This window comes from Mesorhizobium sp. WSM4836 (genome assembly GCF_055811815.1).
In genome coordinates this window covers 1-56,215 of the sequence record NZ_JBVVQF010000001.1, presented here as the reverse complement: position 1 = coordinate 56,215, position 56,215 = coordinate 1, and the positions used below count along the sequence as shown (strand labels likewise).

Annotated in this window: 50 protein-coding genes, 1 tRNA gene and 1 pseudogene (1 of these 52 cut by a window edge); 30 read left to right on the top strand and 22 right to left on the bottom strand. The window is 63.6% G+C overall.

The genetic code is table 11. The features are described 5' to 3' along the window. The 3 genes and pseudogenes from AC0L2P_RS00260 to AC0L2P_RS00250 form a co-directional block, all read right to left on the bottom strand. Positions 1-1,110, bottom strand: partial view of an NAD(P)/FAD-dependent oxidoreductase gene (locus tag AC0L2P_RS00260; protein ID WP_473499079.1) — the 5' portion only. Its footprint begins 177 nt before the window's first position; the window shows 1,110 of its 1,287 coding nt (coding positions 1-1,110); it begins with the start codon at positions 1,108-1,110; its stop codon lies off the left edge, out of view. 105 nt (positions 1,111-1,215) lie between these two features. Further along, positions 1,216-1,584: pseudogene (locus AC0L2P_RS00255) on the bottom strand (four helix bundle protein). 18 nt (positions 1,585-1,602) lie between these two features. Beyond that, positions 1,603-3,036 carry a glutamine synthetase family protein gene (locus AC0L2P_RS00250; RefSeq protein ID WP_352571630.1) on the bottom strand — a complete coding sequence of 478 codons (1,434 nt, stop codon included), beginning with the start codon at positions 3,034-3,036 and terminating at the stop codon, positions 1,603-1,605. 168 nt (positions 3,037-3,204) lie between these two features. Between AC0L2P_RS00250 and AC0L2P_RS00245 the strand changes: the two genes are divergently transcribed. Further along, positions 3,205-3,921 (top strand): HAD family hydrolase, encoded by a 717-nt coding sequence (locus tag AC0L2P_RS00245; protein ID WP_473499077.1) that lies wholly within the window; start codon positions 3,205-3,207, stop codon positions 3,919-3,921. Between the two features lie 32 nt (positions 3,922-3,953). On the opposite strand, the gene AC0L2P_RS00240 is transcribed toward AC0L2P_RS00245, so the two are convergent. Next, positions 3,954-4,343 carry an ANTAR domain-containing protein gene (locus AC0L2P_RS00240; protein ID WP_473499076.1) on the bottom strand — a complete coding sequence of 130 codons (390 nt, stop codon included), beginning with the start codon at positions 4,341-4,343 and terminating at the stop codon, positions 3,954-3,956. 415 nt (positions 4,344-4,758) lie between these two features. Here AC0L2P_RS00240 and AC0L2P_RS00235 point away from each other — a divergent pair, with 415 nt between their 5' ends. Continuing rightward, entirely contained in the window at positions 4,759-5,220 is a 462-nt protein-coding gene (locus AC0L2P_RS00235; protein ID WP_473499074.1) for a RidA family protein, read from the top strand. 65 nt (positions 5,221-5,285) lie between these two features. On the opposite strand, the gene AC0L2P_RS00230 is transcribed toward AC0L2P_RS00235, so the two are convergent. Continuing rightward, positions 5,286-5,528: an SMc00767 family acetate metabolism repressor gene (locus AC0L2P_RS00230; protein WP_023719402.1), complete on the bottom strand. Its 243-nt coding sequence runs from the start codon at positions 5,526-5,528 to the stop codon at positions 5,286-5,288. A gap of 76 nt (positions 5,529-5,604) precedes the next feature. Then, positions 5,605-6,894 carry an isocitrate lyase gene (gene aceA, locus AC0L2P_RS00225; RefSeq protein WP_473499072.1) on the bottom strand — a complete coding sequence of 430 codons (1,290 nt, stop codon included), beginning with the start codon at positions 6,892-6,894 and terminating at the stop codon, positions 5,605-5,607. A 240-nt stretch (positions 6,895-7,134) separates the two neighbouring features. On the opposite strand from aceA, the gene AC0L2P_RS00220 reads away from it, so the two are divergent. The 6 genes from AC0L2P_RS00220 (at position 7,135) to AC0L2P_RS00195 (ending at position 14,137) form a co-directional block, all read left to right on the top strand. Next, positions 7,135-8,586: a helix-turn-helix domain-containing protein gene (locus AC0L2P_RS00220; protein ID WP_473499070.1), complete on the top strand. Its 1,452-nt coding sequence runs from the start codon at positions 7,135-7,137 to the stop codon at positions 8,584-8,586. Positions 8,587-8,733: 147 nt separating this feature from the next. Then, positions 8,734-9,681, top strand: coding sequence for a DMT family transporter (locus AC0L2P_RS00215; protein ID WP_473499068.1), 948 nt, complete (start codon positions 8,734-8,736; stop codon positions 9,679-9,681). A gap of 352 nt (positions 9,682-10,033) precedes the next feature. Continuing rightward, the gene (locus tag AC0L2P_RS00210) at positions 10,034-11,131 is read left to right on the top strand and encodes a polyamine ABC transporter substrate-binding protein (RefSeq protein ID WP_473499066.1); all 1,098 of its coding nucleotides are present in this window, start codon (positions 10,034-10,036) and stop codon (positions 11,129-11,131) included. A 73-nt stretch (positions 11,132-11,204) separates the two neighbouring features. After that, positions 11,205-12,344, top strand: coding sequence for an ABC transporter ATP-binding protein (locus AC0L2P_RS00205; RefSeq protein WP_473499064.1), 1,140 nt, complete (start codon positions 11,205-11,207; stop codon positions 12,342-12,344). Positions 12,345-12,410: 66 nt separating this feature from the next. Further along, positions 12,411-13,322, top strand: coding sequence for an ABC transporter permease subunit (locus AC0L2P_RS00200; RefSeq protein WP_473499635.1), 912 nt, complete (start codon positions 12,411-12,413; stop codon positions 13,320-13,322). Continuing rightward, on the top strand, positions 13,319-14,137 hold the full coding sequence (locus tag AC0L2P_RS00195; RefSeq protein WP_473499062.1) for an ABC transporter permease: 819 nt from the start codon (positions 13,319-13,321) through the stop codon (positions 14,135-14,137). The genes AC0L2P_RS00200 and AC0L2P_RS00195 overlap by 4 nt, the downstream gene beginning before the upstream one ends. A 7-nt stretch (positions 14,138-14,144) precedes the next feature. Here the strand turns inward: AC0L2P_RS00195 and AC0L2P_RS00190 are convergent, their stop codons facing one another. After that, entirely contained in the window at positions 14,145-15,995 is a 1,851-nt protein-coding gene (locus AC0L2P_RS00190) for an AsmA family protein (protein WP_473499060.1), read from the bottom strand. A gap of 201 nt (positions 15,996-16,196) precedes the next feature. Between AC0L2P_RS00190 and AC0L2P_RS00185 the strand changes: the two genes are divergently transcribed. Next, complete coding sequence (locus AC0L2P_RS00185) at positions 16,197-18,155, top strand: acetoacetate--CoA ligase (protein ID WP_473499058.1); 1,959 nt, start codon at positions 16,197-16,199, stop codon at positions 18,153-18,155. Between the two features lie 341 nt (positions 18,156-18,496). Here AC0L2P_RS00185 and AC0L2P_RS00180 read toward each other — a convergent pair whose 3' ends face one another. Continuing rightward, positions 18,497-22,249 (bottom strand): PAS domain S-box protein, encoded by a 3,753-nt coding sequence (locus tag AC0L2P_RS00180; protein ID WP_473499056.1) that lies wholly within the window; start codon positions 22,247-22,249, stop codon positions 18,497-18,499. 252 nt (positions 22,250-22,501) lie between these two features. Here AC0L2P_RS00180 and AC0L2P_RS00175 point away from each other — a divergent pair, with 252 nt between their 5' ends. Then, positions 22,502-22,960: a phasin gene (locus AC0L2P_RS00175; protein ID WP_352482378.1), complete on the top strand. Its 459-nt coding sequence runs from the start codon at positions 22,502-22,504 to the stop codon at positions 22,958-22,960. 344 nt (positions 22,961-23,304) lie between these two features. Then, positions 23,305-23,381, top strand: a tRNA-His gene (locus AC0L2P_RS00170). 44 nt (positions 23,382-23,425) lie between these two features. Here AC0L2P_RS00170 and AC0L2P_RS00165 read toward each other — a convergent pair. Next, the gene (locus AC0L2P_RS00165; RefSeq protein WP_473499055.1) at positions 23,426-24,349 is read right to left on the bottom strand and encodes a LysR family transcriptional regulator; all 924 of its coding nucleotides are present in this window, start codon (positions 24,347-24,349) and stop codon (positions 23,426-23,428) included. A 56-nt stretch (positions 24,350-24,405) separates the two neighbouring features. Here AC0L2P_RS00165 and AC0L2P_RS00160 point away from each other — a divergent pair, with 56 nt between their 5' ends. The 4 genes from AC0L2P_RS00160 to AC0L2P_RS00145 all read left to right on the top strand — a co-directional run bounded on the left by AC0L2P_RS00160 (position 24,406) and on the right by AC0L2P_RS00145 (position 27,155). Then, entirely contained in the window at positions 24,406-25,239 is an 834-nt protein-coding gene (locus AC0L2P_RS00160; RefSeq protein WP_473499053.1) for an SDR family NAD(P)-dependent oxidoreductase, read from the top strand. An 89-nt stretch (positions 25,240-25,328) separates the two neighbouring features. Next, complete coding sequence (locus tag AC0L2P_RS00155) at positions 25,329-26,057, top strand: SDR family oxidoreductase (protein WP_473499051.1); 729 nt, start codon at positions 25,329-25,331, stop codon at positions 26,055-26,057. 59 nt (positions 26,058-26,116) lie between these two features. Then, complete coding sequence (locus AC0L2P_RS00150; RefSeq protein ID WP_473499634.1) at positions 26,117-26,401, top strand: Atu4866 domain-containing protein; 285 nt, start codon at positions 26,117-26,119, stop codon at positions 26,399-26,401. Between the two features lie 499 nt (positions 26,402-26,900). Continuing rightward, the gene (locus AC0L2P_RS00145; RefSeq protein ID WP_473499049.1) at positions 26,901-27,155 is read left to right on the top strand and encodes a hypothetical protein; all 255 of its coding nucleotides are present in this window, start codon (positions 26,901-26,903) and stop codon (positions 27,153-27,155) included. Between the two features lie 63 nt (positions 27,156-27,218). Here the strand turns inward: AC0L2P_RS00145 and AC0L2P_RS00140 are convergent, their stop codons facing one another. The 3 genes from AC0L2P_RS00140 to AC0L2P_RS00130 all read right to left on the bottom strand — a co-directional run bounded on the left by AC0L2P_RS00140 (position 27,219) and on the right by AC0L2P_RS00130 (position 30,963). Beyond that, positions 27,219-28,343: a DmpA family aminopeptidase gene (locus AC0L2P_RS00140; protein ID WP_473499047.1), complete on the bottom strand. Its 1,125-nt coding sequence runs from the start codon at positions 28,341-28,343 to the stop codon at positions 27,219-27,221. Positions 28,344-28,369: 26 nt separating this feature from the next. Then, positions 28,370-29,935, bottom strand: coding sequence for an exodeoxyribonuclease VII large subunit (xseA, locus tag AC0L2P_RS00135; RefSeq protein WP_473499045.1), 1,566 nt, complete (start codon positions 29,933-29,935; stop codon positions 28,370-28,372). A 71-nt stretch (positions 29,936-30,006) separates the two neighbouring features. Beyond that, positions 30,007-30,963 carry a LysR substrate-binding domain-containing protein gene (locus AC0L2P_RS00130; protein WP_023716458.1) on the bottom strand — a complete coding sequence of 319 codons (957 nt, stop codon included), beginning with the start codon at positions 30,961-30,963 and terminating at the stop codon, positions 30,007-30,009. A gap of 177 nt (positions 30,964-31,140) precedes the next feature. On the opposite strand from AC0L2P_RS00130, the gene AC0L2P_RS00125 reads away from it, so the two are divergent. Continuing rightward, positions 31,141-31,431: a DUF1127 domain-containing protein gene (locus AC0L2P_RS00125; protein WP_352616701.1), complete on the top strand. Its 291-nt coding sequence runs from the start codon at positions 31,141-31,143 to the stop codon at positions 31,429-31,431. A 173-nt stretch (positions 31,432-31,604) separates the two neighbouring features. Here AC0L2P_RS00125 and AC0L2P_RS00120 read toward each other — a convergent pair whose 3' ends face one another. From AC0L2P_RS00120 to AC0L2P_RS00105, 4 genes are all read right to left on the bottom strand, one after another. Further along, complete coding sequence (locus AC0L2P_RS00120; RefSeq protein ID WP_473499043.1) at positions 31,605-32,567, bottom strand: DUF937 domain-containing protein; 963 nt, start codon at positions 32,565-32,567, stop codon at positions 31,605-31,607. A 102-nt stretch (positions 32,568-32,669) separates the two neighbouring features. After that, complete coding sequence (locus tag AC0L2P_RS00115) at positions 32,670-34,043, bottom strand: glutamate--cysteine ligase (protein WP_473499041.1); 1,374 nt, start codon at positions 34,041-34,043, stop codon at positions 32,670-32,672. Positions 34,044-34,229: 186 nt separating this feature from the next. Then, positions 34,230-34,964 carry a 16S rRNA (uracil(1498)-N(3))-methyltransferase gene (locus AC0L2P_RS00110; protein WP_473499633.1) on the bottom strand — a complete coding sequence of 245 codons (735 nt, stop codon included), beginning with the start codon at positions 34,962-34,964 and terminating at the stop codon, positions 34,230-34,232. 32 nt (positions 34,965-34,996) lie between these two features. Next, the gene (locus AC0L2P_RS00105; protein WP_473499039.1) at positions 34,997-35,659 is read right to left on the bottom strand and encodes a hypothetical protein; all 663 of its coding nucleotides are present in this window, start codon (positions 35,657-35,659) and stop codon (positions 34,997-34,999) included. Positions 35,660-35,733: 74 nt separating this feature from the next. Here AC0L2P_RS00105 and AC0L2P_RS00100 point away from each other — a divergent pair, with 74 nt between their 5' ends. After that, positions 35,734-36,432, top strand: a complete 699-nt coding sequence (locus tag AC0L2P_RS00100) for a type 1 glutamine amidotransferase (RefSeq protein WP_473499037.1) — start codon at positions 35,734-35,736, stop codon at positions 36,430-36,432. Between the two features lie 287 nt (positions 36,433-36,719). Continuing rightward, a complete protein-coding gene (locus AC0L2P_RS00095) occupies positions 36,720-36,860 on the top strand; it encodes a hypothetical protein (protein ID WP_473499651.1) in 141 nt (46 codons plus the stop codon). Positions 36,861-36,887: 27 nt separating this feature from the next. On the opposite strand, the gene AC0L2P_RS00090 is transcribed toward AC0L2P_RS00095, so the two are convergent. From AC0L2P_RS00090 to AC0L2P_RS00080, 3 genes are read right to left on the bottom strand one after another with little or no spacing between them, the layout of a single operon-like run. Then, the gene (locus tag AC0L2P_RS00090) at positions 36,888-37,658 is read right to left on the bottom strand and encodes a metallophosphoesterase family protein (protein ID WP_473499632.1); all 771 of its coding nucleotides are present in this window, start codon (positions 37,656-37,658) and stop codon (positions 36,888-36,890) included. A 38-nt stretch (positions 37,659-37,696) separates the two neighbouring features. Next, the gene (locus AC0L2P_RS00085) at positions 37,697-38,833 is read right to left on the bottom strand and encodes an alpha-hydroxy acid oxidase (protein WP_473499035.1); all 1,137 of its coding nucleotides are present in this window, start codon (positions 38,831-38,833) and stop codon (positions 37,697-37,699) included. A gap of 55 nt (positions 38,834-38,888) precedes the next feature. Continuing rightward, positions 38,889-39,692, bottom strand: a complete 804-nt coding sequence (locus tag AC0L2P_RS00080; RefSeq protein WP_352465016.1) for a FadR/GntR family transcriptional regulator — start codon at positions 39,690-39,692, stop codon at positions 38,889-38,891. A 313-nt stretch (positions 39,693-40,005) separates the two neighbouring features. Here AC0L2P_RS00080 and AC0L2P_RS00075 point away from each other — a divergent pair, with 313 nt between their 5' ends. The 5 genes from AC0L2P_RS00075 to glcF all read left to right on the top strand — a co-directional run bounded on the left by AC0L2P_RS00075 (position 40,006) and on the right by glcF (position 46,254). Then, on the top strand, positions 40,006-41,340 hold the full coding sequence (locus tag AC0L2P_RS00075) for a DUF3422 family protein (protein WP_473499034.1): 1,335 nt from the start codon (positions 40,006-40,008) through the stop codon (positions 41,338-41,340). Positions 41,341-41,478: 138 nt separating this feature from the next. Further along, positions 41,479-42,975 carry an FAD-linked oxidase C-terminal domain-containing protein gene (locus AC0L2P_RS00070; protein ID WP_473499032.1) on the top strand — a complete coding sequence of 499 codons (1,497 nt, stop codon included), beginning with the start codon at positions 41,479-41,481 and terminating at the stop codon, positions 42,973-42,975. Between the two features lie 230 nt (positions 42,976-43,205). Further along, positions 43,206-44,462, top strand: a complete 1,257-nt coding sequence (locus AC0L2P_RS00065) for an FAD-binding protein (protein ID WP_473499030.1) — start codon at positions 43,206-43,208, stop codon at positions 44,460-44,462. Then, positions 44,459-44,854 (top strand): DUF4870 family protein, encoded by a 396-nt coding sequence (locus AC0L2P_RS00060; RefSeq protein WP_473499028.1) that lies wholly within the window; start codon positions 44,459-44,461, stop codon positions 44,852-44,854. The genes AC0L2P_RS00065 and AC0L2P_RS00060 overlap by 4 nt, the downstream gene beginning before the upstream one ends. A 68-nt stretch (positions 44,855-44,922) precedes the next feature. After that, positions 44,923-46,254, top strand: a complete 1,332-nt coding sequence (gene glcF, locus AC0L2P_RS00055) for a glycolate oxidase subunit GlcF (protein WP_473499026.1) — start codon at positions 44,923-44,925, stop codon at positions 46,252-46,254. Positions 46,255-46,266: 12 nt separating this feature from the next. Here the strand turns inward: glcF and AC0L2P_RS00050 are convergent, their stop codons facing one another. Both AC0L2P_RS00050 and AC0L2P_RS00045 read right to left on the bottom strand, forming a co-directional pair. Further along, positions 46,267-47,187, bottom strand: a complete 921-nt coding sequence (locus AC0L2P_RS00050; protein WP_473499024.1) for a bifunctional 5,10-methylenetetrahydrofolate dehydrogenase/5,10-methenyltetrahydrofolate cyclohydrolase — start codon at positions 47,185-47,187, stop codon at positions 46,267-46,269. 267 nt (positions 47,188-47,454) lie between these two features. Further along, positions 47,455-48,189 (bottom strand): L,D-transpeptidase, encoded by a 735-nt coding sequence (locus AC0L2P_RS00045; protein ID WP_473499022.1) that lies wholly within the window; start codon positions 48,187-48,189, stop codon positions 47,455-47,457. A gap of 222 nt (positions 48,190-48,411) precedes the next feature. On the opposite strand from AC0L2P_RS00045, the gene AC0L2P_RS00040 reads away from it, so the two are divergent. Continuing rightward, the gene (locus AC0L2P_RS00040; protein ID WP_473499020.1) at positions 48,412-49,047 is read left to right on the top strand and encodes a DNA-3-methyladenine glycosylase I; all 636 of its coding nucleotides are present in this window, start codon (positions 48,412-48,414) and stop codon (positions 49,045-49,047) included. Positions 49,048-49,051: 4 nt separating this feature from the next. On the opposite strand, the gene AC0L2P_RS00035 is transcribed toward AC0L2P_RS00040, so the two are convergent. Beyond that, positions 49,052-49,306, bottom strand: coding sequence for a hypothetical protein (locus AC0L2P_RS00035; protein ID WP_473499018.1), 255 nt, complete (start codon positions 49,304-49,306; stop codon positions 49,052-49,054). Between the two features lie 210 nt (positions 49,307-49,516). On the opposite strand from AC0L2P_RS00035, the gene hisS reads away from it, so the two are divergent. The 6 genes from hisS to AC0L2P_RS00005 form a co-directional block, all read left to right on the top strand. Further along, positions 49,517-51,076, top strand: coding sequence for a histidine--tRNA ligase (gene hisS, locus AC0L2P_RS00030; protein ID WP_473499016.1), 1,560 nt, complete (start codon positions 49,517-49,519; stop codon positions 51,074-51,076). A 171-nt stretch (positions 51,077-51,247) separates the two neighbouring features. Beyond that, positions 51,248-52,369: an ATP phosphoribosyltransferase regulatory subunit gene (locus AC0L2P_RS00025; RefSeq protein ID WP_473499014.1), complete on the top strand. Its 1,122-nt coding sequence runs from the start codon at positions 51,248-51,250 to the stop codon at positions 52,367-52,369. After that, the gene (gene hisG, locus AC0L2P_RS00020; RefSeq protein WP_473499013.1) at positions 52,366-53,091 is read left to right on the top strand and encodes an ATP phosphoribosyltransferase; all 726 of its coding nucleotides are present in this window, start codon (positions 52,366-52,368) and stop codon (positions 53,089-53,091) included. Before AC0L2P_RS00025 ends, hisG begins: the two co-directional genes overlap by 4 nt. Before the next feature lie 373 nt (positions 53,092-53,464). Further along, a complete protein-coding gene (locus tag AC0L2P_RS00015; RefSeq protein ID WP_473499011.1) occupies positions 53,465-55,231 on the top strand; it encodes an AMP-binding protein in 1,767 nt (588 codons plus the stop codon). A 65-nt stretch (positions 55,232-55,296) separates the two neighbouring features. Next, entirely contained in the window at positions 55,297-55,518 is a 222-nt protein-coding gene (locus AC0L2P_RS00010; protein ID WP_473499009.1) for a cysteine rich repeat-containing protein, read from the top strand. 188 nt (positions 55,519-55,706) lie between these two features. Further along, positions 55,707-56,215, top strand: a 509-nt coding sequence (locus AC0L2P_RS00005; RefSeq protein WP_473499007.1) for a calcium:cation antiporter, incomplete at its 3' end; no start/stop codon positions are given.

The following is a 56,215-nucleotide window of genomic DNA, read 5'->3' as shown; positions in this document are numbered from 1 at the left end:
GTGGCCGGAATAACCGCCGACCGAGATCACATTGGGCATCACTTCGCGCACGAACGGCTTTCTCGGCACGGTGATGCCGACATAGCCGCCCCAGCCATGGGTGATCTCGACATCCTTCAGTGCCGGATAGATCTCGGCGATCTGCCGGCGGATGTGGATGTGGATGTCCTTGGGATCGTTGACCGCATAGATCTCGCGCCCGCCAAACAGCAGCCGCCCATCCTTCGATTTACGGAAATAGCGCACGACGAATCGCGAATCGTCGACCGCCTCGCCACCCGGCAACACTTTGGAATCGGCTCCCAGCGGTACCGTCGCGCCGATGAACGACCCGATCGGCATGATATGCGCGGCGCTCACCGGTTCGAGCGTGCCGCCATAGGCATTGACCCCGATCAGGCATTTAGCGGCGGTGATCGTGCCCTTCGGCGTCACAACCCTCACCTTGCCGCTGCTGACGGCGATGCCGGTCGACGGCGTCTGCTCGAACAGCTTTGCGCCGGCCTGTGCGGCGACTTTCGCTGTGCCGATCACCAGCTTCAGAGGATGGATATGGCCGGTGCCGGTGTCGCGGGTGCCGCCGAAATAATGCGTCGAGCCCAGCCGCTCGGCTGTCTCCGCGGCGTCCATGAATGAGATGTGCGGATAGCCGAAACGGCTCGCCATGATCTCGGCATGCGCCTTGTAGTCGTCGACATAGCGCTTCTTGTGCGCCACCGACATTTGGCCGGGCATATAGTCGATCTCGATCTGGTGCATCGCGGCAAAGTCGAGCAGATGCGCCTTGGCCTCTTCGGCCAGGTCGAACAGCGCCTTGGCGCGGGAAAAGCCGTATTCCGCTTCCAGCTCCTCTGCCCAGGCCCGCTGTCCAGTGCCGAGTTGGCCACCATTGCGGCCCGATGCGCCGTCACCGAAACGATGCGTTTCGATAAGCACGACATCCGCGCCTGTCTTGGCGAGATGAGCCGCCGCCGACAGGCCGGTAAAGCCGCCGCCGACGATCACCACATCGCATGTCCGGTCGCCGTCGAGTGCCGGATATTCGGGCCTAGGTCCGGCCGTGTCTTCGTACCAGGAGCGGCCGGGGGAGATTGGGGATTGGTAGGTCATGATGCTCGGCTAGGGGAGTAGGGGAGTAGGGCAGTAGGGCAGTAGGGCAGTAGGGCAGTAGGGCAGTAGGGCAGTAGGGCAGTAGGGCAGTAGGGCAGTAGGTGTCTATTCAGCCGACAGCTTGCGGATCAGAAGCCGCAAGAGCTTTCCTACGCTCTCGCTGTGGGGCATCAATGACTCGACCGCCTCGCGAGAAGCAATTCCAACCCGTTATGCGATTAGAAGGTGTGTCTCCAATTCCTTGAGTGATCCCTGGGCGATCCTGAGAAATTGTTGGTAGGAAGCTCAGCTTTCTCGGCCGTAACCCTCGGCGATGTTGGCGGGCACCGACGTTGCTGCCCGACGCACCTGACCCCTCAGCCCGTAGAGCTCGTCCTTCGGCCAGGTCCTTGTTACTTGGTAGATTGCAACCGTTAGATCCATGGCTTGCTGCCAAACGATCAGATCCCTATACGATGCGATCTTGTCCGTCATCCTTGCCCTACTCCCCTACTACACATTCAGCAGCAAATACTCCCTCTCCCACGGGCTGATCACTTCCATGAAGGTCTCGAATTCCGCTCGCTTGATCGCCGCATAGGTGGCGGCGAATGACTTGCCGAGCAGCGTGCCGAGTTCCTCGTCCGCCTCGAACAGGTCGACGGCTTCGAGCAGGCTGCGCGGCAGGTCGATCTGGTCCTCGTTGGCGGTCGTCAGAACCGGCGGCTCGGCCTTGATCTTATTGGTCATGCCGATCAGCCCGCAGGCAAGCGATGCCGCCAGCGCCAGATAGGGGTTGGCGTCCGAGGAGGGGATGCGGTTTTCGACGCGTCGCGCCGCCGGGTCGGAACGCGGCACGCGAAAGGCCGTGGTGCGGTTGTCGTAGCCCCATTTGTTGTTGACCGGCGCCGAGGCCGACTGCGTCAGCCGCCGGTAGGAATTGACGTAGGGCGCAAACATCACCAGCGCGTTCGGCACATGTTTCTGCATGCCGCCGATGAAATGGAAGAAGGCCTCGGTCTCCGAGCCGTCCTCCGCCGAAAAGACATTCTTGCCGGTCTTCTTGTCGATGATCGACTGATGGATATGCATGGCCGAACCGGGCTGCCCCTGGATCGGCTTGGCCATGAATGTGGCGTAGATTTCGTGCTTCAGCGCCGCCTCGCGAATGGTTCGCTTGAACATGAACACCTGGTCGGCGAGTTCGATCGGATCGCCGTGACGCAGATTGATTTCGAGTTGGCCGGCGCCCTCCTCGTGGATCAGCGTGTCGATCTCCAGGCCCTGGCTTTCGGAGAAATGGTAGATGTCGTCGATCAGTTCGTCGAATTCGTTGACCCCGGCGATCGAATAGCCGGCGCCGCCGCCGATCGGCCGCCCGGAGCGCCCGACAGGCGGGGTGAGCGGATAGTCCGGATCGGGGTTCTTGCGCACCAGGTAGAACTCGATCTCGGGCGCCACGACCGGTCTCAGCCCACGCTTGTCATAGGCGGCAAGCACGCGCTTCAGCACGTTGCGCGGCGTGAACTCGACCGAGCGGCCGTCCTGGTGGACGAGGTCGCAGATAACCGCCGCCGTAGGGTCCTCCTCCCACGGCACCACCGTCAGCGTCGAGAGGTCAGGCATCAGCTTGAGGTCGCCATCGTCCTCCGGATAGTGGAAGCCGTTGCCGTCCTCCGGATAGCCGCCGGAAATTGTCGTCATGAACACCGCCGAAGGCAGTGCCAGCGAGGTATTGGAAGTGAATTTCTTCGATGGCATCATCTTGCCGCGCGCAACCCCGGCCTGGTCGGGTGTGATGCATTCGATATCTTCGATGCCGCGCCATTCCAGCCAGGCGCTGACTTCCTTCCAGTTCTTGACGCCACGTTGGTTTTTCACGAAGGCAGGCGTGCGTGCGCGTCCTCCGCGGCTCGACGGACGGACTTCCTTTTTTGCAGGCGGCATCAATCACCAGATTTGTTGCAGATTGTGGAGTATAGCCGTTGCCGACGACGAAAGGGAAGGGGAGCCGGCTGGCGTGCGCCTCGATAACCGGGGAAACACAACGGCTTCCGGATAAAAGCCTCCTGGTCTAGGGTCGGCCTCCCGCAATGCTGCAATTGATGAGCCTCCATGCAACACAGCCGCAAACTGACGACGATCGGCTTCGACGCCGACGACACGCTGTGGCAGAACGAACAGTTCTTCCGCATCACCGAGAAGCGCTTTGCCGCACTGCTCGCCGATCACGCCGAGGCGAACCGGATTTCAGCAAGATTGCTGGAGGCAGAGAAGCGCAACCTCGCGGTCTACGGCTTCGGCATAAAGGGATTTACGCTGTCGATGATCGAGACGGCGATCGAGGTCACCGAGGGCCAGGTGCCGGCCTCGACCGTTGCCGAAATTCTCACCGTGGGCCGCGAGATGCTCAGCCATCCGATCGAGCCGCTGCCGCATGCGCGCGAAACCGTGGAAGAGCTGGCCGGCGCCTACCGCCTGGTGCTGATCACCAAGGGCGACCTGTTCGATCAGGAGCGTAAGCTGGCGCAATCCGGACTGGGCGAGCTGTTTGATGCCGTCGAGATCGTCAGCGACAAGAGCGCGGCCACCTATAGCCGCATCTTCAGCCGTCACGGCGACGGCCCGGAAAAGGGCATGATGGTCGGCAACTCGCTCAAATCGGACGTCGTGCCGGCCATCGAAGCCGGCGGTTGGGGCATCCATGTTCCGCATGAGCTGACCTGGGTGCTGGAACATGTCGAGCCGCCGGTCTCGGCGCCACGCTTTCGCCAGATAGCCAATCTCGGTGAACTGCCGGGCTTGATCGAGCGTATCGGCGAGAGTGATTGATCAGGTCTGCAGCCGAGGCATCGCGGTAGGCGTCAGTTGCGGCCAATTCCGATCAGCCGGTCGATCACCGGCTGCAGCCGTTCGGTGGTGATCGGCTTGACGACCACTGCATCGATGACGCTGGACAGGCCAAGGCTTTCCGGAGTGCCGGTCTTGACTGAAAGCAGGATCACCGACGGAAGCGATTTGCCTGACGCCCTTCGCAGTGCATCGATACCCGACAGCAAGGCGTTGCAGTCCCCGTTCTCCGCGCCGCCGTCGAGAACGACAGTCCCGGGAATCAGCGCGTGCAAGGCCTTTGCCGCGGTTTCGGGAGTTTCCGAGATCGGTTTGAGGCCGGACCGCTCTACGATCTTTGAAACCACGACGCGGTTGATCGGTGATTTTCCGACCACCAGCACCCGCGAGAAATCCGGGAGCATCCGCGTCTCCGTGTGCCGGCTAACGAAAGGCAGCTGTTTTGCAGTCTCGATATCGCGATTCGCTGGGCACATGGCGGGGTAGGCCGTTGTTCAATGTTTCAATGCAGGGTTGAAACTTGAGAGGTAATTGGCGTGAGATCACCGCTCATGTCAAGCTCAAATGGCATATCAGGAGAATATTGCAAGAAACATTAAAATTAAAATTAAGTGCTTTTCTTTGCCGCCGCCCGAGGGAGAGGTTGCAACCACAACCGGTCAGCTTCAGCGAAGCTTGACCTTGCAGCGCAGCCATAGCCGGTTCACGCAGGTTGGACGAAGGCGAGGCAGGTCTGTCGCGAGCTTGTCGTATCGCCTCGCCGGACTTCTACCCTTCCTCGTTGGCTAAGCACGTCTCTTTGATCGACGGGAGAGGACAATGGAACTCGTGACTCACAAGAAATTCAAAAATGGCCGGTTGATGCCTTGGGGAAAGGGTACGGTCGTTACCGGCGCAAAGGGGTTTGTCTACCTTTCCGGAAACACCGCGACGGCCGAGGACTACGATCCGATCTGCAAAAGCGGCGGCGGCGCCGTTGGCGATGCGGCCGCGCAGTGGCGCGCAATTCTCACCAACATCAAATCAGACCTGGAAGAGCTTGGCACTGCGCTCGACCATCTCATCAGGCTGACCTTCTTTGTCACGGGGCCATTTCCCGATGGCGGCGTTTTGAGCTCTCCCAATTTTCGCCTGGACGTCTTGGACGAATTCTTTGCCGAGCACTGCCCGAAGCACTGCAGCTACAACAACCCGCCGCCCTCGGAAGTTATTGGCGTTGCAGCGCTTGCGCAGTCTGACCTTGTCGTTGAAATCGTTGCACTAGCGGCTCTGCCGGACTAGGCAGAGCCGCAGCGTGCGAGGTGCGATAACATGCGCTGAAAAGAGGCGCGGTGCTATTGAGTTCATCAGTCGTGGCTCCGCTGCGTGACGATGACCGGGATCAGCAGATCGCCCCAGTTGCCGTCGCCGCCATGGTGCCGAGCCGAGCGCACCAGCTCGACCGAGACCCCGGCCTCGACCGCCTTCATCACTGACTGATTGAGCCTGTGCAGGTCGTTCGCCAGCATGCGGATGGTCGCCTGCTGGTCGACATTCATGCTGGTGGCCTGCTCTTCGGCCCGTTCCTTGACGCGGCTTATCGATGCCATTGGTCTTCTCCCTGTGTTGCCATGTCTGTTGTGTCGCCATGCCCGTTGGGCGTTCCCTCTGTTTGTCTGTTACCCGCTATTCCGCCGCCGGCCTGAACTGGGCGTGCTCGGTCGATCCACGCATGGCCGTGGTCGAAGACTGGCCACCGGTGATCGCCATCGAGACGGCGTCGAAATAGCCGGTGCCGACCTCGCGCTGGTGCTTGGTGGCGGTGTAGCCATTAGCTTCCGCGGCGAATTCCGCCTCCTGCAGTTCCGAATAGGCCGCCATCTGCCGCTCCTTGTAGCCGCGGGCGAGCTCGAACATGCCGAAATTGAGCTGGTGGAAACCGGCCAGTGTAATGAACTGGAACTTGTAACCCATGGCGCCGAGTTCCTTCTGGAACTTCGCAATTGTCGCGTCGTCGAGATTCTTCTTCCAGTTGAAAGACGGCGAGCAATTATAAGCAAGCAGCTTGCCGGGATGATGCTTGCGCACGCCCTCGGCAAACGTCCTGGCCTGCGCCAGATCGGGCTTGGAGGTCTCGCACCAGATCAGGTCCGCATAGGGCGCATAGGCGACGGCGCGGGCGATGCAGGGCTCGATGCCGTTGCTGACATGGTAGAAGCCCTCCGCCGTGCGGCCGGCGCCATAATCGACGAAGGGCCGGTCGCGTTCGTCGATGTCGGAGGTCAGGAGCTTTGCCGCTTCGGCGTCGGTGCGCGCCACGACCAGCGTCGGCGTGCCCATGACGTCGGCGGCAAGCCGCGCTGCGTTGAGGTTGCGGATGTGTGCGGCGGTCGGGATCAGCACCTTGCCGCCGAGATGGCCGCATTTCTTCTCCGAAGCCAGCTGGTCCTCGTAATGGACGCCGGCCGCACCCGCCTCGATGAACGCCTTCATGATCTCGAAAGCGTTGAGCGGCCCGCCGAAGCCGGCTTCCGCATCGGCGACGATCGGCGCGAACCAGGTGTCGACCGACAGCCCCTTGCCTTCCGAAGTCTCGATCTGGTCGGCGCGCTGCAGGGTGCGGTTGATGCGCTTGACCAGTTCGGGCGCCGCATTGGCGGGATAGAGCGACTGGTCCGGATACATGGCGGAGGCGGTGTTGGCATCGGCGGCGACCTGCCATCCCGACAGATAGATCGCCTTCAGCCCAGCCCGCACCTGCTGCATCGCCTGGTTGCCCGACATGGCACCCAGCGCGTTGACGAAATCCTCCTCGTGGATGAGCTGCCACAGCCGGTTCGCGCCCATTTCGGCGAGGCTCTGCCGGATCTGCACCGAGCCGCGCAGCCGCTTGACGTCGTCCGGCGAATAGGGCCGTTCGATGCCATCAAAGCGCCCTTGCGGCGCCGACGGGACAAAGTTGTAAAAGTCGGTCATTGGTCACTCCAGCCGGTTTTGATGCCGGTTTCGGAAGGCGCCGCAGAGGGGAAGATATTTGCGCCATGTGTGTCACATCATTTACATGCCGGCACGACGCAAGCGAGCTTAACCTCCAGATTGGCCAAAAAATAAGAGAAAACCTGTGTTGTGTTTGACTGACGAGAGTTGTAAATCTGTCATGATTGTAAAGACCGCCATGCCATTTGGCGGATGTAAATTTCTGTCAAGGGCAGTCGATTGGCCGACCATAAAATCTTCGCCGGGCCGCGCATCCGTCGCATCCGCGCCGCCAAGGGGCTGACCCAGACGGCGATGGCCGAAGGGCTCGGCATCTCGCCGTCCTATCTCAATCTCATCGAGCGCAACCAGCGGCCGCTGACGGTGCAACTGATCCTGAGGCTGGCATCCGTCTACAAGGTCGACCCGCACGAATTGCAGGGCGAAGCGAGGGGGTCGGTCGCCGATTTGAAGGAAGTGTTTTCAGATCCGTTGCTGGCCGGCGAACTGCCGGGCGACCAGGAACTCATCGAGCTCGCCGAGGCGGCGCCCAACGCTTCCGCCGCTGTGATAAAGCTGTTTCGCGCTTATCGCGAGCAGGCCGAGCGGTTGTCGGATCTCAACGAGCTGCTCGCGCGCGAGGGCAAGGCCACCGCACTCTCCGGCGCCAGGCTGCCGATCGACGAGGTGCATGAGATTTTCGAGCGCCGGCCGAACCATTTTGCCGCGCTCGAAGAGGAAGCCGCGGCATTCACGTCGGTGCTCGATCCCGGCGACGATCTGTCCAGTGCGTTGAAGGCTTGGCTGCGGCGTGAATGCGGCATCGTCGTCAAGGTACTGCCGGTTGCCACCATGCCCAACTGGCGCCGTCGCTATGACCGTCACTCGCAGCGCCTGTTTCTGTCCGAGCGCCTGTCGCCATTCGATCAGCTGCGCGAGGTAGCTATGGAGGCCTGCTTGATCCGCATGAGCGTCGCTGTCGCCGCCGAGACCCAGGCGCTCAAGCTGACCACGGACGAAGCCCGCCGGCTCGCCCGCTTCGAGCTCGGCCGCTATGCCGCGCACGCTCTGATGATGCCCTATCAGCCTTTTCACGCCGCCGCGGTGCGTGCCCGCTATGACATCGACATGTTGCGGTCGCGCTTCGGCGTTTCCTTCGAGCAGGCGGCGAACCGGCTGACCACGCTGCAGCGGCCGGGTGCGTCGGGCGTGCCGTTCTTTATGCTCGAGGTCGACAGTGCAGGCAATCGGTTCCGCAAGGCGGGCAGCCACGGCTTTCCGCAAAGCCGCTTCGGCGGCGGCTGTCCGAAGCTGCCGGTCCATGCCGCCTTCGCCCAGCCCGCCCAGATCCTGGTCGAGGCAGTGGAAATGCCCGACGGCGCAGCGTTTGTCTGCATTGCCCGCACGCTCGAAGGGCCGCAGGGCTCGTTTGCCGAGCGACCGCGGCGCACGGCGCTGCTGCTCGGCTGCGATATCGGTTTTCGCGACGAGGTCGTCTATGCAGCGGCATTGCCGGGGCCAGCCGCCATCGGCAAGGCCGGACAGAGCGCCGCTGCGCCGGCGACGCCGATAGGCCCTGCCTGCCGGCTGTGCGAACGCATCGGTTGCCTCGCCCGCGCCGAGCCACCGGTGACACGTCCGCTCGGCCTCGACGAGATGGTGACGGGACTGAGTGCATTCGATTTTCAGTAAGGGTGCTGAAGAAACCTGGCCGTCTTGCCACAATCACCGTCGTTTGCTGGATCACGCCCGATCCCCGTCTTTGCGTTACGCGATTAAAGCACGTTTCTGTCGTCCGCTGTGCATCGTGCTGCCTCGAAATCGCCGACAGTCGTAGTCATGACCGACATATCATCACCGCCGATCGCCGTTTCGCCTCCGCGAAGTGAGGAGCGTATCGGTTTCCTGCTGGTGTTCCTGTCGGCGCTGATGTGGAGCCTCGGTGGTACCATTGCCCGTTTCATCGATGCCGGCGACAGCTGGACGGTGGTGTTCTGGCGTTCGATCTGGGCCGCCGCCTTCCTGCTCTGCTTCATGGTCTGGCGCGATGGCTGGCGTGGCACGCTGAAGCTGTTTCGCGACATGGGCCCGGCCGGTCTTGCGGTGGCATTCTGCTTCGCCACGGCTTCGACCTCTTTCGTCGTGGCGCTTGCCTATACCACCGTCGCCAACATCCTCCTGATGCAGGCCGGCGTGCCGCTTCTGGCGGCGCTGTTTGCCTGGGCGCTGTTTCGCGAACGCGTGGCCGTGGCGACCTGGCTGGCAATTGCTGCCGTCATTGCCGGCGTCGCCATCATGGTCTCGGAATCGCTCGATGGCGCCGTGTCGCCGATCGGCGACGGGCTGGCGCTGCTCATCGCCGTCATGTTCTCGATCGCCACCGTCATCACGCGCCGCTTCGCCCATGTGCGCATGACCCCGGCGACCTGCCTCGGCACGATGCTGGCGGCCGCATTTGCGGCCTCTCAGGCGTCGGCGCTCGGCGTTTCCAGCCACGATATGGGCTTCCTTTTTGCCTTTGGCGTGATCAATCTGGGGCTCGGCCTCGCCTTCTTCGCCACCGGCGCCCGGCTTGTTCCGGCCGCCGTCGCGGCGCTGCTCGGCACGTTCGAACCGATCCTTGGTCCGATCTGGGTCTGGCTCATCCATTCCGAGGTGCCGTCGGCGCGCACCATCGTCGGCGGTGCCGTCGTCGTCACCGCGCTGCTCGTCCATATCGGGCTCGAATTCAAGCGTCAGACGCGGCCCGCGCGAGCGGGCGTCACCGGTGTGCCTTCGCCTAATTGATGCAGCGCACGCGTCAAAGCGAGATGAAGCATTGACAACGTCGCAGCGGCGCGGGCAGGCTGCGATCACGGCAACAACAAGACAGGCGTATCTTGCCAAGTCTCCATGCCGGCCGCATCGAGGCCGGACAACATCGTCGTCTCTCTGCCCGCGCCGTAGCGAAAGCTTCCGACGGCGCCGGAACACCACCAACGCCACGCCAAATCGTCACTATCGGCTCGTCGACGGACCATAATGGCGCCGGCAATTCCCGCTTGTCGCCTGCCTGCAAGCCCAATACCCTGAAGCAAATGCCCAGCCGCGCGGACGCCGCGACGAACTGGGGACGGAACACTCATCGAAGGAGAATAGCATGACCCGCAAAGCGCTCTGGCTTTCGGCGACTTCCGCGTTTCTGGCAGTTTTCACCTTGGGCGCGCATGCCGAGGACCGCGTCGTCAACGTCTTCAACTGGTCGGACTATATCGACAGTTCGATCATCGACGACTTCACCAAGGAAACCGGCATCAAGGTCGTCTACGACACTTTCGATTCCAACGAGATCCTCGAAACGAAACTGCTCGCCGGCGGCAGCGGCTACGATGTCGTCGTGCCCACCGGCAATTTCCTTGCACGCCAGATCCAGGCGGGCGTGTTCCAGAAGCTGGACAAGTCGAAACTGCCGAACATTTCAAACATGTGGGACACGGTCATGGAACGGACCGCCAAATATGATCCCGGCAATGAATATTCGATCAACTACATGTGGGGTACGGTCGGCATCGGCTACAACATCAAGAAGGTGCAGGCAGCGCTCGGCACCGACAAGATCGACAGCTGGGACGTGTTCTTCAATCCCGAAAGCCTGGCCAAATTGAAGGACTGCGGCGTCTATGTGCTGGATTCGCCGGCCGACATCATACCGGCGGCACTGAAATATCTCGGTCTTGACCCGAACAGCACGTCTGCCGACGATATCGCCAAGGCCGAAGAAACCTTGCTGAAGGTCCGGCCCTATATCCGCAAGTTCCACTCTTCCGAGTACATCAACGCCCTCGCCAATGGCGACATCTGCCTGGCGGTCGGCTGGTCGGGCGACGTTTTCCAGGCCCGCAACCGCGCCGACGAAGCCAAGCAGGGCGTCGAGATCGGCTATTCCGTGCCGAAGGAAGGTGCCCAGATGTGGTTCGACCAGATGGCGATTCCGGCCGATGCGCCGCATGTCGCAGAAGCGCATGAGTTCCTGAACTACATGATGAAGCCCGAAGTGATCGCCAAATCGTCGAACTATGTGCTTTACGCGAACGGCAACAAGGCTTCGCAGCAGTTCATCGACAAGGCGATCCTGGAAGATCCGGCGATCTATCCGGACGCCGCCACCTTGCAGAAGCTCTACACCGTCTCGCCTTACGATCCCAAGACCCAGCGCATCATCACCCGCACCTGGACCAAGATCGTCACCGGCCAATAGCAATCTGATCAGGCCCCGGCAGCCTGCTGCCGGGGCCGCTTTCTCGTGGGGCAAGAGCAGGACGGAGTGGGACATGAAATCGCTTGGCAGCATTCGCAGGGATTTCGCGCCATGGAACGATCCGAACGCCAACCCATACATCCAGTTCGACAACGTCACCAAGAAGTTCGGTGACTTCACCGCCGTCAACAACCTGTCGCTGACCATCTTCGAACGCGAGTTCTTTGCCTTGCTGGGAGCCTCGGGCTGCGGGAAATCGACGCTGCTCAGGATGCTCGCCGGCTTCGAGGAGCCGACCGCCGGCCGCATCCTGCTCGATGGCCAGGATCTGCGCGGCATCCCGCCCTACCGGCGGCCGGTCAACATGATGTTCCAGTCCTACGCCTTGTTTCCGCATATGACGGTCGAGAACAACATCGCCTTCGGCCTCAAGCAGGAAGGCATGGCCAAGGCCGACGTCGAAAAGCGCGTCGCCGAGATGCTGAAGCTGGTCAAGCTCGAGCAGTTCGCCAAACGCAAGCCGCACCAATTGTCGGGCGGCCAGCGCCAGCGCGTCGCGCTCGCCCGCTCGGTCGCCAAGCGGCCGAAAGTCCTGCTGCTCGACGAGCCCCTTGGCGCGCTGGACAAGAAGCTGCGCGAGGAAACCCAGTTCGAGCTGATGGATCTGCAACAGAACCTCGGCCTCACCTTCGTCGTCGTCACCCATGACCAGGAGGAGGCGATGACGATGGCCGACCGCATCGCCATCATCGACAAGGGCGAGGTGATGCAGGTGGCGACGCCGGCCGAGGTCTACGAGGCGCCGGGTTCCCGCTTCGTCGCCGGCTTCGTCGGCAATGTGAATATGTTCGACGGCAGGATCGCGGCTGGCGAGGCTGGCAGCGCAAGCATCGATGCCGGCAACGGCATCACCATCCGGACCGAAAATGCCGGCAGTGCGGCCGCCGGAACATCCGTCACCTTCGCTATCAGGCCGGAGAAGATCAAGGTGTCCTCCACGAAACCGGCCGGTGCCGTCAACGCCATCGAGGGCGAGGTCTACGACATAGCCTATCTCGGCGACATGACCGTCTATCACGTCAGGCTGGATGATGGTCTGGTGGTGCGGGCGAGCACCATGAATGCGGCACGCCTCACCGAGGACCCGCTGACCTGGAACGACCGCGCCTGGGTTTCTTTCCGCCCCGATGCCGGCGTCGTGCTGACGCGGTAGGGGCTGATCATGTCCGCTGTCACCGCCGCAACAAGCTCTCCGGCAAGCGCTGCCGGCAAATCCGCCTTGGCCAGGCTGGGAGCGGCCTTCGTTAGCCGTCTCGTCATCATCATTCCTTACCTCTGGCTGCTGTTCTTCTTTCTCGCCCCCTTCATCATCGTCTTCAAGATTTCGCTGTCACAGACGGCGATCGCCATGCCGCCCTACACGCCGGTGCTCGATTTCAGCAGCGGCATTTCCGGGTTCATCTCGGAATTCGGCGCGCTCAATTTCGACAACTATACCTGGCTGACGCAGGATGCGCTCTACTTCAACGCCTATGTGACGAGCGTCATCGTCGCCGCGGTCTCGACGGTCCTGACATTGCTGGTTGGCTATCCCATAGCCTATGGCATGGCGCGCGCCCCGGCGGCGATCCGCCCGACCTTGCTGATGCTGGTGATCCTGCCGTTCTGGACCTCGTTCCTGATCCGTGTCTACGCCTGGATCGGCATTCTCAAGCCCGAGGGCCTGCTCAACCAGCTGCTGCTCGCCACCGGTATCATCAGCCAGCCGCTGATTATCCTCAACACCTACACCGCGATCTTCATCGGCATTGTCTACTCCTATCTGCCGTTCATGGTGCTGCCGCTCTATTCGTCCTTGGAGAAAATGGACCATTCGCTGATCGAGGCGGCCAAGGATCTTGGCTGCCCGCCGGCCAGCGCCTTCTGGAAGATCACCTTTCCGCTGTCGCTGCCGGGCGTCATCGCCGGCTGCCTTCTGGTGTTCATTCCCGCCGTTGGCGAGTTCGTCATCCCCGACCTGCTCGGTGGCTCGCAGACGCTGATGATCGGCAGGACGCTGTGGAACGAGTTCTTCGCCAACCGCGACTGGCCGGTGTCGTCCGCCGTTGCCGTAATCCTCCTGCTGCTGCTGATCGTGCCGATCATGCTCTTCCAGCGAGCCCAGGCGCGTGCCCAGGAGCAGGACCAATGAACGCGACCTGGAGCCGCTTCAACATCATTTCGATCGTGCTCGGCTTTGCCTTTCTTTACCTGCCGATCGCCCTGCTCGTCGTGTTCTCTTTCAATGAATCGAAGCTGGTCACCGTCTGGGGCGGCTTCTCGACGAAATGGTACGTCTCGCTGTTCCACAACCGGGGTCTGATGGATGCCACCTGGGTGACGGTCCGCGTCGGCGTCATCTCGGCCACCGTGGCGACCGTGCTCGGCACGCTGGCGGCGCTCACCTTGACACGCTACACGCGCTTTCGCGGCCGGCTGCTGTTTTCCGGCATGGTGTTTGCGCCGCTGGTCATGCCGGAAGTCATTACCGGCCTGTCGCTGCTGCTGCTCTTCGTCGCCGTCGGTCTCGACCGCGGCTTTCTGACGGTGACGCTTGCCCACACCACGCTAACCATGTGCTTCGTCGCGGTGGTGGTTCAGTCGCGCCTGATCACTTTCGATCGTTCGCTGGAAGAGGCCGCCATGGACCTCGGTGCGCCACCGGTGAAGACCTTCTTCCAGATCACGCTGCCGGTTATCATGCCGGCTATCGTCTCCGGCTGGATGCTGGCCTTCACGCTGTCGCTCGACGATTTGGTTATTGCCAGCTTCACCTCGGGGCCAGGCGCCACGACGCTGCCGATGAAGATCTACAGCCAGGTCCGCCTTGGCGTGACGCCGGAAATCAATGCGGCCTGCACCATCTTGATCGCGGTCGTCGCAGTTGGCGTGATCATCGCTTCGCTCGCGAACAAACGCCGCGAGGTGCAGCGCCAGCGCGACGAGCGGGCGGCACAGCGGGGTTGAAGGCTCGCTACTCGCCCGAAACGCCGCGGCTTATCGGCGAGATGAACGGCGTGCTCCACGTGCCGCCGACGAAGAACGACGACTGCTTGGGCGCCTGGCCATTCGTCTGCGTGGCAGTCTGGCTCGGCTGGACGATGCCGCCGGACAGCGCCAGCCCGCGTCCGGCATAGGATGCGATGCCGGAAAGCCAGATCTTGTATTGCGCGGAATTCACCTCGGCCTTGTCGATGCGCGCCACGCCGTTCGAAATGCTCGCCTTGAGCTCGGCCCCGTCGATCGGCAGCGTTCCGTCCGAGACGTCGTCCAGCGCGAAGAATCCGCCCTGTTCGGTGTGCTTGAGGAACGCCGGCAGGTTAAGCCGGCTCAGCGCACCCGCGCCGAACGTCGCCGACAGCGAGCCATTGGCGTTTTCGAAAATGGAGTCCCAGGTTCTGCCAGGCCCCTTGAGGATGACGGAAACGGTTCCAGTGCCGATCGGCACCAGCCGCGTCATTCCGGCCGCAGTGCCGAAAGCGCCGCCGTCGATATCGGAAGCAAGCAGCCGGATCTCGACTTCCGTGCCGGCGGGCTTGTGGTCGAAACGGACGCTGCTCTGGACATTGCCGCCAAAGGCGGATGCATCCGAGATGTCGAAGACGGCAAGGCCGTTCTTGACCTGGGCGGTGGCGGCGACGTCTGCAAGCTGGATGGCGCCGGCCGTGGCATGCGCCGCCGACAGCCTGAGATCGAGATTGATCCGGTCGGCGAAGCTCGTATCGATTTCGCCCGGACCGGTGCCGCCGGCGGATGGCACCGGGGCAAAGGCGGAGAGGAACGATCTGAGGTCGAGCGTATCGAACGCAAGTGTGCCGGAGATCACCGGCAATGCCTCGCCATAGGTGAAGTCCAGCGCGCCCATTCCGGGATTGTTGTCGAGAGTCAGGGCCGTGTTTTCGAATTTGATGCGCGCGGCCGTCGCCGTGATCTTGCTCGAAACCGCGATCGAGCCGATTGCCGCACTGGGCGCGATGCCGGCCTGCGACCATTCGAGCACGCGTCGGAGCGAAGGTGCGGCGAATTTTGCCTGGCCGTCGAAATAGCCGTTTTCCGACATGCTGGCGCGGCCGTCGAACGAAAAACTGGCCGGTGCCGCCTTGAAGGAAAACGTGACCGGTGCTGTGCCGCCGCCAAACAGCACGAGCGGGTTCGGCGATGCGGCGTCGATGGCAACGCTTTCGCCGCGCCATATTCCGGTCGCCGAAAGCGTTGCATTGCTGTTCATCGCCGCCCAGTTCGCCTGGCCGCTCAGGCTGCTCAATATGTCCTGGTCCTTGCCGCCGATGGCAGCCACCACGCGGCCGTCCCTGAACTCGACTGTGCCGAACGGATCTGTCGGCAGCTTGCCGAGATCCGGCTTGGCGGGATTTGTGTTGATCACCGCGCGGGCAGCGTCGATGGAACGCGTAATGCGCCCGCCGCTGGGAATCGCAGGCAGGAAAAACCCGCTTGCGGTACGCTGGACCCTGATCGTCGGTCGCACCAGCCGCGCTGTCGAAAACACCACGTCGCCCCGCAGCGCCGCCATGGCCGAGAGGTCGACCTCGACCCGTTCGGCCTCGACCACGGGCGGCGCATCCGTCTCTGTCCATTGCGATAACGTCACGTCGCTCAGGATCGCCCGGAAATTCGGCCAGACCTCGATGCGCGGCGCGCCGTCGATGGTCACCCGGAAACCGCTCCAGGCGCTCATTTCCCACGCGATGCGGTCACGCACGATGCGGGTCGAGGCGATCAGCGGCAAGGCTGCGACAACCAGCGCGATGACGATGACGGCTGCGCCGATCGCCCATATTCCGCGTCGGATCAAAGGTGATGGCATATCGCCCCGTATGCTTCCATTCCCGACAAGATCGCCCGACGGGTGTAACCCCAGTCGTCACTACGACCTAGGGCTGACGCATTTCAAGTCTTTATGGCCCGGCGATGGCATTTGCGCACACCCTGACCGGCGCGGTCCAACAAAATCTTGCTCTGCTGCATCGCGATATGCATAAGCGATGCAGCCTGCGGAGGAACAATAATGGCTGACGACGCACCGCTCTGGACCCCGACGCAAGAGCAGATCGAAGCGGCGCCGATGACCGCCTTCATGAACGCCGCGGCGAGCATAGCCGGCAAGGCTTTCTCCTCCTATACCGACCTGCATCGCTGGTCGATCGAGGATCGCGAGACCTTCTGGAGCCTGGTCTGGGACTTTTGTGGCATCGTCGGCGCCAAGGGCGAACGCGTGCTGGTCGACGGCGACAAAATGCCCGGCGCGACCTTCTTCCCTGACGCGAAGCTGAATTTCGCCGAGAATCTCCTGAAAAAAAACGGGCTTGGCGACGCAATCGTCTTTCGCGGCGAGGACAAGGTCGAGCGGCGGCTGTCCTGGAACGAACTCCATGCGCTGACCTCGCGCCTGCAGCAGCTTTTCCTGTCGCTCAAGGTGAAGAAGGGCGACCGCATCGCCGCGATGATGCCCAACATGCCGGAGACAGTTGCAGCGATGCTCGCTGCCGCCTCGATCGGCGCCGTCTGGTCGTCCTGCTCCCCGGATTTCGGCGAGCAGGGGGTGCTTGACCGGTTCGGCCAGATCGAGCCTGTCATATTCATCGCGCCGGACGGCTACTGGTACAATGGCAAGGCGATCGAAGTCGCCGACAAGATCGCGGCCGTGGCGGGCAAGCTCGCGACCGTCCGCAATGTCCTCATTGTCGACTATCTCGGCACCTCGCCCGACGTCGCGGCGACCATCGGCAAGGCGGCCGCGCTGGAAGAGGCGCTGTCACCCTTTGCCGCCAGGCCTGTCAGCTACGAGAGGTTGCCGTTTTCGCATCCGCTGTACATCCTGTTTTCGTCGGGCACGACCGGCATTCCCAAATGCATCGTCCATTCGGCCGGCGGAACGCTGATCCAGCACGTCAAGGAAGAACGGCTGCATGCCGGCCTGCTCGACGGCGACCGCTTCTTTTATTTCACCACCTGCGGCTGGATGATGTGGAACTGGCTGGTGTCGGGCCTGGCATCGGGCGCCACCTTGCTGCTCTATGACGGCTCGCCTTTCTACCCAGACGGCAATACGCTGTTCGACTTCGCCGATACCGAGAAGATGACCTATTTCGGCACCTCGGCCAAATTCATCGATTCCGTGCGCAAGGCCGGCCTCAAGCCGATCCGCACGCATGATCTTTCCAGCGTGCGCACCATCTCCTCGACCGGCTCGCCGCTATCGCCGGAAGATTTCTGCTTCGTCTATGAAGGCATCAAGAAGGACGTTCATCTGGCTTCGATCTCCGGCGGCACCGATATCGTCTCCTGCTTCGTGCTCGGCGTGCCGATCGAACCGGTATGGACCGGCGAGATCCAGGGGCCCGGACTCGGTCTTGCCGTCGATGTCTGGGACGATGACGGCCGCCCGCTCCGCCAGGAGAAAGGCGAACTCGTCTGCACCAAGGCGTTTCCGGCGATGCCAATCGGCTTCTGGAACGACCCTGACGGTAGGAAATACAAAGCCGCCTATTTCGAACGTTTCGACAATGTCTGGTGCCACGGCGATTTCGCCGAATGGACCGTCCATGGCGGCCTGATCATCCATGGCCGTTCCGACGCCACGCTCAATCCGGGCGGTGTCAGGATCGGCACGGCGGAGATCTACAACCAGGTCGAGCAAATGCCGGAAATCCTCGAAGCGCTATGCATCGGCCAGGATTTCGACAATGACGTGCGCGTCGTGCTGTTCGTGCGGCTGGCGGCCGGCGTCGAGCTCGATGCCGAGCTGGAAAAACGCATCCGCGCGAAAATCCGCACCGGGGCGAGCCCGCGCCACGTGCCGGCCAAGATCGTTGCCGTCAGCGATATTCCGCGAACCAAATCGGGCAAGATCACCGAACTCGCGGTACGCGACATGGTGCATGGCCGCGCCATCAAGAACAAGGAAGCGCTCGCCAATCCCGAAGCGCTCGAGCTGTTCCGCAACCTGCCGGAATTGGCCGATTAGGTCCTGCAAACGTTCGGGATTGGCCGAAGCCCCTCAACTTCGTCGGAAGCGCTCCGATGTCGCGGCATGGACCGTCACGCGTTCAAACGGCAGTCGGTATGGTTAACGAAATGTCTCCGCCGAATTTACCTAGATTTCATGAGTGGTACACTTTGGTAAATTTTCCAGCGCGGCGGTAAGGATTTGTTAAGGGCCGGCATCGATAGTCGTGCGTAACTTGAGGGAGAAATCCCGTTCCTCTTAGCCCCGAGAGGATCTGATTCGCTCAAGCCCCGTTGTGACAGCAATTCCAATTTCTCAAGGCGTCCTGTTGGACGCCTTTTTTCTTTGCGCAACCATAGCTAACCAGCGAGCACGCGGGTCGAGGGAAAGGCGACTTCGACCAGGGTTCCCTCGCCGGGCGTCGAGTTGATGGTGAACCGGGCCCGGTTCGCTTCGACCATCGCCTTGGTCAGCGGCAGCCCGAGACCGGTGCCGTCGCCGCGGCCGCGCTTCAGCGCGTTGATCTGCTTGAACGGCTTCAGCGCCTGCTCGATCTCGGACTGGCTCATGCCGATACCGGTATCGCGCACGCGCATGACGACATCGCCGGAGATCTCGTAAGCCGTCGACACGATCACCTGGCCGCCGGCCTGCGTGTAGCGGACGGCGTTCGACAGGATGTTGAGCGCGATCTGCCGCACGCTGCGCAGATCGGCCACCACTTCCGGCAGCCGCGAGGCAAAGCTGGAGCGGATGATGACGCGTTCCCGGTTGGCTTGCGGCTGCATCATCGCCACGGTTTCGGCCAGCGTGTCGTTGAGCGACACCGCCTCATAAGCCATTTCCTGCTGGCCGGCCTCGATTTTCGAAATGTCGAGCAGGTCGTTGACGAGATCGAGCACGTGGTTGCCCGAACGGTTGATGTCGCGCAGATAGTCGCGATAGCGGTCATTGGCCACCGGCCCGAATTTCTCGTCGACCATCAGCTCGGAAAAACCGATGATGGCGTTGAGCGGCGTGCGGATCTCATGGCTGATGCGGGCCAGAAAATCGGTCTTCTGCGAGGAGGCGCGTTCGGCGACCGCGCGGGCCTGGGTCAGGTCCTCTTCGGCCCGCTTCCACTGGGTGATGTCGCGCACCACCGCGCAGAAGCCGCTGTCGTTGGGCAGCCTGCCGATGGTCATGAACAGCGGAATGAAGCGCCCCTGCGCCTCGCGTCCGATCACCTCGCGGCCATCGTTCATCACACTCGCGACGCCGGGCTCCGACAAACCCTCGAGATAGTCGCGCGCCGCGCGCTGGCTTTCGATCGCAAACAGCGAGACGAACGGTTTGCCGGTCACCTCGTCGCTGTCGAAGCCGAACAGCGCCTCCGCCGGACGGCTAATTGAACGGATCGTTCCGTTACGGCCGATCAGCACGACGCCGTCGGTGGCGGTGTCGATGATGGTGCGCATTTCGGCAATGCGTGCCTTGAGCTCGGAAACGTCCGGCTGGGTTTGGTCGTCGGCGGCGCCATGTGGAATGGCTGCTGCTTCGTCGTCGCCGGAACGGCGTACGACCAGCATCAGCGCCTTGCCGCTTCCCCAGGGGACGGAGCGTAAGATCGCGTCGATCGGAAACTCCTGACCGTCGCGCGTCTTCAGCCGCAGAGCGCGGTCGCCGCCGTCGGAACTGCCGTCGTCGGCATAAGGGTCGGCAAACAGCGCGCCGAGCCCGCCGGCCTCGTCCAGGGCATTGAGCGTCGCATAGCCAGTCAAGCCCAGGAATTCGTCGTTCGCGTAGTGCAGCTGGTCGCCGGAATGGATAAGCACCGGCACTGGCAGCTTGCCGAGGATCGAGGTATCCGGCCCCTTGTTGTCCTCTCCGGCAAACGCCGACGGCACGAAGCCGTCGAGTTTCAGCGGTGGTGTCTGCGGCCGCTCGATGAGCGGCGCCTGGCCGGCAATTTCGGCCACGGCTGCGCTGTCATCGGACCAATCCTCGCTGTCCTCGGCGTCGCGGAAATCTTCGGCCGTCATGCTGTCGTCCTCGCTACCCCGCGGCGCTTCGGCGATGATCGTTCGATGGTTCGTGCTGGGCTCAACGCCTTCCTGCACTTCATCGCTGGGTTCGCGGTCGGCATAGTCGAGCAGCGATCCGGAAACAGGGCGTGTGACGGGTTCGCCGGCTTGCGCCTCTGCTACCGCCTCATCGGTTTGCTCGCCGTCGAGCCGGGCAAGATCCTTCTGGTCCTCGGCGTCGGTCTCGGGCGGTTCGGCGGCAGCCGCCTTGCTTTCCGGACTTGGCGCCGGCATCTCACCCTTGTCCATCGGGCCGGCTTCTTTCAGCTTCGGCTCGTCGGCCTTGCTGGCTGCCTCGACTTTCTCAACCGGCCTCGGCCTTCCGGCGCTGGGCTGTTCTTCGGCCGCGGTGCTGTCCTTCTTGAGACGCTCGCCAATCTCGCGAAACGCGCTGCGTTCCAGCGTCGAAAGGCCCTTGTCGTTGGCCGGCTGCCGGTGCTCGGCCAGCCGGATCACCTTGTCGGCAAAGCGCCGCTCGGGCTTTGGCACGATGGTCAATGCTGGCACTTCGCCCTTGAACGGATCGGCGGGTTTCGGTGTCTCGGGGAGAGATTCAACGGCTTTCGGCCCGACGGTCGCGGCAGGTTTCTCCTCGGCGACATGGGCCATGCCGGCCGCGTCCGGATCGACCACCGCATCGCCGCTCCTGGCAACGCCGAAACCGCGAAAACCTTCGAAAACGCGGCTGCGGCTGTAAACCGGGAGGGCCGCCAGATCGACGGGTATCTTCAGATCGGTGCCGGCGACCGGCCACAACACGGAGCGGCCCGACCAGGTGTCGCGCCGTTCGAGCAGGCCGGCAATCTCGCCTGAAGCATCGAGGCCATAGGCGGCCGAAACATCCTCGAAGCGGCGGCCAATCACGTCGGCGGCAGGCTTGCCGACGAGCTCGGCAAATTCCGGCGACAAGGCGCTGAACCGGCCCTCCGCGTCGGTACGCCAGACGAAACGCATGGGCGCGGCGGTGCGATCGATCGCCGAAGCGCGCCGTTCGGCCGGGGAGGCGGCTTCGGTGGCCTTTGCGGTGCTTTCCGACGAAGCATCCGCACCGGCCTGCGAAGCGTCCGGGCTGGTCTCGACTTGACCGGACGCAGCTGCCCCGGGCGGGACCTGCGCATCGTCGCCGGCATTGAAGTACCAATGGTCATGCTGCGCCGGCGTTTCGCCAGCCGTGCGGTGATTGTCGGCTGCGTCGGCAGGCTCGTGCTCCGCCGATGCGGAACTGCCTTCGATTGTTGCAAGGTCGATCTCCGCCGCGCCGGTGCTGGCGACTGGCTGTTCGTTGTCCCGATCCGTTGGCTGCGGAAGATCGCCACCGTTCGGCGCCGCGGCTGTCTCGCTGCCGGGTTCCGCGCCGGCGCGCTCGCCATCGGGGGCCTCGCCGCCAAGCCGGTCCTCGTCGATCACCACCAGCAGGTGCCGCTCGTCCGTCAGCCGGGCAAGGCCCGCCGGATAGGAATTGGATCCGCCCGGAACCAGGCGCTTGACGATGCGGTCGCTGTCGTTCGCCACGTCGGCGACAAGCGCGGCCAGTGTCTCAGGCTGAATGCCGAGCGCCGAAAAACCGTGCGATGCGGCGTCGATATTGCCCTTGGCGTCGACAAAGGCGATGTAGTGGCCATCTTCGGCAAAGCCACTGATGGCGCGGTCAGCGATCTCGGCCGCGCTGCGCGAGCCGGTCTGCGCCGCCGGCAGCGCCAGCATGATGGCTTCCTCGCCATCGGGCATGGTCACCGCGCTGGCCAGGAAGCCGACCGCGCGGCTGGTCAGGCCGGTCGCCAGCCGGACCGTGATGGCACGGTCGCGGCCGATCTGCGGAAAACCGCTGGTCGCCATGATCTGGCGCCGGGCGATCAGCGGCAATCCTGCCGAGGCGCCGATGATCGCGCCGATGTCGGGATAGCCGAATACCGCTGCGCCGGGGCCGTTGGCCCAGATCACCTGCTCGAGATCTGCCGACAGAATGGCGATCGCGTCGCCTGCGGCGAAGCGCGGGCGGACCGCGTCGAGCACGGCAACATCGAGGAAGGAGTAGTTTTCAGCCGGCATACGCTTGGCGACCCTCACAGAGCGGGCAATTTGCGGTTAACGCTTTGTTAATAAAAGCCGACGGCGCGAAGGTCCACAAGTCATAGCGTGCAACCAATGGAATCTCTAGGCGCGTGGTTAACGCCACGAGCAAATAATTTATGGTGCGATGCAACAAACATGTTGCAACGCACAAAATTTGCCTTTATGTTGCCATGATACATAAACGAGACGGCTTTTCGCCAAAGCCGCTGCCGCTGAGAAGGATGGAAAATGTCCAGGACCAAGACCGCCGACACGATTGAAAACGTTGAATTCCCGAGCTTCGACGCTTCCAAGGCCACCGACCAGATCCGCGCCTTCGCCGAAAAGGGCGTCGAGCAGTCGAAAGAGGCCTATGCCAAGCTGAAGACCGGCGCCGAGGAGACCCAGAAGGCTTTGGAGTCGACCTACGAGACCGCCAAGACAGTTTCCAGCGACCTGTCGCTCAAGACCATCGCCGCCCTGCGCGCCAATGCCGAAGCCGGCTTCTCGCATTTCGAAGCCCTGATCGGCGCCAAATCGCTGTCGGAAGTCGTCGAGCTGCAGACCGCTTTCCTGCGCAAGCGCGTCGAAATGACCGTCGAGCAGGCCAAGGATTTCCAGGCGGTTGCTGCCAAGGCGGCCGAGGACGTATCCAAGCCGATCAAGACCGCCTTCGAGAAGGCCGTGAAAGAAATTAAGATCGCCTAATATTTGCACACAGTTTGACGATGCATCAAAAGGTCGCATTTCGTCAGACAAATAGATGTGCGATATAGTGGTTTAAGTGAATACCCGGTGGGTGGAACCTCCTCCCTCTGCTCACCGGGATAACCAGCCAGCACCTCCTCCCGCTGGCTCGTAACAGGAAAAGGCCGGCACCTCCTCCCGCCGGCCTTTTCTTTGTCCGGCGAAAAATGACGCGATGCCGGAGCGATCTTTTGCTTTGCCAAAAGCCTTGAATTAAACTCCGATAGCCCGTATGGACGCATCGCCGAACGAGGAGCGGGTCCCGGAGAATGAATGTCCCGTCTGGATCTCGCTCGGGCAAGCGTGCCGTTGTAGCTCAGATGGTTAGAGCGCCGGATTGTGGATCCGGAGGTCGCTGGTTCGATCCCAGCCAACGGTACCATTCAGCTTTTAGCCAGGTTTCTGACCAATAGCGCCAAGCGATCTCTACGACGCTGGCGCGGTCACCTGCGATCCAGGCTGACGCGCACCGCGCAGATGATCCACGAGGGCTCTCAGCTTCGGCGCGATATTCCGTCGGCTGGGAAAATAAAGATAAAAGCCCGCAAACGGCGGGAAATAGCCGTCGAGGATTGGCACAAGCTCGCCGCGGGCGATCCAGGAGCGGAATGTGTCCGCCAGGCCGAACGTGATGCCGGCGCCTGCAACGGCCAGCCGGATCATCAGCCACATGTCGTTGGTCGTGATCTCGGGCGCGACCGCCACATCGAACTCGCGCCCGTCCTCGCCAAACTCCCACCGATAGGGCGAAACTCCCGGCGCCGGCCGCCAGCCGATACAGCGATGCGCCACAAGCTCGCGCGGATGGGCGGGTGCTCCGAACCTTTCGAGATAGCGCGGGGCGCAGACGGCCATCTGCCGCTGATCGCCCGATACCGGCACGGCAATCATGTCCTGCTCGATCAGTTCGCCGAGCCTCACTCCCGCATCATAGCCTTCGGCGACGATGTCGAATTCCTCGTCGGTGACCACAATATCCAGATGCACCTCGGGAAACTTTTCTGCAAAGGACGCCAGCAACGGTCCTGACAGAAAGGCCTCTGCGATCGACGAAACCGCGATCCGCAGGCGGCCGCGCGGGCGGTCCAGAAACTCCGTGGTGGCTTCGATTGCCGCGTTCACGTCGGCGATCGCCGGTGCGACGCTCGCCAGCAGGCGCTCGCCCGCTTCGGTCAGGTTGACGCTGCGTGTCGTGCGCTGCAGCAATGCGATGCCAAGGCGCTGTTCAAGCCTGAGGATGCTCTGGCTGACCGCTGAGCGCGTCACGCCCAGCCGGTCTGCCGCAGCGCGAAAATTGCGTTCCTCGGCCACGGCGACGAAGACGGCAATTACATTGAGATCGATGTCCATTGGTTAGTTATGCTTACCTTAGAGGTTAACAGCGGGCGGGTTATCGCGACAATGCCATGGCTCTATCTCTGTCGCAACGGCAACAAGGCTTGATCCTCCCGATCCAAGCCGAAGCCGGCCGACAAAGGAGATATCTCATGACATCACTCCCTTCTTCCTGGGACCTGGATGGAAAAGTCGCCCTCGTGACGGGCGCGGCACGCGGCATAGGTCGCTGCACGGCGGAACTGCTGCGTGCGCGGGGCGCCCGGATCGTGGCAAGCGATCTCAGCGACAGCGTACGCGAATTGGAAGCAGAGGACGTGGCAACCCTGGTCGGCGACGTCGCCGACGAGGCTCTGGCCAGAGGCTCGGTCGAACTCGCGGCGAAGCGCTTCGGGCGACTGGACATCGTCGTGAACAACGCCGGTCGCACGCTCAACAAGCGTCTGACGGAGACCTCGGTCGACGACTACGACCGCATTCTGCAGATCAACGCGCGCGGCAGCTTCGTCACCGCCCGGACAGCGGTAGAACTGATGGCCGCCGGCGGTGGCGGCGCGATCGTCAATGTCTCGTCGATCTCGGCGGTCGCGGCCTTCGAGACGCAGGCGGCCTATGCCTCCTCCAAGGCGGCCGTCGCACAGCTGACCAAGGTGATCGCGATCGAATACGGGCGCATTGGCATTCGTTGCAACGCCGTTGCCCCTGGCGTGATCGAAACCGACATCATGGAAGGCGTGGTGGAGAATGGCCGGGAGATGCTGCGCAGCTTCGGCGATGCGCATCCGATCGGCCGGATCGGCCAGCCGCAAGAGGTTGCCGAGGCCATCGCCTTTCTTGCCTCGCCGGCGTCCAGCTTCATCACCGGGGCCTTGCTTCTGGTCGATGGCGGCTACACCGCCCAGTGACCCAAACAAGGCTGACGCACCGCGGGAGTTCACCAGGCGCCACCCTTCACATCGTGAAAATAATCGCAAAAACCAAAAGGATCATCTCGATGACCATGAACGAAGTTGTTCTGATCACCGGTGCCTCCAGCGGCATCGGTGCTGGCATTGCCCGCGAACTTGGCGCGGCAGGTGCAAAGCTGATGCTCGGCGCGCGGCGCACCGACCGCCTCGAAGCGCTTGCGGCCGAAATCGAGGCGGCTGGTGGAACGGTTCGCGTGCGAGCGCTCGACGTCACCAGGAGGGCGGACGTCGCAACATTCGTCGACGCCGCCCGGGCCGAATGGGGCCAGGTCGATGTGATGATCAACAATGCGGGCGTCATGCCGCTGTCGGCCATGGCAGCCATGAAGGTCGACGAGTGGGAGCTGATGGTGGACGTCAACATCAAGGGCGTTCTGTACGGCATCGCAGCGGTCCTGCCTGAGATGACGGCACGTGGCTCCGGGCATATCATCAATATCGGTTCCATCGGCGCATTGGCCGTCTCGCCCATGGCTGCCGTTTATTGCGCAACGAAATACGCTGTCCGCGCGATTTCCGATGGGCTCCGCCAGGAGAGTGACGATATCCGCGTAACCTGCATTCATCCTGGCGTGGTGGAAAGCGAGCTGGCGAGAACGATCTCCGACGAAGCCGCTGCCGCCGCCATGAAAACCTGGCGTGCTATTGCCCTGCAACCCGATGCCATCGCCAGGGCAGTGCGCTACGCGATCGAACAGCCCGACGATGTCGACGTCAACGAGATCGTCGTGCGTCCGACGAAGGCGGCGCATTGATACGATCCGCCTTGGCCGCAGTGCTTACGGGTATTGCCGTTGCGGTAGCTCCAACCGGGCTGCCGCTTCCCCAAACTCCAATCCTTGCAGAGGAACCGATGACACACCGAGATCACCCCTATGTCGGACTGTGGGTTACCGAGGATCGCCATGTCAGGCACGAACTCCTGCCGAGCGGCCGTTACGACGAAGCGCGCGGTGACCGCGAGAGCGCCTACCGGGGACGCTATGAAGTGCAGGGCAACCGCATAGAAGACTGGGACGATACGGGTTTCACCGCCGATGGCGAGTTCGTCGAAGGCGTCCTCTATCATGGCGGCATGATCCTTTATCGCCAGCGGTAGAGAGCCATCCTGAGACAAGCACTTCAGGGTTCCACAAGACGCTACTGCATGCCTTGCATGAGGCGCTCGGCAGTTTGCACTGCAAGGCCCGTCACACCACATATCTCCCAGCAAGCGCGGCGGAAGGAAGCAGGGTCGCGGGCAGAGTCGACATTGCAAATGGTTGTCACTATATAACGGCGGCTTCGACGGCTGACCCTGAATTGTGCCGGCGAGAGCGCGATAAATATTGCGACATCTATTGTGATCTGCAACGGCTTGAAAACCGAAAAAAAGCAAATAGAAACAACAGCGCGGGTCGAACGAGTTTCGTCGAGAGAATCAGTCCACAAGAACCGAAACGTGCTCCTTGAACCCACCATTCCCTTCAGCTCTGTGGACCTCGGACAAGTTCGGCTTGCGGGGCGAAGCCGACTCGGCTCGAATGGCAGCACGCATCTTTTCGAAGGTGCCGACGTTTATCATTACCAACCGGCATAGCCGCTAGGGAAACAGCAGTATGAGTGAACACGCGATCGAGTTCTTGCGCGGGTGGATTGGCGAAAAAGTTCATTGCCAGCCCTCGCCAGCCAGAATCGAGAAGCAGGCCGAAACCCTCGCCAGGGAATGTACGGCCAAGGCCGCCGAAGCCGGCATACCCCTGGAGGATATTCAGGAAGAGGTCGGTGACATTCAGGAACTCATTGCTTCAAGGCTCGAAGAGGCGGCCGAGGCCGAGCAGGACGAGCTGCATTCGAACAAGCCTACCAGCTGACGGATCGCCCCGGCTGAACCTGCCGGGCCGTCATCGCCCGTCCGATGCAGTTGCGCGAGCGTATCACCGCGCAACTTTGCCAAATCTCTCCTCAAGCCATGTCTTCGGCAACGCCGGCACGAAATTGCCGTTGCGCCCGGTCATGTCTTCATTGGCGACCAGAGCGTTGAGGATTGCTTCCTCCACGCTCTGAACGACGGCGTCGAAGAACGGGTTGACGTCGGCATCCGGTATATAGCCGGCGCTGACCAGCTTGCCGACCGCGCCGGACGCCGCATCGGCATTGGCCGTGCTGAAGGCCAGAAAAATATCGCCGGATGAATTGTATCCGTAGCCGCCGGTCAGCGCGATGCCGAGCGGCACGCGTTTCGCCAGCCGTTTCAACTGGTGCGGCATGAATGGCGCATCGGTGGCGACGATCGCAATGATCGAGCTCTTTTCCGCTCGCGGCGTGTTGTCCCGGATCGCCGGTTCGGCGAGTTCAGCGCCGGCCCTGATGCCACGGATGACGAGCTTTCGCCGTGCACCGAAATTCGACTGGACGAAGCAGCCGATCGTGAAGCGCGCTCCGTTCCAGTCGACGCTGCGCGAGGATGTGCCCGATCCTGCCTTGAAGCCGAAGGTGATCATGCCGGTGCCGCCGCCGACGCTGCCCTCTTCGATCGGCCCGGTTTCAGCCGTTTCGAGTGCCGAAAACACGTGCTCGAAGCTTACGTGATGGCCGTTGATGTCGTTGAGAAAACCGTCGTAAGTCTCACCCGCCACCGGCAGTGCCCAGGCGCTGTCGAGCGCTCGCGGCAGGACCGTCTGCATCCAGCGCAACGTTGCGTCGCGGCTGACGCCGCAGGAATGCGTGTTGGTGATGGTGATGGGAAGATTGAACGCTCCGAGTTCCTCTATCAGATGCGAGCCGGTCAGCTCGCCATTGCCATTGGCGCTGAACACGCCGGCGAATGCCGGGACGGCCAAATCGCCTCTTGGCCGTGGCAGGATCGCGCTCACGCCGGTGCGTACCGGACCCTTGCCGACGACGAGCGGACCGTCCCCTGAGATCAGCGTCGCATAGCCGACCGTCACGCCAGGCACATCGGTAATGGCATTGAAGCGGCCTGGCGTGCCCTCGAATGGGATCGCGAAGGCGCGGGCGCGCGGTTTGCCCGAAGGCGTCGCAAGATGCGGGTCGGTCATTTCACCTCAAAAAGTTTTGGTCTTCCTCAGAAAAGCGAACCTTGGCCGCCCGGCGCCTTGAGCTTTGCCGCGGGCTTGGCAACCGTCTTCGGCCGCGCCGTGCCACTGATGGCGACTGCATCGGCGGTGCCGTCGGCGAACTCCAGCGAAAGCGCCATTCCCGAGGCCACTTCCGCCGCATGCTTGACCACCGCGCCGTCGACATCCTTGACCAGCGCGAAGCCTCGCGCCAGCACGGCCTTGTGCGAGAGCGTCGCCAGCAGCCGGTCGGCTTGCGTCAGCTTTCCACGCAGGCGGTCCAGCCGCCGCGAAATCGCCTGGTCCTGCCGTCGCGTTAGGGCCAGCAGGGCATCGCTTTGCAGTTTCTGCCGTCTTGCGATCGGCGCCGGTGACAGTCTGGTCGCCGTGCGCGAAAACCGCGCCCGACGCTCGCGCACGATGGCGAAGAACGCCGCTTGCGCACGGGCGATGTCGCGGCGGGTCAGTATGCGGGCTTCATTCATGCGCCGCGACAAGGTCGCCGGTGTCAGCCGCTGCCCGAGAAGCCTGGCCCGCTTGCGCTCGACGCTGACCGACAGCGCCCGGCCGAGCCGGCTCGTCGCCTCGTCGAAGCGCCGCCGCGGCAGCGCCAGCAACTGGTCGGGCGAGGGCAGCGCACGGGCGGCTGCGCGCGCCGCTTGCCGCTTGCGTTCGAAATTGCGCGACAGTGCGGTCTTCAACCGCGCGCCAAGGCCGGCAAGCGCCGCTTCGAGGTCGACCTTGACCGGCACGGCGATTTCGGCGGCGCCTGTCGGCGTCGGCGCTCGCACATCCGCCGCCAGATCGACTAGCGTCCAGTCGGTCTCGTGGCCGACGGCGGAAATCAACGGAATGCCCGAGGCGGCGACGGCCCGGGCGAGCGCTTCGTCGCTGAAGCCCCACAGATCCTCCAGGCTGCCGCCGCCGCGCGCCACGATCAACAAATCGGGCCGCGCGATGGCGCCGTCCCATGGCAGTGCGTTGAAGCCGTTGACGGCAGCGGTCACTTCCGCACCCGCCGTCTCGCCCTGCACCCGCACCGGCCAGACCAGCACGTGCAGCGGAAACCGGTCCTTGATGCGGTGGATGATGTCGCGGATGACGGCGCCCGTCGGCGAGGTGACGACGCCGATGACGCACGGCATGAACGGCAGACGCCGCTTGCGCGCCGCATCGAACAGGCCTTCGGCCTGCAGCCGGCGCTTGCGCTCGTCCAGCAGCGCCATCAGCGCACCGGCACCGGCCGGCTCGAGATTGTCGATGACGATCTGGTAGTTGGACTTTCCGGGATAGGTGGTGAGCCGGCCGGTGGCGATCACCTCCATGCCTTCCTCTGGACGGAATTTCAGCCGGCTCATTGTGGTCTTCCACACCACGGCGTCGAGCCGCGCGCGATCGTCCTTCAGGCAGAAATAGGCGTGGCCCGAGGAATGCGGTCCGCGATAGCCGGAGATCTCGCCGCGCACCCGCACATTGCCGAAGACGTCCTCGACCGTGCGCTTCAGCGCGCCGGAAATCTCGCTCACCGTGTATTCGGTGGCGTTGGTGCGTGATTCGGATGCTGCGTCGCTCATCGGCCGATTGGGGGACGGTTGTTGGCGGGCGTCAAGGCGGCCGTGTTCGCTATCCGCCCCAATTGCGATCTTCACCAGCCCGGCAGGATCTGGTTCGGCTTGGTCCGCTTCATCTTGGCGAAGGCGAGGGCGGCGAAATCGAACGTGCCAGTCTCCTCGCCGAGCGGCACGGAAATGTTGTCGAGGCTTTCCGAGATGTGGCGCGCGAGCGCATCGACGATCTCCGGCCGCGAGGTCTGGCCGCGCATGATGCCGATGCGGCAATCGGGCAGGGCGCCGAAACCGTCGGCCTCGCCCAGTACCCGCATGCCGGGCCTGAGCGCACATTCCGGCAGCACCGAGATCGCCAGGCCGGAAAGCACCGCGGCGGCAATGACGGTGGCCGAGAAGCTGGTGAACAGGATGCGGTAGTCGCGGTTCTGCTGGTCGAGCACGTCGGCGGCGGCCCGCCGCCAGATGCAGTTCGGCCGGCCGAAGGCCATCGGCAGGATCGGCTGCTCATGCGTCGCATGGTTGGCCGAGGTAACCCACAGCAGCGGTTCGCGCCGCACCACTTCCGACTGGCCGCGCGCGTCATTGTGTGTCACCAGCGCCAGGTCGAGATTGCCGCGCTTGATGTGTTCGACCAATCCCGGTGTCGGCTCGCAGATGACGGTCAGTTCGACATGGGGATTGGAACGGGCAAACCGCGCCATGATCTCTGGCAGGAAGCGATCGGCATAGTCGTCCGGCGTGCCGATGCGGATGGTGCCTTCGAGCCGGCGGTCGTCGAAGGCGGCCAGTGTTTCCTTGTTGAGATAGAGCAGCCGCCTTGCGTAGGAGAGCAGCCTGTCGCCTTCCTCGGTGAGCCTGTTGGTGCGGCCGTCCTTTTCGAACAGCGGCTTGCCGATCCGTTCCTCCAGTCGCCGCATTTGCATCGACACCGCAGACTGGGTGCGATGCACCGCTTCCGCCGCGCGGGTAAAGCTTCCGGTGTCGACAATCGAGATGAAGGTCTGCAACTGATCGAGATCGAGTGGCGCTTTCATCGGTCCAATCCATCATTGATGTTGATGCTAAATATTAGAAACATTCGTTGGATTAATCAATCGCGCCGTGGCAAATTCCGACTGTCCACATGAAGGCATGTGAATCGAAGCCGGAACGGCCGCTGTCGCCAGCGCCGATCTACCGGTTTCGCCCGTTCGAATGTGAAGGAGACCGACATGGCTACGTTTGATTTCGCTACCGAGACCTCGCGCATCACTTCGCGTCCGGCCGTTGCGACGCGCGTGGCCAATGCCGCTGCCAATGTTTACCGCGCCTGGAAAAACCGCCGCGCCTTTTATCGCCTCGGCGAAATGTCGGATGCCGAGCTCGCCGACATCGGCCTGACCCGCGCCGACCTGCACGTCGCCGTCGGTGTACCCTTTGGCCGCGATCCGACCGAAAGGCTTCGCGTTATCGCGGTCGAGCGCGCCGAAACGATCGAGGATATAGCCCGCAAAGTGGTGTGACCGCGCGTTTCGCCGTTCAGGCGCGTTGAACCTTTTTCAGGCACGCGCCACCAAGTTACGCAGGCTCCCCACTCCCTGCCGGATCCCCCCGGCCAGCCTGCGCGCTGCCCGGTCCTCCCAGGACCGGGCTTTCTTTTTTGGGCGGCACTGATGATTGGACGCCGGTGTCTAGTCTACCGCCGGCCCATGCCCTGCTTGAACTGGTCGAAGATCGACTCCATGCCCTTCTGGTAGGCGTCGCGCTGCTGGGCGCCTGTCTCGAACATCTTGCCGAACAGGTCGTCGAACGGATTTCTCGGCCTGCCGCTCGGATTGGCCTGCGGCTGCGGCGCCTGGGGTTGCTGCGGCGCCTGACGCGGCTGAGACTGCGGTGCGCCACCGCCGAACATGTCCTGCAGCACTTTGCCCAGCGGATTGTCACCATAAGGGTTCTGTGTCTGCTGCGGCTGGCTCTGCGGCTGTTGCGTGCCGCCGCCGAACATGTCCTGCAAAACCTTGCCGAGCGGGTTGTCGCCGTAAGGGCTCTGCGTCTGTTGCGGCTGCTGTGCGCCGCCGAACATATCCTGCAGCACCTTGCCGAGCGGATTGTCCATGGGGCCTGCAGGCTGGGGCGCCGGCGCCTGGCCGCCGCCGCCAGCCTGCCGCATCATCTGCTCGATGAGCTCGCCGAGCGGGTTGCCGCCAGCGCCTGCCGCATGCATCTGCCCGCCTAGCTGGTTGGTGGTCTGCTTGAACAATCCGCCCATCATCATCGAGGCGATTGCCGGCAGCATCTGCTGCAACACCTGCTGGCTGACGCCGCTCGCCTGCGCGGCCTGGCTGGCGACTGCGCGCGACAGGTCCTTCGAGCCAAACAAATGGCCGAGAATGCCGTTGCCTTCATCGAGGCCCTGCGGCGAGAAGGCCCGGCTTGCATCCTCGAAATATTTGGCGTGCTCGCCGCTGGCCATCGCCGTCATGAAGGAGCCGAGCCCATAAGGATCGGACGTGTTGCGCTTCAGTCCGTGCGAAAAGGCCGGCAGCAGCGCCGCGACCGCCGCCTGCGTCTGCTGCTGCGACAGCCCGAACTGCTGGGCCAGCGCCTGCATGCCGTTGCCGTTCTGGGCCTGTGCCAGAATATCGAACAAGGAAGGCATCGTTTTCTCCTCCGGGAAAATCCTCGTTGGAGAAGCCTAGTTCGTTTCCATTACTGATTGAAGCGAATTTGCCGAACCATCGGCCAAGCGGATAGCGAAGCGTTAATACGCGTATTCCATGAACACCGGCTCGATCGAGCCGCCCCAGCGTGTGTGGTAGGCCGACAGCATCTCTTCGGCGCTGGTCGTGCCGCGCGCGACGACCTCGTCCAGCGTGTTGAGGAACGAGGTCTCGTCATAGCCGTCGCGGTTCCTGCGGCCACGGTTCTTCAGTCCCATGCGCGAGATGACGAGCACGTCGCGGGCGATCTCGCGCAACGTCGTATTGCGGAAGGGCGCCGAAATACCCTGTTCCGGCACCGCGTTGCGCATTGCCAGCACTTCGTCATAACTCCAACTGGAAGTCAGCGCCTCGGCCGCGTCGAGCGCAGCCGCATCGTAAAGCAGCCCGACCCAGAAGGCCGGCAGCGCGCAGATGCGCCGCCACGGCCCGCCATCGGCGCCGCGCATTTCGAGAAAGCGCTTCAGCCGCACGTCGGGGAACAGCGTCGACAGATGATTCGCCCAGTCGCCCATCGTCGGCAGCCCGTCCGGCAATTCGTTGCGGGCAGCACCTGCCATGAACTGGCGGAAGGTGATGTGCGTCATGTCGTGGTATTGGCCGTCGCGGATGACGAAATACATCGGCACGTCGAGCGCCCATTCGACATAATCGGCAAAGCCGAAATCGGGCGAGAAGCAGAAGTCGAGCAGGCCGGAGCGCTGATTGTCGGTGTCGCGCCAGATCTCGCCGCGCCAGCTCTGCAAGCCGTTCGGCCGGCTTTCGGTGAAGGGCGAGTTGGCGAACAGCGCCGTCGACAGCGGCTGCAGCTTCAGCGACACCTGCATCTTGCGGCGCATGTCGGCTTCGCTTTCGAAGTCGAGGTTCACCTGGATCGTGCAGGTCCGGTACATCATATCGAGGCCCTTGGTGCCGACCTTGGGCATGTAGCGGGTCATGATCTCGTAGCGCGATTTCGGCATCTTCGGCGTCTCCGCCAGCGACCATTTCGGGCTGCCGCCAAGGCCGAGAAAACGAATGCCCATCGGTTCGGCGATCTCGCGCACCTGCGCCAGATGCGCATTGCCTTCGCGGCAGGTCTGGTGGATCGTCTCCAGCGGCGCGCCGGACAGCTCGAACTGGCCGCCTGGCTCCAGCGAGATCGCGCCCTGGCCGGTCGGCTCCACCAGGCCGATGATGCGGCCGGCATCCATGATCGGGTCCCAGCCAAGTTTGTCCTGCATGCCTTCGAGGATGGCGCGGATGCCGCGCTCGCCGCCATAGGGCACCGGCGCATTGCCGTCGACATAGAACGGGAATTTCTCGTGCTCGGTGCCGATGCGCCATTTGTCGCGCGGCTTGTTGCCTTCGGCCAGATGCTCGACGAGTTCGTCGACGTCTTCGATCGGCCGGAAATCGGTAGTATCGCGCGCCATAATAGCCCTCCGCACATGACCCCGAAAACCGGCTTCGACTTTCGGAAAGGATCATGTGCCCAATCAATATCTTACAGCGTCCTTTGCGCGCCCGAAAGGACGCGCGGCCACCGCCGGCGCTAGATGGACGAAATGTCAGTAGCCGATCAAGCGAAAAATCCTGAGCCAGAGGGTAACGGGAATTGATCACCAATCGCCGATTGTCGTCTGGATCAGCGCCAGTGCCGCCACCGCCGCCGTATCCGCGCGAAGGATACGCGGCCCGAGCGGAATGGCGGTAACGAAGGGCAGCGCTCTCAGCATCCTGCGTTCCTCGTCGGAAAAGCCGCCCTCCGGTCCGACCAGCAGGCCGAGCTTGCTCTCCCGCATCGCCTGCAACGCCGGCAGGGGATTGTTGGTCGATGCGTCCTCGTCGCAGAAGATCAGCCGCCGCTCTCGGTCCCAGTTGCTGAGCAGGCGCTCGAATTTTTCCGCCTCGCGCAGCTCCGGCACCGCCAATATGCCGCATTGTTCGGCGGCCTCGACGACATTGGCGCGTAGACGCTCGATGCCGGGTCGTGCCACTTGCGTATGCTGCGTGATGACCGGCTGCAGGATGCCGGCGCCCATCTCCACTGCCTTTTGCACGAGGTAGTCGAGCCGTCCTTGCTTCAGCGGCGCGAAGCAATAGACGAGATCGGACACCGGCGGCTGCGGGCGCTGCAATGCCAGCACCTTCAGGCGTACAGCTTTCTTCGATTTCGCGGCGATTGCCGCCGACCATTCGCCGTCGCGGCCGTTGAAGACCAGTATTTCGGCGCCTTCTCCAAGCCGCAGCACATGCGAGAGATAATGGCTCTGCCGCGGGCCGACGTCGAACTCGATGTCCGGTCCAAGCCCGTCCGGCACGAACAGCCGCTGCATCTTGTAATTGGCGCGCATCGCCGAGGAATGCGGCAACGTCACCCTCGGCGTCAAGCCTCGGCGGAAGGATGCCAGACGGGCTGGTAGCCATGCCTTAGCACCGAAACAGTTGTCGCCGGCGTGAGCAGGCCGAGCGGGCGGCCGGCAAAGCTATCGAATCCCACCGGTTCGCCATAGCCGCCGAAACTCCAGGGCAGGGCGGCGCCATCAAACAGGGCGTATGCCCTGTTTCCTGCCGAGATCATCGTGCCGTCAGGCAAGTCCGCAAGCGCCTCCGGTTTCAGTCTCGGCGCCTGTCCGCCCGAGGCCAGGCGCTCCTTGTGCAGGCGCTTGTCGAGCTGCGGCGCGCGTGGCTCGGCAATGCCGAAGGCGTCGCCGAAGCGCCGGACAAAATCCCTGGCCCGCTGGCGCCGGCAGAAGAAGCAGGGCCGGTGCCCGGCCGCCAGCGCCGTCACCTCGTCGAGGAAAAACAGCTCGGTCCAGCCGGCCTTGCCGCCCAATTGATCGTCGCTTTGCCGGTTGCGCCCCATCGGCTCGCGCCGCACGTCGCCGTATTCGCAGACGCAGATGATCCAGGCTTGCAGCGCCCAGCGCTTCTTCAACAGCGTTCTCGCCTCGGGGTCGTGAATGATGCCGCGATTGCCCATGAACAGGCCGCGCTCCGGCACGGCATGGATGGCGCCGAACGGATCGACCCGGTTTTGCAGTGGCATAGGCGTTCCCTGTTGGCTGCAATGCTGGCGCCATGATATCGCTCGCTGCATCAATTTCATGTCAGCAGGTTTCGATGCGGGTCTTGGTTGTCCAGAACTTCGACAATGAGGGCCTTGGCCAGATCGGCGCGGCCCTTGTCGAGGCGGGCGCCGATATCGACCTGCGCCGGCCCTATCGCGGCGACGCGCTGCCGCAAGATTGCGGCGGGCACGACGCCATGGTGGTGCTCGGCGGTGCCCAGAATGCGCTGGACGACGAGCTCTGTCCTTATTTTCCGGGCCTGCTCGATCTGACGCGCGACTTTGCCGAAAGGGATCGCGCGGTGCTCGGCATCTGCCTCGGCAGCCAGTTGGTCGCGCGCGCCTTTGGCGGCGAGAACCTGATAGGCGGTGCCTCGGAATTCGGCTGGCACGAGGTCGCGCTTGCCGCGGCGGCGCAGGCCGATCCGGTGCTCGCCGCCTTGCCTGAAAAATTCCCGATCTTCCAATGGCACGACGACACCTTTGTCTTGCCCGGGACTGCCGTGCGGCTGGCCGGCAATGCCGTCGCCGAGAACCAGGCGTTCCGCATCGGCCGCGCGGTCTACGGCTTCCAGTTTCATTTCGAGGCCGACCGGCCGATGGTTCGCGACTGGAGCACGTCCTTCGCGCCGCTGATCGCCGAGCGGCATCCTGAATGGGCCGTCCGGCTCGACGATGAAATGGCCCGCAACGGACCGCAAGCCGATGCCGCCGGCCTGGCCATCGCCCGCGCCTGGGTGGCGACGATCTGACGGCTCATACAGTCAACGTATTTGGCGACGTTGCATATTTGGCACGCGGCGGCAAATCCTCCGGGTACAACGCGTTTCATCCTTGGCCTGTGTCTGTCCGCCAGCCTAAAAGGCGCCCGCTCTGCATCTGGCGTGCAACCGCGATGAACCTTTCCTGTGACCCGCGCGACACACCGCCGATACAGAACATGCCTAGAAGCGCGAAACCGTCAGACATTTGCGACGTATTTTGCGTTTCAACGCATTGGTAACCCGCTCGTGCATAGATGCAGGAAGCTCAACAAGAGATGACGTCCGTGAAAGCAGCCTTTTTGTCCTTTGTGATGTTGTCGGCTATCGTCTTGTGTGGCCTCGGCATTTATTCCGCCGACGCGGCCAACAACCACAATGCCGTCGACGGCTACGGCGTCACCGCCGCACTTCGCTAGGCCCTCTGCTCATAACCCACGCCTTCCCTAAGCCCTCTCACCTGATACGACCAGGATATGCTTGTCGGCGCCGTCCACGACGAGCGCTGTGAGGTTGCCCGACTGCCAGGCGAGTGTGTCGACATTGACGCGATTGCCGGTGATCTCGGCCTTGGGCACCGGCGTATGGCCGTGCACCACGATCTTGGGATGAAGACCGGTGTGATCGTGGAAGACCTCGCGGATCCAGATCAGGTCCTGCAGGCTCTGGCTTTCCAGCGCAACGCCGGGCCGGATGCCGGCATGGCAGAAGAAGAAGTCGCCGAAAGTCACTGAGAAGGGCAGCGAGCGCAGGAACTCGACATGGTTCTGCGGCACCGCTTCGACCAGTGCGGCGTGCCCTTGCCGCAATGCCGCATCGGCGCGGCCAAACCAGGCGCTGCTCCCACCGAGTGACACGCCGTAGGATAGCGCCGTCTGGATGCCGCCATAGCGCATGAACAGCCCGTCCGGGTCGGGAACATCGAGAAAATCGAGGAAGCCGAGATCATGATTTCCGGCCAGCATCAGCTGACGCGGATCGCGTTTTTGCGCGTCGATCAGGAAATCGATGACGCCCCTGGAGTCGGGGCCCCGGTCGACATAGTCGCCGAGATGGATCACGCGCCAATCGGTCGACGGCCTTTGACTGAGCTCCGCCTCGATCCGCCGGTGCATGGCGGTCAGCAAATCGAGCCGGCCGTGCACGTCGCCGATCGCGTAAAGGCGCATGCCTTGCGGTCCGCGCGCCTCGTAGAAACTGATACCGGGCTCCGTCAATGCCTGCGTCGCCTCCGTGATCATGCCGTCACGGGACTTTAGCGCCGAAGCTGATCCTTGCCCATGTCAGTGACCAGACGCTTTCCGCACAGTGCCAGCGTTATGTCCATCTCCTTGCGGATGATTTCCAGCGCCTTGGTCACTCCTTCCTTGCCGAGTGCGCCGAGGCCGTACAGGAAAGGCCGGCCGATATAGGTGCCCTTGGCGCCGAGGCACAGTGCCTTGAGCACGTCTTGGCCGGAGCGGATGCCGCCGTCCATATGCACCTCGATCGTGTCGCCGACGGCATCGGCGATCTCTTCAAGCGCCATGATCGATGACGAGGCGCCGTCGAGCTGGCGGCCGCCATGGTTGGATACGATGATCGCGTCGGCGCCCGTTTTGGCCGCCATCAGCGCATCTTCCTTGTCGAGTATGCCTTTCAGGATCAGCTTGCCGCCCCAGCGCTCCTTGATCCAGGCGACGTCCTTCCAGGACAGATGCGGATCGAACTGCTCCTTCGTCCACGACGACAGCGAGGCGAGGTCGCCGACGCCCTTGGCATGGCCGACGATGTTGCGGAAGCTCCGGCGCTTGGTGCCGGCCATGCCGACGCACCAGCGCGGCCTTGTCGCCATCTGCCAGATGTGCTTCGGCGTCATTCGCGGCGGCGCCGAAAGCCCGTTGCGAATATCCTTGTGGCGCTGGCCGAGGATCTGCAGGTCGAGCGTCAGCACCAGCGCCGAACATTTCGCCGCTTTTGCGCGGTCGATCAGATCGAAGACGAAGTCCTTGTCGCGCAGCACGTAGAGCTGGAACCAGAACGGCTTCCTGGTCACCGATGCGACATCCTCGATCGAGCAGATGCTCATGGTCGACAGCGTGAACGGCACGCCGAATTCTTCCGCCGCCTGCGCCGCCAGCATCTCGCCGTTCGGGTGCTGCATGCCGGTCATGCCGGTCGGCGCCAGCGCCACCGGCATCGTCACCTTCTCGCCGATCATGGTCGATTCCAGTGAGCGGTTGTCCATGTCGACAAGCACGCGCTGGCGGAACTTGATCTTCTCGAAATCCTCTTCGTTGGCCCGGTAGGTGCTTTCGGTCCAGGCGCCGGAATCGGCGTAGTCGAAGAACATCTTCGGCACGCGGCGGCGCGCGAGGTCCTTGAGGTCGGCGATGGTGAGAATGCTGCTCATGGATCTTTTTCCGGTGGTTCTTCGCTGGTCCGTCGTTGAATTTTCTGGCCGGTGCCTACGGCTGTTTTCTTGCCGCCTCGCCGTCGCCGGGCTCGGAGCGCTGCCTGAGCCTCAGCCGCGACACGCGCTGCCAGTCGCCGCTGCGCTCGGCCTCGGCCATCGACCGTTCGACATAAGAGATGTGGTCCATCGCCGCCTGCCGCGCCGCGGCCGGATCGCCGGCCTTGACCGCCGTGTAGATTGCCCGGTGCTGCGAAAGGAGCGCCTCGCGCGCGCCCGGCACGCTGAACACCAGCCGCCGGTTCTGGAACACGCCTTCCGACAGCAGCCGATAGCAGGAGCGCAGCGTGTGCAGCAGGATGATGTTGTGCGCGCATTCGCAAATCGCGTGGTGGAACTCGACGTCGATTTCCGCCTCGTCGTCGAAATTGCCGGTCCGGTGCGCCTCGTCCATGCGTGCCATGATGCGGTCGAGCAGCGCCAGATCGTCCGATGTTGCGCGCCGCGCCGCATATTCCGCCGCCACCGCCTCGATCTCGCGGCGGTACTCCAGATAGTCGGTCACCGCCTTGCGATGCATCGAGATCAGGTCGGTCACCGGCTTGGTGAACAGCTGGCCGATGACATCGGCGACATGGGTGCCGCCGCCGGGCCGTGTCGTCAGCAGCCCGCGCCCTTCCAAGGCTTTCAAGGCATCGCGCAGGATCGGCCGCGACACCTCGAACTGGCGCGCCAGCTCGCGCTCGCCCGGCAACCGGTCGCCGGTGCGCAGGACGCCTTCGAGGATCAGGCTCTCGATCTGCTGCACCACCTCGTCGGCGGTGCGCGAATGCTCGATCCGGGAGAAAATGTCGCTCAAACGGAATGCCTGGGGGTTGAACCGATGTCGCGCAAGATAAAGCCAGCCTCGCCAACTGGTCAAATTATTTATCCAATTTTCCCAGGGGCCGGGCCGGTTTCAGAGCCGCGGCCTCATATCACCTTGAGCTAAAACTGGGTGTTTGCGTCCTCTGGAGATTGCCTCTAGAGCAATTCCAGGAAAGCGTGAAACGGTCTTCCGTCCGGAATTGCGCAGAATCAAAGAGATAGAGCGGTTCGGCGTTTCTGAAACGATGAACCGCTCCAGAGCGACATCATTGCCAAAGGGCCCAGAGAAGCCTGGGGGACCAGCCGTGCCAGACGCCGACCCGTTCAAGCTCGAATTCCAGCTGCGCGCCAAAGCAGTGGGCGGTAGCGTCATGGGCTTTCCGGCGCATGAAGATCGCCCCGGCGCGCTTGGCGAGGTTCACGCCCGGCCGCACCCGCTGGTCGAAAACCCGCGCGTGCTGGTGCAACTTTCGTTTATGACCGAAGCTGGATCCGGGGTCGATCAGGCCGTGCTTTCCGAATTGTCGCGACGCCTCGGCATCGCCGCGCCCGACCCTCACGCCCGCCACCACGCGATGAAATGGGGCAAGGGCTCGCTGCGCTGGGAACGGCACACGGAGTTCTCGACCTATCTCTGGGAAGGGCCGCTCGCCGAAAACGGCAGGGGGCAAGAAGACACACCCTTCGGCAACGGGTTTTCGCCGCCGGGCACGGTGATTTCCGGCATCAGGCTGGAAATCCGCGAATGGACGCCGGCGAACGAAAAACTGATCGCCGGTTTCGACCCGACCAGCCTGTGCTATTCGCTGGTCGAGCGTGGCAACGCGGCCATCGTCACCGATTTCCGTCAGGATGGCGACGGGTTGACCCGCATGCTGGTGCTCGACCGCGGCCTGACGCCGGCGCGCACCGGGGCATTGTCGCAGCGGCTGATCGATATCGAAACTTACCGCACGCTGGCCATGCTCGGCCTGCCGCTGGCGCTGACGCTGTCCGGCCGCGCCCGCCGCATCGAAGACAGGCTGGCTCAGACCACGTTGGAAATGAAGGTCGCCGAGACCCGGGACAGCCAGACGCTACTTGCCGACTTGACCGAACTGGCCGCCGAGCTGGAAGCCGATGCCGCCTCCAGCCTCTACCGCTTCGGCGCCAGCCGCGCCTATGACGGCATCGTCCGCGAACGGCTGGAGGCGCTCGAGGAAGAGGCGGTGCCCGGCTACGACACCTGGGGCGGTTTTCTGCAGCGCCGCGTGGCGCCGGCGATGCGTACCTGCCGTTCGGTCGAGGAGCGTCAGGCCAACCTGTCGACGAAGCTCACCCGTGCCACCACGCTGCTGCGCACCTGGGTCGACGTCGAGGTCGAGAAACAGAACCGCGATCTTTTGGCGTCGATGAACAATCGCGCGCGCCTGCAATTACGGCTGCAGCAGACGGTGGAGGGGCTCTCGGTCGCCGCCGTCTCCTACTATGTCGTCGGCCTCATCGGCTACGTAGCCAAGGGCGCCTCGATCTTCGGCCACGCCTTTGCGCCAGAAATGGTCACCGCCGCCTCGGTGCCGCTCGCCGTCCTGCTCGTCTGGTGGGGCGTGCGCCGCGTCCGCCGCCTGCACTCCGAACCGGGCAAGCAGCCGGGCGAGTAGTGTGGGGCGCGCAGCGGCAGATTGCCGCTGCGGAGCGCTGTCCCGGCCATAGGCCTCCCATCCCGGCCAAAGCGGTGTTTGCAACCGACCGCCGTCGCTGGTAAAAGATCTTTACCAGTCGCTCGAAGGAGGCTGTCGATGTCCGGCCTTGCCATGCCGAAACCAGACGACGCCACGCTGCGCCGGCGCAACGAGATCGTCGCCGATATGCGCATCATCGTGCCGGGCGAGGGCGTCGTCGACGCCGCCAATGCAATGCGCGCCTTCGAGAGCGACGGGCTCACCGCCTACCGGCAATTGCCGCTGGTCGTTGTCCTGCCGCAAACCGTGGCGCAGGTTTCGCGCGTGCTGAAATATTGCAGCGACCGCAACATCCGCGTCGTGCCACGCGGCTCCGGCACCTCGCTGTCCGGCGGCGCGCTGCCGCTGGAGGACGCGGTGCTGCTGGTGATGAGCCGCTTCAACCGCATCCTCGAGATCGATTTTCAGAACCGCGTCGTCGTCGCCCAGCCCGGCGTCACCAATCTCGGCATCACCACTGCAGTCGAGCAAGAGGGCTTTTATTACGCCCCCGATCCATCCTCCCAGATCGCCTGCTCGATCGGCGGCAATGTCGCGGAAAATTCCGGCGGCGTGCACTGTCTGAAATACGGTCTCACCGCCAACAATGTGCTCGGCATCGAGATGGTGCTGATGAATGGCGAGGTGGTGCGCCTCGGCGGCAGCCATCTCGACGCGGAAGGCTATGACCTGCTCGGCGTCATGACCGGCTCCGAAGGACTGCTCGGTGTCGTCACCGAGGTCACCGTGCGCATCCTGAAGAAGCCGGAGACTGCGCGTGCCCTGCTCATCGGCTTCCCGACCAGCGAGCAGGCCGGCCAATGCGTCGCCGACATCATTGGCGCCGGCATCATCCCGGGCGGCATGGAGATGATGGACCGCCCGGCCATCCACGCCGCCGAGGATTTCGTCCACGCCGGCTATCCGCTCGATGTCGAGGCGCTGCTGATCGTCGAGCTGGACGGGCCGGGTGTCGAAGTCGACCATCTGATCGGCCTTGTCGAAGCCATCGCCTATACGAACGGCTCGACCACATGCCGCATTTCGCAGTCGGAGCAGGAGCGGCTGAGTTTCTGGGCCGGCCGCAAGGCGGCTTTCCCGGCGGTCGGCCGCATCTCGCCCGACTATTACTGCATGGACGGCACCATCCCGCGCAAGGAACTGCCGCGCGTGCTCGCCGGCATGCGCGAACTGTCGGAGAAATACGGGCTCGGCGTCGCCAATGTCTTCCACGCCGGCGACGGCAATCTGCACCCGCTGATCCTCTATGATGCCAATGTGCCCGGCGAACTCGACAAGGCGGAAAACTTCGGCGCCGACATATTGCGGCTCTGCGTCAAGGTCGGCGGCGTGCTGACCGGCGAGCACGGGGTCGGCATCGAGAAGCGCGACCTGATGCCGGAAATGTTCAATCGGATCGACCTCGACCAGCAGATGCGCGTCAAATGCGCCTTCGACCCCAACCATCTTTTGAATCCCGGCAAAGTCTTCCCGCAATTGAGGCGATGCGCCGAACTCGGGCGGATGCACGTGCATCGCGGGCAGGTGGCATTTCCGGACATTCCGAGGTTTTGAGGGATGCTTCGCTTCTCAACGTCGGCGTTCCTTCGCGCCCCCCTCTGTCCTGCCGGACATCTCCCCCACGAGGGGGGAGATTGGCCGTCATTTTCGCTTTCGCCAATCGCCAACGTTGCTGAACGAGCGCCAGCGGCGAACCTGCCGATCTCCCCCCAAGTGGGGGAGATGTCCGGCAGGACAGAGGGGGGCGCGAAGGATCGCGGCGTTTTTATCGGCGGCGCCAGCGCATGACCACCTTCACCCCCTCAACCGCCGCCGAAACCCTCTCCACCATCGCCTGGGCAGCGGCGGAAGACTCGCCGCTCGAAATCCTCGGCCACGGCTCCAAGCGCGGCATTGGCCGTCCGCAGCAAACCGAGCATACGCTCGACCTTTCCAAACTCTCCGGCGTCACACTCTATGAGCCGGCCGAACTGGTGCTGTCGGCGAAAGCCGGCACGCCGCTGGCCGAGATCGAAAACCTGCTTGCCGAAAACGGCCAGCAACTGGCCTTCGAACCGATGGACTATGGCCCGCTGCTCGGCGGCGAACCGGGGAACGGCACAATCGGCGGCGTGCTTGCCGCGAACCTTTCCGGGCCGCGCCGGCTGAAGGCCGGGGCTGCGCGCGACCATATTCTCGGCATAGCGGCCGTTTCCGGGCGCAGCGAGGCTTTCAAGTCGGGCGGCCGCGTCGTCAAGAATGTCACCGGCTACGACCTCTCGAAGCTGATGGCCAACAGCTGGGGCACGCTGGCGGTGTTCACCGACGTCACCTTTAAGGTGCTGCCTTCAGCCGAGACCGAAGTCACGCTCGCTATCCGCGGCCTGCTCGACGATCATGCCGCCGCCGCCATGGCGATGGCGTTGGGTTCCAGCGCCGAAGTGTCGAGTGCTGCCCATCTTCCCGAGCGGGTTGCCGCGCGGGTCGCCGGTGGCAGTCTCGGCAGCGATGCGGCGACGCTGCTGCGTATCGAGGGTTTCGGCCCGTCGGTCGCCTACCGCATCGCCGCGCTTAAAGACCTGCTGAAAAACGCCGGGCCGCTGCAGGAGATTTCCGGTTCGGTCTCGTATTCGGTCTGGCGCGATATCCGCGACTGCGCGCCGTTCGCCGATGGCAGCGAAAGGCCGGTGTGGCGCGTCTCGATGGCGCCGTCGCAGGGCCACCTTATGGTGCTGGCGCTGCGCATGCAGGCCGCGGTCGATGCCTTCTACGATTGGCAGGGCGGGCTGATCTGGCTGCGCATGCAGCAGGACGATCCCGAGGCCGGCCTGTTGCGCGGCTTGATCAGAAAGCATGGCGGCGGCCATGCGACGCTGGCGCGCGCAACCCCTGCGCACCGCGCTGCGATACCCGTGTTCGAACCGCAAGCGCCGCAGTTGGCAGCCTTATCGGCGCGGCTCAAAGCTGAATTCGACCCGAAGAATATCCTCAATCCCGGCCGTATGACGCCGCTTGCAAGCTCTGCTATTCTCGCCCCGGCAACCGAGGGAGGAGCACAATGAGCGATCCAGGCCCGACCGATTCAGACAGGCCCGCACCGCGCCAGACCGACCGCTGGCTCGAGCCCGGCCCGACCAACGCACTGGTCATCTACATCCTCTATCTCGCCGGCCTCGTCATCGGCGTCACCGGCCTTGTCGGCATCGTCCTGGCCTATATCAACCACGGCAAGGCCGGCGGCTTCGTCGAGAGCCATTACACATTCCTGATCCGCACCTTCTGGATCGGCCTGCTCTACGCGCTGATCTCCATGGTGCTGATGATGGTGGCTATCGGCGTTGTGCTGATGTTCGCAGTCGCCGTCTGGTTCATCGCCCGCTGCATACTCGGCCTGCAGGCGCTGCAGCGCGGCGAGCCGGTCAAGAACCCGGAAAGCTGGTTCCTGGGATTATGAGCATGATCCCCAAAAGTGGGTACCGGTTTTGGGAAAAGATCATGCTCAAACGGTAAGGACTCGTTTACGTGCAGACCTCCTTCTCGCTTGCCCAGCTTGCCGATCCGCATGTCGCGGAATCGGAAAAGATCCTGCGCAAATGCGTGCATTGCGGCTTCTGCATCGCCACCTGCCCGACCTATGTGACGCTCGGCAACGAACTGGATTCGCCGCGTGGGCGGATCTACCTGATCAAGGACATGCTGGAGAACGGTCGCCCCGCCGACAAGGAGATTGTCACCCATATCGACCGCTGCCTGTCCTGCCTCGCCTGCATGACAACCTGTCCGTCGGGCGTCAACTACATGCATCTGGTCGACCACGCCCGCGCGCATATCGAGGAGACCTACAGGCGTCCGCTGGCCGATCGTCTGACCCGCGCCATGCTGGCCTTCGTGCTGCCCTATCCCTCGCGCTTCCGTGCGGCGCTCAAGCTGGCGAAGCTCGGCCAGCCATTCGCCGGCCTGTTTGAGAAAATTCCGACATTGAGGCCCTTGGCCGCCATGTTGAGGCTCGCACCGGCGTCGGTCCCGGCAGTCTCGCCGATGGCCTCGTCGGGAGTCCATGCCGGGCAGGGCGCGAAGCAAAATGGCCGCGTCGCCATCCTCACCGGCTGCGCGCAATCCGTGCTCGATCCCGGCATCAACGACACGGCGATTTCGCTGCTGACACGGCTTGGCGTCGAGGTCGTGCTGCCCGAGGGCGAGGGCTGCTGCGGGGCGCTGGTGCATCACATGGGACGCGAGGACGCTGCCTTGGCGTCGGCCCGACGGAACGTCGACGCCTGGACGCGCGCCATCGAGCAGGGTGGACTCGATGCCATCGTCATCACCGCATCCGGCTGCGGCACCACCATCAAGGATTACGGCTTCATGCTGCGCCTCGATCCGGCCTATGCCGAAAAGGCCGCGCGCGTGTCGGCGCTGGCCAGGGACATCACCGAGTATCTGGCAAGCCTCGACCCGCCGGAGCCGGTACGCAGGCCGGGCACGGTCGTCGCCTATCACTCGGCCTGCTCGATGCAGCACGGCCAGAAGATCACCCGCCAGCCGAAGGAACTCTTGACCCGTGCCGGCTTCGTCGTGCGCGAGCCGCGCGAGGGGCATCTGTGCTGCGGTTCGGCCGGCACCTACAATATCCTGCAGCCCGAGATTTCGGCGACACTGCGCGACCGCAAGGTCAGGAATATCGAAGCGACCGGTGCTGAAATCGTCGTCACAGGCAATATCGGCTGCATCACCCAGATCGCCTCCGCAGCCAAGCTGCCGGTGGTGCATACGATAAAGCTGCTCGACTGGGCCTATGGTGGGCCGAAGCCGGAAAGCGTTCGAGACGACAGGGTGGTCATCGCGGCCGAGTGATGCGACGGTGGTTTACTCCGCCGCCAGTCTGTCCGCCGTGCCGTAGGTCGCCTGGTAGCGGGCGCGCTGGCGGCTGAGCGCCACCATGGTGTTGCGCAGCAGGATCGCCACGGTGATCGGGCCGACGCCGCCCGGCACCGGCGTGATCCACGACGCGACATGCCTGACGCTCTCGGCATCGACGTCGCCGACGATGCGGCTTTCGCCGTCCGGCCCGATTTCCGAATTGATACCGATGTCGATGACCGCCGCACCCGGCTTGACCATGTCGGCCTTGATCAGCCGCGGCTTGCCGACGGCGACGAACAGCGCATCGGCGCGGCGTGCGTGTGCCGCCACCGAACGCGTCATGTGATGGCAGACGGTCACCGTCGCGCCTTCGCTCATAAGCAGGAACGCGATCGGCTTGCCGACGATCTCGGAATGGCCGACGACCACCACTTCGAGCCCCTTGAGGTCGAGGCCGGTTTCCCTGAGCAGTTCGACCGAGGCAGCGGCAGTGCAGGGCGCCAGATCGAGCTGGTTGTAGACGATGTTGCCGATCGAGGCCGGGTGCATGCCCTCGACGTCCTTGAGCGGATGCACCGCCGCCTGCAGCGTCTTGATCGGAATGTGCACCGGCACTGGCCGCTGGATGATGATGCCGGTGACGCGCGGGTCGGCGTTCAGGCCGTGGATCGCCGCCTCGAGTTCGCCGGCGGTGATGTCGGCTGGAAAGCGACGCTCCTCGAAGCCGATGCCGGCCAGCCCCGCCTTGGCGCGCTGGTTGCGGACATAGACGTCGACCGCCGCGGTGTCGCCAACGGTGATCGACACCAGCTTGGGCGGAAAGCCTTCGGCGGTGGCGATCGCCGCGTCCTCGCGCACGCCGGCGATGATGCGTTGGGCAACCGGGCCGCCCTTGAGATAGCGGCTGTCGTCGGAAAGGGACATCGGGATGGGGCCTTTATCTGGATTTTAGCCGCCACATAGCAAAGCAACCGCGAAAAGGCAGCGCGAAAAGCGAACCGCCATGCCGGTCGCGCGACGTGCCGGCGAAATCTTCCCCTCGATTCTCGCTGGCATTGGCGGAAACAAAAAGGGCAGCACGGCTTGCCGTGCTGCCCTCTCGTGACTGGCCGCATCCCCATGCGGCCCGTCCCCCGTTATTCAATACTCCCGACGCTTCTGAGCAGAATCATCGGTGAGGTCAACCGCAGATTACATCACTACAACCGTCGTGCCAACATTGACCCGCTCGTAAAGGTCGACCACGTCCTCGTTTCGCATGCGGATGCAGCCCGATGACACCGCGCCGCCGATCGTCCAGGGCTGGTTGGTGCCGTGGATGCGGTATTCGGTCGAGCCGAGATAGAGCGCGCGCGCGCCGAGCGGGTTTTCCATGCCGCCGGCGAGATAGGTCGGCAGATAGCGGCCCTTGGCGGCTTCGCGGGCGATCATCACCGCCGGCGGCCGCCAGTCCGGCCAGACGCGCTTGTTGGTGATCTTGTGGGTGCCGGACCATTCGAAGCCCGGCTTGCCGGTGCCGACGCCGTAGCGCCGCGCCTTGCCGTTCTTCCCGACGAGATAGAGGAAATTCTCTCGCGTATCGATGACGATGGTGCCCGGCTTCTGCGGGCCGTCATACGCAACTTCCTGCGGCAGATAGATCGGGTCGATCTGCGGCCGCATCACCATGCGCTTGGCCGGCGCCTGCACCGCTGCGGTGCGCAGCTGATCCGGTTCGGCCAGCCGCCGGTAGCGCCGTTGCGGCTGCGTCTCTAGCCGGCTCTGCCGCACGATGCCCGGCGCATGGCCGAGCTGCAGCACCCAGGGCGCCGAAAGGTCGGGACTGACCACCACCGGCGGCCTCTCGACATAGCGGTCGTTGGCATTGGCGGCGCCGGCCGCAAGCACCGCCGCGGCGCCGAACAGTGGGAACAAGAATATCTTCATCGCAACGCACCTTGATCGTCGAACATGCCGGGGTGCAAAGCCTCCCCGATTTCGCCGACATTGGGCGCGAAGCGGCAACCGAAACATGAATCGGAATGCGTAAAATGCCGATCTGTCAGTAAAGCTTTTGGTGTGGTTACCGCCGGGTTCAGGAATCTGGTAAAGCCGCGGTAAAGGCCGCGTCAAAACGCGTTAACGCCAAGACACGAACGGAATTCCGCCATGGACGAAAAGACAGGTCTGATTGCCGGCCCCGACGGCATCGCCCGCTGCTTCTGGCACGGCAACCTGCCGGACTACCTGCACTACCACGACCATGAATGGAGCCGGCCGGTCGCCGACGATCGCCGGCTGTTCGAAAAGATCTGCCTCGAAGGTTTTCAGTCGGGCCTGTCCTGGCTGACCATATTGCGCAAGCGCGACAATTTCCGCGAGGCGTTTGCCGGCTTCGATGTCGACAAGATCGCCGCCTTCACCGACGCCGATGTCGAGCGCCTGCTCGGCAATGCCGGCATCATCCGCCATCGCGGCAAGATCGTTTCGACCATCAACAACGCCAAGCGCGCCCGCGAACTCATCGACGAGGCCGGCTCGCTGGCGGCATGGTTCTGGAGGTTCGAGCCCGGCCCCGACGAGCGGCCCGAGATCGTCGATCTCGCGCATCTGCGCGCCAACCCGACGACGGCGGTCTCGGTCCGCATTTCGAAGGAGCTGAAGAAGCGCGGCTGGAGCTTTGTCGGCCCGACCACCGTCTACGCCTTCATGCAGGCGATGGGGCTGGTCAACGACCATCTCGAGGGCTGCGTCTGCCGCGAGCCGGTCGAGGCGGAGCGCAAAGCGTTCAAGCGGCCGAAATAGCGGCTCAGGCGCCGCCGGCGCCGGCCAAGAAAAACCCGGCGAGGATGGCAGCCAGCGCGGCGAACACCGGATAGATCACCAGCAGACCGGTCATCAAAACATCGCGCATGCTCGGCCCGCTGCGCTGTTGCGCCGCGATCTCGAACGGTCCGGCGATTTGCTTCGTCGCCGTCGGCGCATTGTTGTCAGCCGGCCGCAGCCGGACCGAGGCGTCGCGAGCCCCGCTATCGATGATGTCGAACTTCTGTAGCGTGGCCATGGCCCCGAACCCTTGTTTCGGCGCGCTTATCGGCTCGGATTGTGTCGGCACGATGCCGCGCGCGTGGCGCAATTGTTTCAGCCTCTTTTTCTTGCCTTGTCGCGCAAGGGGAGCAGGAAAAGCCGCAAACCCTTGCCTTCTCCGGGCTGCATCGGTAGGACACGCCGACCCGAAATAAGTCATCGTTTACTTAAGCAAAGTACCCATCCCATGGCCGACAAATCCGAAAAGATGAAAGCGCGCCTGCCGCGCGGCTTTGTCGACCGCGGCGCCGACGATCTGCGCGCCGTCGAGAAGATGATGGCGACGATCCGCTCGGTCTTCGAGCTCTACGGTTTCGAGCCGGTCGACCAGCCGCTGATCGAATACACCGATGCGCTCGGCAAATTTTTGCCCGACCAGGACCGGCCGAACGAGGGCGTGTTCTCCTTCCAGGACGACGACGACCAATGGCTGTCGCTGCGCTACGACCTGACCGCGCCGATGGCGCGCTTTGTCGCCGAAAATTTCGAGCGCCTGCCGAAACCCTATCGCAGCTATCGCTCCGGCTGGGTGTTCCGCAACGAGAAGCCCGGCCCCGGCCGCTTCCGCCAGTTCATGCAGTTCGACGCCGACACGGTCGGCACGCCGGGCGTCGCCGCCGATGCCGAGATGGCGATGATGATGGCCGACGTGATGGAGGCGCTGGGAATTGCGCGCGGCGACTACGTCGTGCGCGTCAACAACCGCAAGGTGCTCGACGGCGTGCTGGAGGCGATCGGCCTTGGCGGCGACGAGAATGGCGGCCGCCGGCTGACCGTGCTGCGCGCCATCGACAAGCTGGACAAGCTTGGCGTCGCGGGCGTGCGCCTGCTTCTGGGCGCGGGGCGCAAGGACGAGAGCGGTGATTTCACCAAGGGCGCCGGGCTGGACAAGACGCAAATCGACGTTGTCATCAGCTATTTCACAGTCATGGCGCAGCACGATCCGGAACCGATTGTCCAGACACTGGGATCCATCAACCCCGGTCTCAGCAACCTTATCGAGGAAAGAAAACTCGAACATCTGGGCATCACGAATGCTTCGTTTGTCGACGGCCTTGCGGAGCTGGAGCAGATAAGAACCATGGTCGCGCAAAGCGGCTACGGCGAGGATCGCATCCGCATCGACCCCTCCGTCGTGCGCGGCCTCGAATATTACACCGGCCCGGTCTATGAGGCCGAGCTGCTGGCCGAGATTCCCAACGAGGACGGCCAGATCGTGCGCTTCGGTTCGGTCGGCGGCGGCGGCCGCTATGACGGCCTGGTCTCGCGCTTCCGTGGCGAGCCGGTGCCGGCGACCGGTTTCTCCATCGGCGTCTCCCGCTTGACGACGGCGCTGAAGAACCTCGGCAAGCTCGACACGTCTGACGTCATCGCGCCGGTCGTCGTGCTGACCATGGACAAGGACACGGAAAGCCTGGGCCGCTACCAGAAGATGGTGGCCGAGCTGCGCGCCGCCGGCATCCGCTCGGAAATGTATCTCGGCGGCGCCGGCATGAAGGCGCAGCTCAAATATGCCGACCGCCGCGGCAGCCCGGTCGCCGTCATCCAGGGCGGCGACGAGCGCGCCAAGGGCGAGCTGCAGATCAAGGACCTGATCGAAGGCGCGAAGATGTCGGCCGAGATCGCCGACAACGCCGAATGGCGCGCCGCACGGCCGGCGCAGGTGACCGTGGCGGAAGGCAATCTGGTTGCCGAGGTGAAGAAGATACTGGCGGCGCAGGCCGAGGAGCGGGCGCGTGGCAAGTAGGGCGCCGCTCCCTTCTCCCCTTGTAGGAGAAGGTGGCCGAGCGAAGCTCGGTCGGATGAGGGGTATTCCAGGGAACGCCGACGCCTCGTTTCTTCCGGCACCCCTCATCCGTCTCGGCGCTACGCGCCAATCCACCTTCTCCCACAGGGAGAGAAGGGGAGGTGGCGCTTCATGACCTCCCGCTATCCCGCCATCGCAGCCGACATCACCAAGCTCTTCACCGCGCGCAACACCCATGCGGTCGAGGTCGCGGTGCTGCAGCCGGCCGATCCGTTCCTCGACATGGCCGGCGAGGATCTGCGCCGCCGCATTTTCCTCACCGAGAGCGAGACCGGACAGACGCTTTGCCTGCGGCCGGAATTCACCATTCCGGTCTGCCTCGACCACATTGCCAGCCAGGCCGGCACGCCGCGCCGCTATTCCTATCTCGGCGAGGTGTTTCGCCAGCGCCGCGAGGGCGGCAACGAGTTCTTCCAGGCCGGCATCGAGGATCTCGGCGACCGCGACACGGCCGCTGCCGACGCGCGTTCGCTGGCCGATGCGCATGCGCTGCTTTCGCTGGTGCTGCCCGGCCGGGAGCTGGCGGTGACGCTCGGCGACCAGACCATTTTCGAGGCGGTGCTGGCAGCGCTTGGCCTGCCGCGCGGCTGGCGCATGCGGCTGGCCCGCGCCTTCGGCTCGGCACCGATGCTGGAGGCCGCCCTTGCCGACCTCGCCAATCCCCCGCGCAACAGCCAGCTCGCCGGCCCGGTCGCCGCCCTAGTCCTCGACGGCGATCTGGACGGCCTTTCGGCGCATATCGCCGGCGGCATGGAACAGGCCGGCCTGTCGGCAACGGCCGGGCGTTCGCCATCCGAGATTGCGCGGCGCCTGATCGAGAAGGCCGAACTGCGCAGCGTACGGTTGTCGAACGAGGCATTTGCGGCGCTGAAGACATTTCTGGCGATCGACGTGCCGCTCGATAGCGCCGCCGGGGCGCTCGAACGTTTTGCCGCCGACGCCGGCCTCTCGCTGGGGACCGCGCTGGAGAATTTTGCCGCCCGCGCCGCGGCGATCGAAAGCCTCGGCCTGCCGATGTCTGAAATCCGCTACGACGCCGCCTTCGGTCGCCCTCTCGATTATTACACCGGCCTCGTTTTCGAGATCGCAGCGCAAGACGGCGAGCGGCCGTTGGCGGGTGGTGGCCGCTACGACCGGCTGCTGACACTGCTCGGCGCCAAAACGCCGATCCCCGGCGTCGGCTTTTCCGTCTGGCTCGACCGCATCGAGGCGCTGGGGGAGACGGCGCCATGATCACGCTGGCGCTGCCGTCGAAAGGCCGGCTCAAGGAGCAGGCGCTGGAAGTGCTGGCCAAGGCCGGGCTTGCCGTCAGCCTGCCCGGCGATGAGCGCAAATACCGCGCCCGCATCGAAGCCATGGACGGCGTCGAGATAGCCTTCCTGTCGGCCTCCGAGATTGCCGGCGAGATCGGCCAGGGCTCGGTCGATCTCGGCATTACCGGTGAGGATCTGCTGCGCGAAAACCTCGCCGACTGCGAGGCGCGCGCCGAAATCATCGCCCGCCTCGGTTTCGGCAATGCCGATGTCGTCGTCGCCGTGCCCGACATCTGGCTCGACGTCGATACGATGGCCGACCTCGACGACGTCGCCGCCGATTTCCGCCAGCGCCACGGCCGGCGGCTCAGGATCGCCACCAAATACTGGCGCCTGACCCAGCAGTTCTTTTCGCAAAAGCACGGCATCCAGGTCTACCGCATCGTCGAAAGCCTGGGCGCCACCGAAGGCGCGCCGGCGGCCGGATTGGCCGATATCGTCGTCGACATCACCACGTCAGGCGCGACGCTGCGCGCCAACCATCTCAAAGTGCTGGCCGATGGCGTGATCCTGCGCTCGCAGGCTTGCCTCGTCGCGTCGAGGAAGATGCGGGCCGCGGCCGACGAGGCGGTGTTGCGGGATATTGCGGCCAGGATGGCTTCGCGGCCAATCTCCCCCCTTGAGGGGGAGATGTCGCTGTAGGCGACAGAGGGGGTCGGTACGTCTTGACGCGACTCTCCTGACCGACAGAACAGGATGGAGCTCCACGCGAGACGACCCCCTCTGGCCTGCCCTCTTTTGGCACCACTTGGCATCTCCCCCTCGAGGGGGGAGATAAGCAGCTGCGCCAAACTGAAGCGATTTTCCTGACGTACAGCAATTTTGTTCTTGCTTTGTGCCGGCAGCTATGCTACTAATTTGGGTATGGTGCCAATTGGCCCCGAAGACCCGCCCTCCGAGGCGGGTTTTTTATTTTCGGCCCTGACATGCGAGTTCCCACCCAGCCCCACCATCGGCGGGATTTCCACCACCCCGCCGGGCTGATAGGCTCGGCCTGTCTGCGGAGGACACGGCGATGCCGATCAATCTCGACGAGTTGAAGAATGCCACCAGCCTGAGCGGCAAGCTCGAGGGCGGCTCGTTCATTGCGCCGGTCGACGGCACGGCGCATGTCTCGGGCGAGCGTAGCGTGGCGCTGCTCAACCTGACCATCCCGGCGCTGTTTGCCGATACGGTCGGCAAATACGGCACGCTCGATGCCGCCGTGTTCGTCGAGCAGGACAAGCGCTTTACCTGGGAGGAACTCTCGGACACGGTCGATGCGCTGGCCGCCGGCTTCCTGGTGCTCGGCCTTGAGAAAGGCGACCGCGTCGGCATCTGGTCGCCGAACCGCTGGGAATGGCTGGTGACGCAATTCGCCACCGCCCGCATCGGCCTGATCCTGGTCAACATCAACCCGGCCTACCGGCTGGTCGAGCTGGAATATGCCTTGAACAAGGTCGCTTGCCGAGCGCTGGTCACCGCCGCCAAATTCAGGAGTTCCGACTATCTGGGCATGATCGAGACGCTGGCGCCGGAGATCGCCAAGGCCGAGCCGGGCAAGCTCGAAGCCAGCAGACTGCCGGCGTTGAAGACCGTCATCCGCATGGACGAGGAGAGTTCTGCGGGCATGTTCAACTTCGCCGACGTGCTGGCGATGGCCGGGCGCGACGAGCATGACAGGCTCGACCGCATCTCCGACGGGCTGAAACCGGACGACGCCATCAACATCCAGTTCACCTCGGGCACGACCGGCGCGCCGAAGGGCGCGACGCTGACCCACAACAACATCGTCAACAACGGCAATTTCGTCACTGCGGCGATCCGGCTCACCGTCGACGACCTGCTGTGCATCCCGGTGCCGCTCTACCACTGCTTCGGCATGTCGATGGGCACGATGGGCTGCGTCACCAAGGGCGCGACCATGGTTTTCCCGGGCGAGGGGTTCGATGCCGGCGCCACGTTGAAGGCGGTGGCAACGGAACGCTGCACCGCGCTCTACGGCGTGCCGACCATGTTCGTCGGCCTGCTCGACCATCCGGAGTTCGCCTCCTTCGATCTCACCAGCCTGCGCACCGGCATCATGGCCGGCTCGCCATGCCCGATCGAGGTGATGAAGAAGGTGGTGTCGCTGATGCATATGGCCGAGGTGACCATCGCCTATGGCATGACCGAGACCAGCCCGGTCTCGTTCCAGAGCAGCGTCGACGATCCCCTGGAAAAGCGCGTCTCGACGGTCGGCCGCGTCCATCCGCATGTCGAGGTCAAGGCCATCGACGCCGAAGGCGCCACCGTCGCAGTCGGCGCGCCGGGCGAACTCTGCACGCGCGGCTATTCCGTGATGAAGAGCTATTGGGACGACGAGCAGAAGACAAGCGAAGCCATCGACGCCGACGGCTGGATGCACACCGGCGACCTCGCCACCATCGATGCCGAGGGCTATTGCAACATCGTCGGCCGGGTCAAGGACATGGTCATCCGCGGCGGCGAGAACGTCTATCCGCGCGAGGTCGAGGAGTTCCTCTATCGCCACCCCAAGGTCAAGGAGGTGCAGGTGTTCGGCATTCCCGACCCGAAATATGGCGAGGAGCTGTGCGCCTGGATCGTGCTCAAGCCCGGCCAGATCACCACCGAGCAGGAGATCAAGGCCTTCTGCGCCGGCCAGATCGCCCATTTCAAGATCCCGCGCTACATCCGCTTCCGCACCGAATTGCCGATGACGGTGACCGGCAAGCCGCAGAAATTCCTGATGCGCCAGGCGATGATCGATGAACTGGGACTGGTGACGCAGAAGACGGCGTGAGAAGGCTTCCGTTCGTATCTATGCGTGACGGAGGCGTTGTTTGGGCAACAATTGAGGGGTGTTCCATGCGGATTGGGTTAAGCGTGCTTTTCCTGGCAACTCAGCTGGCAGCCAGCGCGGCGCTGGCGCAGACGGCGGCAGAGCGTGAGGCCTGCCAGGCAGATTACCAAAAATTGTGCAAGGGCGTGTTGCCGGGCGGCGGCCGCGTCGTCAAATGCCTGGCCGGTCACATGAGCGAGCTGACGCCCGAATGCAAGAAGGTCGTCAAGGCCAACACGCCCGGCTAGCGCGCGAGCTTCCCTGCGGGTTGGAACGCAAAAGAATGACAATGAGTGGTTTGGCAAGATCGGCGGTTTCCTACGGCATGCCGTTGGCGGCGTTGGCGATGGCGGTCGCGGTCAGGGCCAGCGGGGTGTCGGTGGACCAGGGGTCGCTGGGCACCAGGATATTTATCGGCGCGCTGTCGAGCGCGATCATGTTCACCACCATCTTCGTGGTGCTCGACCACGCCGAGGCGGTGGCCAGGCGGGTAGGCGAGCCGTACGGCACGTTGGTGCTGACCATTGCGGTGACGGCAATCGAGGTGTCGATCATCGTTTCGATCATGCTGCATGGCGCGAACAACCCGACGCTTGCCCGCGAATCCGTCTTCTCGACGGTGATGATCACCTCCACCGGCGTCGTCGGCATGTGTCTCACGCTTGGCGGCTGGCGGCATCGCAAGCAGGCGATCGTCCGGCAAGGGACCAGCGCCTACCTGGCGGTGCTGGTCGCGCTCAGCGTCATGACGCTCATTCTGCCGACCTACACGATAACCACCGATCCCGGCACGTTCTCGGCGGCTCAGCTTGGCTTCGTCAGCGTGCTTTCGGTGCTGCTTTATGCCGGCTTTCTGTTCGCGCAGACAGTCCGCCACCGCGACGATTTCATCGACGCCCAAGCCCACCGCCCCGCGGAGCCCGCCGACGCTCACGAAAGCATTGC

What these genes read in the sequence shown, in the direction of transcription:
- AC0L2P_RS00095 (WP_473499651.1), top strand. Translation starts at nt 36,720, where the DNA reads ATGACGTCCGTGAAAGCAGCCTTTTTGTCCTTTGTGATGTTGTCGGCT.
- AC0L2P_RS00045 (WP_473499022.1), bottom strand. Translation starts at nt 48,189, where the DNA reads ATGAAGATATTCTTGTTCCCACTGTTCGGCGCCGCGGCGGTGCTTGCG.
- AC0L2P_RS00230 (WP_023719402.1), bottom strand. Translation starts at nt 5,528, where the DNA reads ATGGCATCGATAAGCCGCGTCAAGGAACGGGCCGAAGAGCAGGCCACC.
- AC0L2P_RS00025 (WP_473499014.1), top strand. Translation starts at nt 51,248, where the DNA reads ATGACCTCCCGCTATCCCGCCATCGCAGCCGACATCACCAAGCTCTTC.
- AC0L2P_RS00145 (WP_473499049.1), top strand. Translation starts at nt 26,901, where the DNA reads ATGAGTGAACACGCGATCGAGTTCTTGCGCGGGTGGATTGGCGAAAAA.
- AC0L2P_RS00165 (WP_473499055.1), bottom strand. Translation starts at nt 24,349, where the DNA reads ATGGACATCGATCTCAATGTAATTGCCGTCTTCGTCGCCGTGGCCGAG.
- AC0L2P_RS00050 (WP_473499024.1), bottom strand. Translation starts at nt 47,187, where the DNA reads ATGTCCCTTTCCGACGACAGCCGCTATCTCAAGGGCGGCCCGGTTGCC.
- AC0L2P_RS00185 (WP_473499058.1), top strand. Translation starts at nt 16,197, where the DNA reads ATGGCTGACGACGCACCGCTCTGGACCCCGACGCAAGAGCAGATCGAA.
- AC0L2P_RS00065 (WP_473499030.1), top strand. Translation starts at nt 43,206, where the DNA reads ATGACCACCTTCACCCCCTCAACCGCCGCCGAAACCCTCTCCACCATC.
- AC0L2P_RS00195 (WP_473499062.1), top strand. Translation starts at nt 13,319, where the DNA reads ATGAACGCGACCTGGAGCCGCTTCAACATCATTTCGATCGTGCTCGGC.
- AC0L2P_RS00205 (WP_473499064.1), top strand. Translation starts at nt 11,205, where the DNA reads ATGAAATCGCTTGGCAGCATTCGCAGGGATTTCGCGCCATGGAACGAT.
- AC0L2P_RS00240 (WP_473499076.1), bottom strand. Translation starts at nt 4,343, where the DNA reads ATGCTCCCGGATTTCTCGCGGGTGCTGGTGGTCGGAAAATCACCGATC.
- AC0L2P_RS00155 (WP_473499051.1), top strand. Translation starts at nt 25,329, where the DNA reads ATGACCATGAACGAAGTTGTTCTGATCACCGGTGCCTCCAGCGGCATC.
- AC0L2P_RS00110 (WP_473499633.1), bottom strand. Translation starts at nt 34,964, where the DNA reads ATGCGCGCCAATTACAAGATGCAGCGGCTGTTCGTGCCGGACGGGCTT.
- AC0L2P_RS00245 (WP_473499077.1), top strand. Translation starts at nt 3,205, where the DNA reads ATGCAACACAGCCGCAAACTGACGACGATCGGCTTCGACGCCGACGAC.
- hisG (WP_473499013.1), top strand. Translation starts at nt 52,366, where the DNA reads ATGATCACGCTGGCGCTGCCGTCGAAAGGCCGGCTCAAGGAGCAGGCG.
- AC0L2P_RS00250 (WP_352571630.1), bottom strand. Translation starts at nt 3,036, where the DNA reads ATGCCGCCTGCAAAAAAGGAAGTCCGTCCGTCGAGCCGCGGAGGACGC.
- AC0L2P_RS00175 (WP_352482378.1), top strand. Translation starts at nt 22,502, where the DNA reads ATGTCCAGGACCAAGACCGCCGACACGATTGAAAACGTTGAATTCCCG.
- AC0L2P_RS00235 (WP_473499074.1), top strand. Translation starts at nt 4,759, where the DNA reads ATGGAACTCGTGACTCACAAGAAATTCAAAAATGGCCGGTTGATGCCT.
- AC0L2P_RS00060 (WP_473499028.1), top strand. Translation starts at nt 44,459, where the DNA reads ATGAGCGATCCAGGCCCGACCGATTCAGACAGGCCCGCACCGCGCCAG.
- AC0L2P_RS00115 (WP_473499041.1), bottom strand. Translation starts at nt 34,043, where the DNA reads ATGGCGCGCGATACTACCGATTTCCGGCCGATCGAAGACGTCGACGAA.
- AC0L2P_RS00130 (WP_023716458.1), bottom strand. Translation starts at nt 30,963, where the DNA reads ATGAAAGCGCCACTCGATCTCGATCAGTTGCAGACCTTCATCTCGATT.
- AC0L2P_RS00125 (WP_352616701.1), top strand. Translation starts at nt 31,141, where the DNA reads ATGGCTACGTTTGATTTCGCTACCGAGACCTCGCGCATCACTTCGCGT.
- AC0L2P_RS00085 (WP_473499035.1), bottom strand. Translation starts at nt 38,833, where the DNA reads ATGAGCAGCATTCTCACCATCGCCGACCTCAAGGACCTCGCGCGCCGC.
- hisS (WP_473499016.1), top strand. Translation starts at nt 49,517, where the DNA reads ATGGCCGACAAATCCGAAAAGATGAAAGCGCGCCTGCCGCGCGGCTTT.
- AC0L2P_RS00100 (WP_473499037.1), top strand. Translation starts at nt 35,734, where the DNA reads ATGCGGGTCTTGGTTGTCCAGAACTTCGACAATGAGGGCCTTGGCCAG.
- AC0L2P_RS00015 (WP_473499011.1), top strand. Translation starts at nt 53,465, where the DNA reads ATGCCGATCAATCTCGACGAGTTGAAGAATGCCACCAGCCTGAGCGGC.
- AC0L2P_RS00070 (WP_473499032.1), top strand. Translation starts at nt 41,479, where the DNA reads ATGTCCGGCCTTGCCATGCCGAAACCAGACGACGCCACGCTGCGCCGG.
- AC0L2P_RS00140 (WP_473499047.1), bottom strand. Translation starts at nt 28,343, where the DNA reads ATGACCGACCCGCATCTTGCGACGCCTTCGGGCAAACCGCGCGCCCGC.
- AC0L2P_RS00010 (WP_473499009.1), top strand. Translation starts at nt 55,297, where the DNA reads ATGCGGATTGGGTTAAGCGTGCTTTTCCTGGCAACTCAGCTGGCAGCC.
- AC0L2P_RS00105 (WP_473499039.1), bottom strand. Translation starts at nt 35,659, where the DNA reads ATGCCACTGCAAAACCGGGTCGATCCGTTCGGCGCCATCCATGCCGTG.
- AC0L2P_RS00180 (WP_473499056.1), bottom strand. Translation starts at nt 22,249, where the DNA reads ATGCCGGCTGAAAACTACTCCTTCCTCGATGTTGCCGTGCTCGACGCG.
- aceA (WP_473499072.1), bottom strand. Translation starts at nt 6,894, where the DNA reads ATGACCGACTTTTACAACTTTGTCCCGTCGGCGCCGCAAGGGCGCTTT.
- xseA (WP_473499045.1), bottom strand. Translation starts at nt 29,935, where the DNA reads ATGAGCGACGCAGCATCCGAATCACGCACCAACGCCACCGAATACACG.
- AC0L2P_RS00215 (WP_473499068.1), top strand. Translation starts at nt 8,734, where the DNA reads ATGACCGACATATCATCACCGCCGATCGCCGTTTCGCCTCCGCGAAGT.
- AC0L2P_RS00120 (WP_473499043.1), bottom strand. Translation starts at nt 32,567, where the DNA reads ATGCCTTCCTTGTTCGATATTCTGGCACAGGCCCAGAACGGCAACGGC.
- AC0L2P_RS00160 (WP_473499053.1), top strand. Translation starts at nt 24,406, where the DNA reads ATGGCTCTATCTCTGTCGCAACGGCAACAAGGCTTGATCCTCCCGATC.
- AC0L2P_RS00210 (WP_473499066.1), top strand. Translation starts at nt 10,034, where the DNA reads ATGACCCGCAAAGCGCTCTGGCTTTCGGCGACTTCCGCGTTTCTGGCA.
- AC0L2P_RS00035 (WP_473499018.1), bottom strand. Translation starts at nt 49,306, where the DNA reads ATGGCCACGCTACAGAAGTTCGACATCATCGATAGCGGGGCTCGCGAC.
- AC0L2P_RS00040 (WP_473499020.1), top strand. Translation starts at nt 48,412, where the DNA reads ATGGACGAAAAGACAGGTCTGATTGCCGGCCCCGACGGCATCGCCCGC.
- AC0L2P_RS00190 (WP_473499060.1), bottom strand. Translation starts at nt 15,995, where the DNA reads ATGCCATCACCTTTGATCCGACGCGGAATATGGGCGATCGGCGCAGCC.